Source organism: Synechococcus sp. UW140 (assembly GCF_900474295.1).
Lineage (GTDB): Bacteria > Cyanobacteriota > Cyanobacteriia > PCC-6307 > Cyanobiaceae > Synechococcus_C.
Genome location: NZ_UCOB01000026.1, coordinates 54,691 through 95,511 on the forward strand (window position 1 = coordinate 54,691; position 40,821 = coordinate 95,511).

Sequence of the window (40,821 nt, forward strand, 5' to 3'; positions counted from 1 at the left end):
GCTGATACCTGGTTCCATCGGACGTCTCTATCAGCCAATCGCCATTGCCGTCACCGGGGCGATCCTGTTCTCAACCCTGAACGCTCTGACCTTCACGCCGATGGCCTCGGCAAGGGTGCTCCGTTCTGGACGCGGACGGCTCCCAGGGCCAATCCAAAGCGTGAGCAATCGTCTGCGCACCTGGATGAAGAAGACCGAATTGCAATATTCCAAGAGTCTTCGTCGCGTACTGGCTCGGCCCCAGGTAATGGGGGCTGTGTTGCTCGTTTGCCTAGTGATCACAGCGATCAGCTTGAAAACGATGCCTACTGCATTCATCCCGAATGAAGATCAAGGCCAGATTCGTGGTTATTTCAGCCTGCCTGAAGGAGCAAGTCTGGAACGAAGTATTTCCACAATGAACGAAATTCGAGAAGTGATTAGCAAAGAACCATTGATTCGTTCAGGTAATTTCTATGCCGGAAGTTCCTTTGGCCAAAGCGGTGAAGACAAAGGCTCCTTTTTCCTAAGGCTGCGATCACTCGATCGGAGGAATGGTGAAAGCCAGAGCGATCAGGCCATCAAAAGACGATTGCAATCAGCCCTCAATCAGAGCATCAAAGCGGCGAGGGTGGTGCTGTTCACACCACCAACAGTGGGAGGATTCAGCGGGGATTCAGCACTGACGGTTCAACTGCTGGATCGCAGCGGGGGACAACTGAGCCTTCCCCAATTCGAACAAGTCGCTGATCAGTTCATCCGCATCGCACGAGACAGTGGAAAGTTTGAGCGCGTGGGAACTCGTTTTGATGCGAGCTCCTCGCGCTGGATTCTCGAACTGGATCGGGACCAGATGGCGGCGCTCAATCTTCCTTACAGAGAAACATTGAATGCGATCGGCACTGCCATCGGAGGGCGATATCTCGACGATACGTTCGCCGATGGGGAAATCCGCAGCATTTGGCTGCAACTGGAAGGCCGAGACCGCAGTAATCCGGAAGACATCCGATCCCTAATGCTGCGCACGAATGACGGCAAGCTGGTCAGCGCGTCAAACGTCGCAGCCTTGAGACTGGGCGAAGCGACTGCATCGATCGATCACTTCGCCTTGAATCGGTCCATCTCTGTGAGTGCAGTTCCAGCCAGCGGGATCAGCAGCGGTCAGGCGATCACCCTGCTCGAAGAAGCAGGCGAACAGCTCGGCGGCGGCAACATTGGGCTGGCCTTTACAGGACTGGCAGCAGAGGAGCGGAATGCCGAGGGGATGACATGGGCCTTCTTCGGCCTCAGTGTTGTGGTGGTCTATCTGCTGCTCGCGGGCCTATACGAAAGCTTTCTTGATCCACTGGTGATTTTGCTCACGGTGCCGATCGCATTGATGGGGGCCCTAGCCGGCCTCAGTGTGCGGGGCCTTCCTCTGGATGTATTCGCGCAGATGGGGCTGCTCGTGCTGATTAGCCTTGCAGCCAAAAACGGCATCCTGATTATTGAATTTGCCAATCAGAGGCTGCGCGCGGGACGCCCCCTCCTTGAAGCGATTACTGACGCCGCAGAGGAACGCATGCGTCCGATCCTCCTGACAGCCATCACCTCTCTTGCTGGCTTTGTGCCTCTGCTTCTGGCCAGCGGCAGTGGATCCGCCAGTCGTATCAGTATCGGTACGGTTGTCTTCAGTGGCTTGTTGGTGTCCACGCTGCTATCGCTGTTTGTGGTGCCGTCGATGTATCTGCTCCTGAAGCAACGGGATGGATTGGGCCTTCAGGGCTGGATCAGAGGCACGGGGGAAAGCCCTTGAAGACTGGAACTGCACGCAACCGACCATCCCAGGCTGAAACGACGAGCAGTAAGCAGGATCGGCAGGCATCACCGATCGAGTGAGCCACCAGCGACAGCAGCTTCCCAGGCTGCTGCGAAGTGTTTCGCAGGCAAGGAGACCACATGATGGGAATCTCTTCTGGGAGAGCAGCCCATGTTCCAGCCCATTGAGGCGCTCCGCAGGTGGCATCCACTCATGCCCTCAGCCTGCACAAGCAAGACGACAAACCAGCGAGGCCAGGGGGTCTGAGACAACCCCAAAACCAACTGTGATGGTTTGGGGTTGGAAGGCTCCATCCACACCCAAGCGATCCATCGCCACTCCAATCAACCGGCTGATCAGCAAAAGCAGCTTTCATCAGTCGGACTCGGGCCAAAAAGATTCGACGTATCACGACCAAGCCGAATAGATTCACGGGCCGTGTCCGTAGAGGCACCAGTATTGAGGCGAGAACCGCTTGACGACGACTAGCTCGCAACCTTCGATATCGACAGCTCCAAGGCGGATCGACTTCGATCTCACCCCCTATATGGCGAGCGACGATCGCATTGCTCTCTGGCAAATTTTCAGCACCGTGGCACCAATCATCGCGGTGGCCATGGCAATTGGGTCCGTCACCCAGTCTTTCAACATGCAGGCATTGGTGCTGACACCAGTTCTTGTGATCCTTCTGGTTCTGCTATTGAGCAGAAGCTTTTCGCTCATGCATGACTGCGGCCATCAGAGCTTATTTCGCTCCAAACAAGCCAACCGCATCGCAGCCTTTGGCCTGAGCCTGATCCACGGCATGCCTCAACACCCCTGGTCACGAGGGCACGCATTTCACCACCAACACAATGGCAATTGGGATCGCTACCGCGGCCCATCGGCACTGATCACACGCCAAGAATACGAAGCGAAATCAAACCGAGCCAAATTCATCTACAGAATTCTCCGCCACCCTCTATTACTATTTCCTGGTGGATTTTTCTATCTGATCATCAAACCAAGAATGGCACTTCTGCTCGGCTTTGCCGAGTTTGTGCTGCATGCAATCAAAAGCATTTATACGATGGCCACAAGCGGCAGGTGGGTCTCTCCTGAGAAGATCATCAGAAATCATCAATCAAGCTTTTTCTATACACGTGGGGAGGTGATCGATACGATTGCAAATACATTATGCGTAGCGTTGCTCTGGTGGTGGATCGGCAGCAGCATTGGCCATTGGCACTTCTGGGCCCTCTATGCCCCCGTCATGGCATGCAGTGCAGCACTGATGATTGCGGTATTCTTCATCCAGCATAATTTCCCTGATTCATACACCAGCGGAGAAGAGAACTGGAGCTATTTCAAGGGCGCAATTGAAGGATCTTCCTTCCTCCAACTCCCTGCTGTGTTGAATTGGTTCACCGCTGACATTGCTTACCACCATATTCACCACCTCTCTGAGCGGATACCGAACTATCGCTTAAAGCAGTGCCATCTGGCCAACCTTCATTTATTGGATAGCGTCCGGTACCTGTACCTGGAAGAGATTGGAACGTGTTTTTCATTGATCCTTTGGGATCGCAACCAACTCGAACTCACTTCACCAACACACTGACCAGAGCCATTTGGGTGAGTCCTATCGGCTGAAAGGCAGCGTCAACACGACGAGGCTCGATCATCAGCCATAGGACTGCATGCTGATGACATTCTTGGCATCAGCCATACCAGCGTGACTGAGTGAATGCATCGCAGTTCAGGGCTGAACAACCAACAGAATGAAGTGCTCAAGTCGGATGCAGCCTTATTGAATGCCTTGAACGCGTGGATTCATCCCTGAGCACCCAGGGCCTGAGAGCAGAGCAGCAAGCCTCCCCGAGTTGAACGAGCCGGTCCAAGGCAGGCATTGAACAGTTCAGCACGAGTCGCAGCAAAGAAGAACGATGGCAGCGACAACGAAACGCTGCCCAGACGGACTGCAGGAGCCCAGCCCTCAACTGCCGATGCAGACGCACAAACAGAACTGAGGGTGCGATCGAGGCTGCAGCGGATCGCGCAGGCTTCGCCAGTGCCCGACCTCCTACGCACCAGGCAAGGGGAATCAGATCGCCAAACTTGCGCGCCCTTATCTCATCAACCCTTGCAGGGTGAGTGCCAAGCAATCAGACAAAGAGGTCATAGAGACATCAATGAAAAACCCCGCCCGGAAAACCGGACGGGGCCAAGGAACGACTCTTGAAGAATCGAGCAGGTGGCTAACGAATCAGCCGAACTTGCCAGATGTTGAGGCGATCAGGAATGCGGCGTACGTGAGTACGTAGCCAACAGTGAAGTGGGAGAGTCCCACAACACGGGCCTGAACGATGGACAGAGCGACAGGCTTGTCGCGCCAGCCCATCATGTTGGCGATGGGGCTGCGCTGATGAGCCCAGACGATGGTCTCAATCAGCTCCTGCCAGTAACCACGCCAGGAGATCAGGAACATGAATCCTGTCGCCCACACAAGGTGACCGAACAGGAACATCCAAGACCAAACAGCGAGGTTGTTGCTGCCGAAGGGGTTGTAACCGTTGATCAGCTGTGAGCTGTTCAGCCACAGATAATCGCGGAACCAGCCCATCAGATAAGTGCTGGACTCATTGAACTGAGCAACGTTGCCCTGCCAAATGGCGAGGTGCTTCCAATGCCAGTAGAAGGTGAGCCAACCGGCTGTATTCAAGGCCCAGAAGACGGCCAGGTAGAAGGCGTCCCAGGCAGAGATGTCGCAGGTGCCGCCACGGCCAGGGCCGTCGCAAGGGAAGGAGTAACCGAAGTCCTTCTTATCGGGCATCAGCTTGGAGCCACGGGCATCAAGCGCGCCCTTCACCAGGATGAGGGTGGTGGTGTGCAGACCCAGTGCGATCGCATGATGCACCAGGAAGTCACCAGGACCGATCTGCAGGAACAGATCGTTCGCACCGCCATTGATGGCGTCCATCCAATAGTGCTCTCCAGGGATGTTCTGCGACGCCAGGGTTGCAGAGCTGGAGGCATTGGCGAGGAACACATCAAAGCCATAGATCATCTTGCCGGAAGCGGCTTGGACGAACTGGGCGAAGACGGGCTCAACAAGGATCTGCTTCTCAGGAGTACCGAAGGCAACAACCACGTCGTTATGGACGTAGAGGCCCAGGGTGTGGAAACCGAGGAACAGGGTGACCCAACTCAGATGGCTGATGATCGCTTCCTTGTGCTCGAGCATCCGAGCCAGGACGTTGTCCTTGTTGGCTTCGGGGTCGTAGTCACGGATGAAGAAGATCGCGCCGTGAGCGAAGGCACCGCACATCAGGAAGATGGCGATGTACTGGTGGTGGGTGTACAGCGCTGCCTGGGTTGTGTAGTCCTTCGCGATGAAGGCATACGAGGGCATCGAGTACATGTGCTGCGCCACCAAGCTGGTGACAACGCCAAGGGAGGCCAAGGCGAGGCCAAGCTGGAAGTGCAGGCTGTTGTTCAGGGTGTCGTACAGACCCTTGTGGCCAGCGCCCAGGTCACCAGGGGTTCCCTTGGGTGGGTTGTGCGCTTCGTGGATTTCGCGGATGGAATGACCGATACCAAAATTGGTGCGGTACATGTGACCTGCGATCACGAAAATGCAACCGATGGCCAGATGGTGATGCGCGATGTCTGTGAGCCAGAGGGCTTCCGTCTGGGGGTGGAAACCACCCAGGAAGGTGAGAATCGCAGTTCCAGAACCTTCGGCGGTGCCGAAAATCTGACCTGTGGAGTCAGGGTTCTGGGCATACACACCCCAGTTGCCGGTGAAGAACGGCTGAAGACCTGCCGGGTGAGGCAGAACATTCAGGAAGTTGTCCCAACCAACGTGCTGACCGCGTGACTCAGGGATGGCCACGTGAACCAGGTGACCGGTCCAGGCAATCGAGCTGAAGCCGAAGAGAACGGCGAGGTGATGGTTGAGGCGTGATTCAGCGTTCTTGAACCAAGCCAGGGATGGACGGAACTTGGGCTGCAAATGCAACCAGCCGGCAAAGAGTGCCCATGCCGACAGGATCATCATGAAGATGGATCCCTGATACAACTCGGCATTGGTGGTCATGCCGATTGTGTAGAACCAGTGATACAGGCCTGAGTAGGCAATGTTCACTGGGGAGGAAGCACCCGCCTGAGTGAAGGCGTCAATGGCGCCTTGACCGAAGTGGGGATCCCAAATTGCGTGAGCGATGGGGCGCACGTGCAGCGGGTCGGCGACCCACTGCTCGAAGTTGCCCTGCCAGGCGATATGGAACAGGTTTCCCGAAACCCAGAGGCCAATGATGGCGAGATGCCCGAAATGGGTGGAGAAGAGCTTTTGATAAAGCTTCTCCTCCGTCATTCCGTCATGGCTCTCGAAATCGTGAGCCGTGGCGATCCCGTACCAAATGCGGCGGGTTGTCGGGTCCTGTGCCAGACCCTGGCTAAACGAAGGAAATTTCGTTGCCATTAGAGGGAAAGGTCAGGAGAGGTCAGCCGACCACAAGGATGTGGGCGTGGAAGAAGGCCCACGTGGTCGCGATGCCGCCCAGAAGATAGTGAGCGACACCCACAGCACGGCCCTGGGTGATGGACAGCGCACGGGGCTGGATGGCCGGAGCCACTTTCAGCTTGTTGTGAGCCCAAACAATGGACTCAATAAGCTCTTGCCAGTAGCCGCGGCCGCTGAACAGGAACATCAGGCTGAAGGCCCAGACGAAGTGAGCTCCAAGGAACATCAGGCCATAGGCGCTGGTGTTGGAGCCATAGCTGTTGATCACCTGTGCGGCCTGAGCCCACAGGAAGTCACGCAGCCAGCCATTAATCGTGATGGCGCTGTTGGCAAAATTGCCGTTGGTGATGTGTTGGACAGAGCCATCAGCATTCACCGTGCCCCACACATCGCTTTGCATCTTCCAAGAGAAGTGGAAGATCACGACGGAGAGGGAGTTGTACATCCAGAACAGACCCAGGAACACGTGGTCCCAAGCAGACACCTGACAGGTGCCGCCACGACCAGGACCATCGCAAGGGAAGCGGAAGCCCAGGTTCGCCTTATCGGGAACCAGACGTGAATTACGGGCGTACAGGACACCCTTCAGCAGGATCAGAACCGTCACGTGAATCGTGAAGGCATGGATGTGGTGGACCATGAAGTCAGCGGTGCCCAGAGGAATCGGGGCAGCGGCGACCTTGCCACCAATGGCCACAACGGAACCGTCGAACACTTCACTGACGCCAGCAAGAGCGTTAGGAGCGGTGCTTCCGGCTGCAGCGCCATGAAGGCCCTGGATCCATTGAGCAAAGACAGGCCTCAGCTGGATTGCGGAGTCACTGAACATGTCCTGGGGGCGACCCAGAGCACGCATGGTGTCGTTGTGGACATACAGGCCGAAGCTGTGAGCGCCGAGCCAGATGCACACCCAGTTGAGGTGGCTGATGATGGCATCGCGAGCCTTGAGCACCCGGTCAAGCACGTTGTCCACATGCTGTGCGGGGTCGTAGTCACGAACCATGGCGATTGCAGCGTGAGCTGCACCACCAACGATCAGAAAGCCACCAATCCACATGTGATGGGTGAACAGACCGATCTGAGTCGGGTAATCGATACCGATGTACGGATACGGAGGCATCGCGTACATGTGCTGGGCAACAACGATGCAAACCGAGCCACCCATTGCAAGGTTCACAGCCAGCTGGGCATGCCAGGAGTTCGTCATGAACTCGTAGATACCTTTATGGCCGTTGCTTGCAGGGAAGAGCAGAGGATCTCCCTGATGCGCTTCGTGGATCTCCTTAATGGAGTGCCCGATGCCGTAGTTGTTGCGGTACATGTGACCAGCAACGATGAACATCACGGCAATCGCCAAATGGTGATGCGCGATGTCGGTCATCCACAGGCTTCCAGTCACAGGGTTGAGACCACCCTTGAAGGTGAGGAAGTCGCCGTAGGCAGCCCAGTTACCGCTAAAGAAGGCACCGATGCCGGAGCCGATTCCTGGATAAAGCTGAGCCAGGAGATCCTGGTTGAAAAATTCGTGAGGCAGAGGGATGTCCGCCACAGAGGCGATGGTCTTGCCATTCAGGACCAGCGGTTGGCCGGCATCAATGGCATCCATCAGCTTGGTGGTGGGAGCCGAGACATGGATCAGGTGACCCGCCCATGACAAGGAACCCAGACCGAACAGAACCGCCAGGTGGTGGTTCAGCATGGCCTCGGCATCTTGGAACCACTCCAGCTTTGGAGCTGCCTTGTGGTAGTGGAAGACGCCTGCATTCAGCATGAGGCCAGCCATCACCAGAGCGCCGATTGCCAGGGCCATCAACTGAGTTTCAGTCGTGATGCCCCAGGCACGCCACATCTGGAAGAGGCCTGAGGTGATCTGGATGCCTTGATGCCCGGCACCCATGTCACCGTTGAGAATTTCCTGACCGAACACCGGCCACACCACCTGAGCACTGGGCTTCACGTGAGTGGGGTCGGCAAGCCAGCCGGAATAGTTGGAGAAGCGGGCCCCATGGAAGAAGGCGCCGCTCAGCCAAATGAACACCACGGCCAGATGGCCGAAGTGTGCACTGAAGATTCTGCGAGAAACCTCTTGGAGGTCGCTCGTGTGTGAGTCGAAATCGTGAGCGTTGGCGTGGAGGTTCCAAACCCAGGTGGTGGTTTTGGGACCTTTCGCAAGAGATCTGTCGAAATGTCCGGGCTTACCGAACAGTTCAAAGGTCGCAGGGTTGTCGACCTTGACAAATTTGCTCTTGCGAGTGCTCCCACGCTCTGGTGGGCTTTTGGTCATCGAGTCGTTCCTCGAGGGACGGGATCGAGGTGGTGGGCCACCCCTCCGATAAACCGGAAGGCTCATCGGGGCCCCGGATGTAGCTCGGCAAAGCCTCACAGCATCCGGGCGCCAGTGGTTTTCGGGAGAAAGGCCTCCCGACTCTCACTGGAGCATTGGGCCCCAAAGAGGGGACCGCTGGCGGAAGCATAGAGGCGAATGTCGACCCTCTGGCCAGGGGAGTTACAAAGGTTCAATCCGTCAGCGCCCCAGTGGGGACAGGGGGTCTGCCAGAGAGCGACTAACAGCCCAGTGCAGACATTTTGGAGGAATCAATAACAATTAAGAACTGCTTTTTTGAATCCCATTAACACAAAACTTGAGGCGCGCTGGGTCAGCGGATGGATTGTTCAGAATGCTTCTGAACTGCTGCAGCCTCCATGGGCACGTTGGCACGCCGCCATGCCATCGCAATCCTGCTCACCGCGCTGATCATTTTGATCGGTGTGGCACCTGCATCCGCCCTTGATATTCCAGCCATCGCCTGGGGGGATCGCACCGTCAACAATCGCCCCAGGCGAGTCGTAACACCCGAGGGACCTAAAGGCGGGCTGCAGGAAGTCACAGCACCAGGTGGCGTCCAGCAGCTGCGCAGCCGTCTGGACGGTCATCACCCCAGGCTGACGCTCAAAAACCCGCAGGACGGTGCCGTTCTGAGCAGCAAGGAACTGGAACTGGTTGTGGAGGTCGAGGACTGGCCACTGGTCAGCGATCCTGACCTGGGCCTTGGCCCCCACATCGCTCTCCAGATCGACAACGAGCCCCCGCTTCGTTTCAGCAGTGGCGAAACAAGCTCCGGAGCAGGTCTCACGGTGAAGGCAACCCTGCCGGCTCTTACTCCTGGCAGCCATCGCCTGAGTGCATATGCCGCCTATCCGTGGGGAGAAGCCGTGAAGGAGCCAGGCGCCAGCCTGAACTGGCGCCTGCATCAATTTCAGCCCCTCAAAGGGACCCAGCCAGATCGGAACGCTCCCTGGATGGTGATGGTTAGCCCCGCCGAGCTTGGTAACGGGCAGCCACTGCTCCTGGACTGGCTGATTTGGAATGCACCATTACAGAACCTGCGCGAAGGCGACGGGCGCTGGCGCCTGCGCCTCACCCTGAATGGAGACAGTTTCCTGGTGGACCGCCAGGACGCAATCTGGGTCCGTCAGAACGAAGCCAGCGAGATCGTTCAGATGGAACTGCTGGATGGTCTTGGAGATCCGATTGATCCAACCTTCAACAACCAACTGCGTTTCATTCCACCGCGAACCAGGCAGAAACCGGCTTGGCTCCAGTCAAGACTGAGCGAAAGCGATGTTGCCCGCCTCGTGGGCGACCCAGCTCCTAGCCCTGAGCCGGAGCCTGCAGCAGCGCTGCCGCAGGCCGACTCACCCGAGCCCAAAACGGAGGACACCAACAAAGCGCCATCGGTCGAAGAGTCGGTCGAAGAGACAGACGTTCCCATTCAGGTTGAAGAAGACAACGACAACAACTCCGGCACAAACGACAGCCTGGACGAGCAGTCAACGGCCATGGCAGAGGTCATGACAGAGGCCATGCCCCCAATCAGCGAACGGTCGAATCGCAAGATCTCCGCCAGCGGAATCGTCGATCCAACCAGCCCTCCACCGACAAAATCTGCTGAAAAGGAACAGTCACCCACCATCAGCCTGGGAGGATCAGATCGGGAGCCGTTGAACACTGACGAGCCCCAGCGCTGATTTCCGAGCCTGCTGTCCTGAACGCTGCAACGCCCCCTCTCTCCGAGGTTGACCCTGTCCTGCAACACCAAAGCGGTTTCGCGCTGGGGCTGTCGTGCAGTGCCCTGCCTCTGCTTCAACGACTGCAAAAGACTGGTCATGTGAAGCAGATCGCCCTAACAGTCAAGGCAGCGGAAGCGATCCAGACCCCTCCAGCGGATCTGATCCGCGGTAGCGGAGCTGCATTACTGGAGCAGCATTGGCGGGGCACGGTGGTCGTGATCGGGGCTTTAGGAGCCGTCACCCGTCTGATCGCCCCTCTGATTGCAAGCAAGTCCACAGATCCTGCTGTGCTTGTTTTGGATGCCGAAGCCCGCGTGGTGGTACCGCTACTGGGCGGACATCAGGCCAGAGCGGAAGCCCTCGCCTACGAACTGGCAGCGGCTCTTGGCGCCATCGCCGTCATCACAGGCGACTGCGCCAGCCAGAGACGACTTCCCCTCGATGCCTTTGGTCGCGACTGGGGCTGGCGTCCTGGAGGCGAGATCGGCGCCTGGCGTGCCCTCATGGTCGAGCAGGCCCAGGGGCATCCGATCAGCTTCAGGCAGCAAAGCGGCAGCCAACACTGGCGTCTTTGCAGCGCAGCGGCTGCACTTGTGGAGAACGCGCCTGATGGTGACAGCGAAGAGAGCGCTGAGGCCTTGGCCACAATCCGTTTGCAAATCACAGCAGAGCGGCGCTCCTCCTCCAGCTCAGGCGTCTGCTGTTGGCATCCTCCCGTCCTCTGGATTGGGGTGGGGTGTGAGCGCAACACCAGTTTCAGCCTGGTCGAACGGGCGATTCACAGAGGCTTAGCGGAAGCAGGCCTGGCGCCGGAAGCCGTGGCGGGCCTGAGCACGATCGAGCGTAAGGGTGATGAACCTGCACTGCTGAAGCTCGCTGCAGAGCAGGGCTGGCCCTTGAGACTGAACAGCCCAGAAGCCCTCGCCTCCATTGACGTACCCACACCATCAGCGGTGGTCGCCGCCGAAATGGGAACAGCTTCGGTGGCAGAAGCAGCAGCGTTGCTTGCCGCTGGAGAGAGAGGCCATCTACGGCTCTCGAAACTGATCGAAAAGCCTCAGGACTCCAATGAATGCGGAGCCGCCACCGTGGCCATCGCCGAAGCGATGGAGCCCTTCGCGCCCCAACGCGGCGAACTGCATCTGATTGGCAGCGGCCCCGGCGACCTGACTCTGCTCACTGCCGATGCGAAGCAAGCCCTCAGCCGCTGCGTGTCGTGGGTTGGCTACGGCCTCTACCTCAACCTGCTGGAGCCCCTGCGGCGCAACGATCAAGTGCGTTTGGATGGCCAATTAACCCGCGAACGAGACCGGTGTCTCCAGGCCCTGGAGCTAGCGCGTCAGGGTGCCCGAGTCGCCTTGGTGTCTTCAGGCGACAGCGGCATCTATGGCATGGCAGGCCTGGCTCTAGAACTTTGGCTATCGCTGCCTGAGCAGGAGCGCCCCCGCTTCGAGGTGCATCCGGGGATCTCCGCCCTTCAACTGGCTGCAGCCAGGGTCGGAGCCCCGCTCATGCATGACTTCTGCACCATCAGCCTCAGTGATCGTCTCACTCCATGGGAGGTGATCGAGAAGCGGCTTCAGGCAGCCGCTGACGGAGATTTTGTCGTGGCGCTGTATAACCCCCGTTCCAAAGGACGAGACTGGCAACTGGAACGCGCACGCCAGATCCTGCTCAGCGGCCGGGATCTGACCACCCCCGTTGCTTTGGCCCGTCAACTCGGGCGCAGCGAAGAAAGCGTCGAGCTTCATGCGCTTGGGACACTGCCTGTCGACGCCGTCGACATGCTCACTGTGCTGGTGATCGGCAACAGCACCAGCCGGCAATCAGATGGACGACTGGTCACACCACGTGGTTACCCAGGGGCCGAACTGACTTGAGCAATCCTCATGACAGTGGAGTCGGGATGACAGGATTCGAACCTGCGGCCCCTTCGTCCCGAACGAAGTGCGCTACCAAGCTGCGCTACATCCCGATGACGGGACTTTAGAAGATGACCTCCCTGCAGAAACCAGACTGGTTGCGCGTCAAAGCACCACAACGGGAGCGCATTGGCGCCGTGGCCGACATGCTTGTCGACCTGAACCTGAACACCGTTTGCCAGGAAGCAAGTTGTCCCAATATCGGCGAGTGCTTTGCAGGAGGCACGGCCACCTTTCTGATCATGGGGCCCGGCTGCACCCGGGCCTGCCCGTACTGCGACATCGATTTCGACAAGAGCGTGCGCACGCTCGATCCCACAGAACCAGAACGACTCGGCGAAGCGGTGGCACGCCTTGGCCTCAAGCATGTCGTCATCACTTCGGTGAACCGAGATGACCTCGACGACGGCGGCGCATCCCAATTCGTGGCATGCATCCAGCAGGTGAAGAAGCGCTCACCGCTGACCACGATCGAACTGCTGATCCCTGACTTCTGCGGCAACTGGGAGGCCCTGGCCACTGTGATGAACGCAGCGCCTCACGTGCTGAACCACAACATCGAAACCGTGCCCAGGCTTTACCGCAAAGCCAGACCCCAGGGCCTCTATGAGCGCTCTCTCGAACTCCTGCAGCAGGTGCGAGATAACTGGCCCCGGGCTTACACAAAATCAGGCCTGATGGTGGGCCTTGGCGAAGACGATGCGGAAGTCATCGAGGTGCTGCAAGACCTACGTGCCCACCAAGTGGACATCGTCACTATCGGCCAGTACCTCTCCCCTGGCCCCAAGCACTTGCCGGTGGACCGCTTCGTCACACCCGGGCAGTTCGAGCACTACCGCCAACACGGCGAGAAAGAACTCGGCTTTTTGCAGGTGGTGAGCACACCTCTGACTCGCAGCAGCTACCACGCCGGTGAGGTCCAACGCCTCATGCAAGCCCATCCCCGCTGAGCGGTCTCCGATCTACGCACCCAACCACTCCGAGGGATCGCGAACGTCACGCCTGCAGCTCCCCTGACACCGGGACCCATTCATGCAAGCTCCAGGTCACCAAATCGCGGCAAATCATCGGGTCCTGGCGAATCAGTTCCAGGGCAGAGGCATAGCTGGGGGCTTCAAACAACAACAGACCACCACCACCGGGTTTGTGCTCACCGTCCACCAGGAAACCACTGGCCATACGCACACCAGAGGAGCGCTGGGTCTCGACCCATTGACGATGATCGCTGAGGTGAACGCGTCGCTCCTCAACCGGTAACGCCGTCAGTGCATCGGTGAAAATCTCCTGCTTGATGAACCAGGCCATGGGTCTGCGTGATCAGGCGGCCACTGCAGCCTGATCACGCAGACCCATGGCAGCGCGCTCACTCGGAGGAACCAACAGTTTGAAGCGCTCCTTAGCTGCTGACCAATCGGCCAGCAGAGCCACGGCTTTCTCACTGCCCGTGGCAGCCACATAAGCCTCGAGCAACCCTTTCAGAGTGGCCTCCTGTTCACGCGTCGTTAGAGGGCAAACCTCAACGATCTCGTGGTTCACCCGGTCAGTGAGACCTCCATTGGAATCAAGGATGAAAGCCACACCACCGGTCATCCCAGCACCCACATTGCGGCCCGTGCTGCCCAGCACAACCACCACCCCGCCAGTCATGTATTCACAACAGTGGTCGCCCGTACCCTCAACGACGCACCGAGCACCGCTGTTGCGCACCGCGAAGCGTTCACCGGCTCGCCCATGCACAAACAGTTCCCCTCCGGTGGCGCCATAAAGACACGTGTTGCCGAGAATCACTTGTTCACCAGGGGATGCTGTCCCGGGATTCGGGACGAGAACGATGCGACCACTATTCATTCCCTTGCCGATGTAGTCATTGGCTTCGCCCTGAAGGCGAACATCCATTCCCTGCACCAGAAAGGCTCCAAAGCTCTGACCTGCCGCTCCGTGGAAATGAAGCTGCAACTCTCCCTGAAAACCACGGTTGCCGTGAAGGGCCGCAATTTCGCCGGCCAATCGGGCACCGATGCTGCGATCGGTGTTGACGATCTCGAGGGTGCGAGAAAGAGACCCATGGGTCTGAATCGCCGCCATCACCTCGGCATCAGCGAGCAACTGATCTTCAAGAGTCGGTCCATTGCCATGAGCCGAAGCCGCATGCGTCAGCCAGCTGCGACTGTTGCTACCAACAACTGGCGCCAACAAGGTGGTGAGATCCACTGACTTGGTCTTGGCCAAGCTCACCGCACGAGGCTTCAGCAGATCATTGCGACCGATCAGCTCCTCAAGGCTTGCCACTCCAAGCACGCTCATCAGCTGGCGCACCTCCTCGGCGACATACAAGAAGAAATTCACCACATGCTCGGGGAGTCCTGTGAAGCGCTTGCGCAGAGCTTCTTTCTGGGTCGCAACACCCACTGGACAATTATTGGTGTGACAAACGCGGGCCATGATGCAGCCCTCCGCGATCATCGCCACCGACCCGAAACCGAACTCCTCTGCACCGAGGAGCGCAGCCATCACGACATCCCAGCCGGTCTTGAGGCCACCATCGGCACGCAGCAGGACACGATCACGCAGACCGTTCTCCATCAGGCTGCGATGCACCTCGGTGAGACCAAGTTCCCATGGTCCTCCCGCATGCTTGATGGAACTCAACGGTGAGGCACCAGTACCACCATCGTGACCGGAGATCTGGATCACGTCCGCATTGGCCTTGGCAACGCCTGCGGCGATGGTGCCAATACCGATCTCAGCCACGAGCTTGACCGACACCCTGGCACTGGGGTGCACCTGATGGAGATCGTGAATTAACTGCGCCAGATCCTCAATCGAATAGATGTCGTGATGGGGAGGCGGAGAAATCAGAGCCACACCGGGCTTGCTATTCCGCAGCCAGGCGATGTACTCATCCACCTTCGGTCCAGGCAGCTGGCCGCCCTCACCGGGTTTGGCACCCTGAGCCACCTTGATCTCGAGCTGTCGACCACTGCGCAGATATTCGGCGGTCACACCAAACCGCCCTGAAGCGATCTGCTTGATCGCCGAGCAGGCCGTATCCCCGTTGCTGAGGCCCCGAATGGCAGGCAGGGTCGCTGATCGACCTTCACTGTCCACATCGGCAAGCACCTTGAAACGGGCCGGATCCTCTCCACCCTCGCCACTGTTGCTTTTACCGCCGATGCGATTCATGGCCACGGCTAAGACCTCGTGAGCCTCCCGCGACAGCGCCCCGAGACTCATGCCACCCGTGCAAAACCGTTCGCAGATGCTTTGCACACTCTCCACCTGGTCCAGGGGCAGTGGCGTGGCAGCAGTCCTGAACTCAAGCAGGTCGCGCAGGGCCGTGACCGGACGGTTCTCCAGCAGGGTGCGATAGGTCGAGAAGTGGTCGTAGCCAGGGCCCTCCTTGACAGCTTTATGGAGCGCCTTAGACATCTCCGGGCTGTTGAGGTGGTACTCCCCACCAGTTCGGTACTGCACAAAGCCCATGAACTCGAGCTTGGTGCGGTTGAGCTCTGGGAAGGCCTTCGCATGAAGGAGCAGGGTCTCGCGAGCCAATTCCTGAAGGGAGAGACCCGCGACTCGGCTCGTTGTGCCTGTGAAAGCACGCGCGATCACATCGGCACCAAGACCGATCGCTTCGAAGATCTGAGCCCCGTGATAGCTCGCCAAAAGGGAGATGCCGATCTTGGAGAGAATCTTGCGAAGACCGTTCTCAAGAGCAAGGCGGACATTGGCCTGAGCCTTGGCCGCAGTCAGGGCCTCAAGTTTGCCCTGCTCGATCCGCTTCTGGGTCTTGGGATGAACCAGCCAATGGCGGATGGTCTCCCAGGTGAGCCAAGGGCAGACGGCGCTGGCGCCATAGCCGATCAGGCAAGCCAAATGATGGGTGCTCCAGCACTGCGCTGTGTCAACCACCAAAGAACACTTCAGGCGTTGCCCCGCTCGCAAGAGGTGATGGTGTACGGCACCAACAGCCAGCAGAGGCGGAAGGGCTGCCACTGTTGCCGCCAGGGGAGCGGGCTGACCTTGAGCAGCCACGCGGTCACTCAGCACCAGAATCTGAGCCCCTTGCTCCACAGCACTGCTAGCGGAAGCACAGAGTTGATCCAGAGCAACCTGCAAGGCCTCGGCCGAGAGGGTCGGATCAAACTGAGTCGAGAGATGGCGCGAGGGCAGTCCCTGATTGGCGATAGCGGCCAGTTCGGCTTCGTTCAGGACAGGTGAATCAAGGTGCACCAAGGCAGCGGCCTCAGGCTGCGGACAGAGAGCCGGCCGCCGTTCACCCAGATGCATCTCCAAGCTCATCACTAGCTTTTCGCGCAGAGGGTCGATCGGCGGATTGGTGACCTGAGCGAAGCGCTGCTTGAAGTAGTCGTAGAGAAGATGTGGCTTGTCCGAGAGCACTGCTAGGGGAATGTCGTCGCCCATGCAGTAGGTGGGCTCCTTGGCAGCCGCTGCCATGTCTTCGATCACCAGCTCGAGGTCTTCAGCGGTGAAACCGGTTGCAGTCTGCAAACGCAGCAGGTCGAGATCGGCCAGCTGGCTGTCGTCCGTCCAAGGCTGCGAGTCAAGATTGCGGCGATGCTCTTGTAGCCAGCTGCCATAAGGATGGCGTGCGGCAGCATCTTCCTTCACGGCCCAATTGTCGAGCAGTTCACCCCGCTCAAGGTCCACAGCGAGCATCTGGCCAGGGCCGAGCCGACCACGACTCACCACGGTCTTGTCGCTCAGATCCACCACGCCGGTTTCCGACCCCATGATCACAAAGCCGTCGCTGGTGGTGCACCAACGGGCTGGGCGCAGACCGTTCCTGTCCAAAGTGGCACCCACACGCTTGCCGTCTGCAAACACCAACAAGGCCGGACCGTCCCAGGGCTCCTGGATACCGGCATTGAACTCGTACATCGCCGTCACGTCTGGACGAGATTCGAGATCGGGCTGATTGCGGAAGGCCTCGGGGACCAACGTGATCAGGCTGTCGGTGATCGAACGCCCACTGCGCACCATCAACTCGAGGTTGGCGTCGAGGTTGGCGGAATCACTGAAGGCAGGATTCACCACAGGGTTCAAGTCAGCCGCGGCATCGCCCCACACTTGGCTGAGTTGGGCCTCGGAAGCACGGGCCCAGTTGAGATTGCCCAAAAGGGTATTGATCTCTCCGTTATGGCCAAGCAGTCGCATCGGCTGAGCCAGCGGCCAGCGAGGAAGGGTATTGGTGCTGAAACGGCGGTGATACACCGCAAAGCTCACCGCGAAGCGAGCGTCGCGGAGGTCGGCATAGAAAGCCGCCAGCACCTCAGAGCGCACCATGCCTTTGTAGACAACGGTGCGACTGCTCAGCGAAGCGACATAAAGGTCTCTTGCCCCTTCGGCACCAAAGGCTTTGCGGGCACGATCGCCCAGACGGCGCCGCAGGCGAAACAACAGGGCCTCAAGGGCATCTCCAGCCTGCTCGCCCTCAACAAGCCACTGGTGAATCGAGGGAGCCGTCTCACGCGCGAGAGGACCGAGCACAGCTGAATCAACCGGCACTTCACGCCAGCCCTTGGATTGGAGACCAAGGGCTGCAGCCTCCTCAGCGGCAAACGTCTGAGCCTGCTCACGACGACTGGGATCGGATGGAAGGAACAGCATTCCCAGGCCGCGGCCATCCCCAGAAGCAGCAGCCTCCGGCCAGACAGCCTTGAGATAGTCCCAGGGGATGCCACAGAGCACACCGGCGCCATCACCAGAATCTCCATCCCCGCCACAGCCGCCGCGGTGTTCCATGCAGCCCAGGCCTCGAAGGGCTTGCTGAAGCAGCCAATGGCTGGCCTCTCCCTGCAGCTGGGCCAGAAAACCCACACCGCAGGCATCCTTCTCTCCGGCCACGGCTTCAGGAGCTGGGGTATCGCAATGGGGCCAGGCTGAGTCGGAAAGTTGGGTCATGTCCTTCGGTCGAATCGGACGTCAGCCGCAGACGCAAAGACCCAGCGGCGGCGCTGACGCGATTGATGATCCTAAGGACGCGTGGTGCTGCACAAAAATCCGGCTAGCGTCCGATCCATGGTTTCGCCGCCGCCACCACCCGCCCCGATCCCCGAAGTCCGTGCCGTTAGCCCCGTCCAGGGCTCAAGCTTGCGCCTGGCCGGATCGGAGATCAAAACGCCCTGGCTTTGGATCGGCAGTGATCGTCAAAAGCCCGACCAGATCTGGCTGCCTCTGGATGTCCTCGTCGCCCGTTTCGGTTTCCAGAGAAACAACGCTAGAGATGGTGAGGAGCTCGAATGGTATGGGCACAAGGCCTCGCTTCGGAGCTTGACCCAGCGCTCGATTGATGACGAAGTCGCCATCGAGGTAAGTGGTTGGCTGAGCGCCGTAGGCGTGAAGCTCGAGCGAACCGGCGACACCCTCGCCATCAGACTTCCGGCGCCCAAGGTGATCCGCCTACGCAGAGGCAAAGGCAGCACCGCAAACCGGCTGGTGATGGATCTCAGTGGACCGGCCTTGCTGCAAAGGGAGGGCAACGATCTAGTCCTTGGACTCCGTTCAACCCCAACGCAGGACGGGCAACTGCGGGCGATGGGATTACGTCCGAAGCGAAGTCGTAGCAGCCTGACCCTGAGCGGCCAGGGCACGACACTGTCGACTCTGACCCTGGCCAGCCCATGGCGGATCGTTCTGGACGGTCTAAGCAGCAGGAACCGGGGTGCTGCGATCGGTCGCGACCCACTAGCTGCGCCCTTGCTCAACCCTGCGATTCAGCGCTTCGTGCGGCAAGGGCTGGTTCTGGACAAACGGGTGGTGAAGGTGGGAGTCAAGCCCCTACTCATCTACCGAGTCGGAACCGATCCCAACAGTCAGGGGCTAGAGCTACGCCCACTCGCACCGAGGAGTGGTCAACAGGGGCTCCGCTTCCTCAACCAACTCGCCCAACCTGCAGGCGCCGTGTTCGCGATCAACGGAGGATTTTTCAACCGCATCCGCCAATTACCCCTTGGAGCGGTGAGGATCGACGGCAACTGGCTTTCCGGGCCGATTCTCAACCGCGGAGCGATCGGCTGGAACGGTACAAACCGTCTTTACTTTGGCCGTCTGCGCCTCAATCAAGAACTGATTGTTGAAGGCGGGCAGCGCTGGGGCCTCGGCCATCTGAACAGTGGCTATGTGCAGCGCGGACTGAGCCGCTATGACCACGCCTGGGGCCCTGTTTATCGAGCCTTGAGCGGGAGAGAGCAGGCGATCACCGTCATTGACGGAGACGTTCGTTCTCTGCACAACAACGCCGCACTGACAAGAGGGGTGCCAATCCCTCTCAAAGGAGACTTGGTCGTGGCCCGTGGGGGCGCACCGGTGCCGGCCCGCCCTGGCCAACGGGTCACGATCCGCACCAGCAGCTCAAATCCTGTGGGCGATCAGCCTCAGGTACTCGGAGGAGGCCCCCTCTTGCTGCAAAACGGTCGTGTGGTTCTCAACGGTCGCCAGGAAGGCTTCAGCGCCGGCTTCCTCGCCCTGTCAGCACCGCGGACGGTGGTTGCTCAGGACAAAGAGCGTCTCTGGCTCATGACACTGAAAGGAGCTGGCAGCAGCGATCCAACCCTGCTGGAGAGCAGCCTGGCTCTGCGCCAGCTGGGCATCACCGATGCCCTCAACCTGGATGGCGGCAGCTCCACTTCCCTGTTAGTGGCAAACCGTCTGGTGATGACCGGCCGCGGTATGGCCCCCAGAGTGCAGAACGGCCTTGGGCTGGTGCCAAAATAACGCGGATGTCTGTCTGACCCCAGTCCAATGGGCGCCACTCTGCAGATCACTCCATCCGCAGCAGCAGAGCTCGGCCGCCAGGCTGCTGTTGCTGGCACGGCCGGACAGATGCACCTCGATCTGGTTTCTGGGCACTGCGAACGTCATGTGATCCGACTTCAGCCGGGTTCCCTGGGGGGGGTGCCTGTGGCCCGCGGCGACGGGCTCACCCTGCATGCTCCCGCCGCGCAGGTGAGCGAGCTGGGAGGCCTCTGCCTCGACTACCGCAGCGATCTAAGTGGTGGTGGCTTTCTGATCACAGCCCGCAGCGGAATCCGCAACTGCGCCTGCGGCAGCGCCTTCACCCGCCTGTAAGGAAAGGGGCAGGCGACCCGGTATGGTGGTGGATTGTCGAATCAGGTCGGGACTCCGGCCGCAAACCGACCGTCGATGCCAACCATCCAACAGCTGATCCGTAACGAACGCCAGAGCGTCAAGGCGAAGACCAAATCGCCCGCTCTTCGTTCCTGCCCTGAGCGCCGGGGGGTGTGCACACGTGTGTACACCTCCACTCCGAAGAAACCCAACTCGGCCCTGCGCAAGGTGGCCCGTGTGCGCCTGACCTCAGGCTTTGAAGTCACGGCCTATATCGGCGGCATCGGCCACAACCTCCAGGAGCACTCTGTGGTTCTGATTCGCGGTGGCAGGGTCAAAGACCTTCCCGGTGTTCGGTACCACATCATTCGCGGCACACTCGACACCGCCGGCGTCAAGGACCGACGTCAATCTCGCTCCAAGTACGGCGCCAAGGCGCCCAAGGAATGATGCGTGAGGGCGTGCACCCCAAGCGCTCCCAATCCATCCATTTGCAGTATCCATTTCCCATCCACTGACAGTTCATGTCACGCCGTAACGCCGCCGTCAAGCGCCCGATCCTTCCCGATCCTCAGTTCAATAATCGCCTGGCCACAATGATGGTGGCCCGCCTTATGAAGCACGGGAAGAAGTCCACTGCGCAGCGGATTTTGTCTGATGCCTTTGGCCTGATCACCGAGCGCACCGGCGGAGATCCGGTCGAACTGTTCGAAACCGCAGTCAAGAATGCGACTCCCTTGGTGGAGGTCCGTGCCCGGCGGGTGGGCGGTGCGACCTACCAGGTGCCGATGGAAGTTCGCCAAGAGCGCGGCACGGCCATGGCCCTGCGCTGGCTGGTGAGCTTCTCCCGCTCCCGCAACGGCCGCAGCATGGCTCAGAAGCTGGCCGGCGAACTGATGGATGCCGCCAATGAGGCTGGCAATGCCGTTCGCAAGCGCGAAGAAACCCACAAGATGGCCGAAGCCAACAAGGCCTTCGCCCACTACCGCTACTGATCCCCAGTCGTCCCGGAAGCCACTGAGTTCCGGGACGGACCTGTAGGATCTCCACCGCCTTTTTACGCCCCACCCCGGAGTTTTCTGTGGCTCGCGCCTTTCCCCTGGAACGCGTCAGAAATATTGGTATCGCCGCCCACATTGACGCGGGCAAAACCACCACGACCGAACGGATTCTGTTCTATTCCGGTGTGGTGCACAAGATCGGCGAGGTGCACGACGGTGCAGCTGTCACCGATTGGATGGCCCAAGAGCGTGAGCGGGGCATCACCATCACCGCCGCTGCGATCTCCACCAGCTGGAACGACCATCGGATCAATATCATTGATACCCCTGGCCACGTGGACTTCACCATTGAGGTGGAGCGTTCCATGCGGGTCCTCGACGGTGTGATCGCCGTCTTCTGTGCAGTGGGTGGTGTTCAGCCCCAGTCAGAGACTGTCTGGCGTCAAGCCGACCGTTACTCCGTGCCCCGCATGGTGTTCGTCAACAAGATGGACCGCACCGGCGCCGACTTCCTGAAGGTCCATGGCCAAATCAAGGATCGCCTCAAGGCCAACGCCGTACCGATCCAGCTTCCGATCGGCGCTGAAGGTGAGCTGAGTGGAATCATCGACCTGGTAGCCAACCAGGCGCATATCTACAAGGACGATCTCGGCCAAAACATCGAAGTCACCGATGTGCCTGCCTCCATGAAGGATGAGGTTGATGAGTGGCGCAACGTCTTGATGGAAACAGTTGCCGAAAACGATGAGACTCTGATCGAGAAATTCCTTGAAACTGGAGAGCTCAGTATTGAAGAGCTCAAACGCGGCATCCGCGAAGGCGTCTTGAAGCATGGTTTGGTGCCTGTGCTCTGCGGCTCAGCCTTCAAGAACAAAGGTGTTCAGCTCGTCCTCGACGCCGTTGTTGATTACCTGCCGGCTCCTGTGGACGTTCCACCGATTCAAGGTGTGCTTCCCAACGGCAAAGAAGCCGTTCGTCCTTCCGACGACAAAGCCCCTTTCAGCGCCCTTGCCTTCAAGGTGATGGCCGATCCCTACGGCAAGCTCACCTTTGTGCGGATGTACTCAGGTGTCCTTGAGAAGGGCAGTTACGTCCTGAACTCCACCAAAGACAGTAAAGAGCGCATCTCGCGCTTGGTGGTGCTCAAGGCGGACGACCGCGAAGAGGTTGATGCACTGCGAGCCGGAGATCTTGGTGCTGTGCTCGGCCTGAAGGCCACCACCACCGGCGACACACTCTGTGCTGTTGACGACCCGATCGTTCTCGAGACCCTGTTCGTTCCCGAACCGGTGATCTCCGTTGCGGTTGAACCGAAGACCAAGGGTGACATGGAGAAACTCTCCAAAGCCCTGGTGTCTCTGGCCGAGGAAGATCCAACCTTCCGCGTGCGCACCGACTCGGAAACAGGTCAGACCGTGATCGCTGGCATGGGCGAACTGCACCTGGAAATCCTTGTCGACCGGATGCTCCGTGAATTCAAGGTGGAGGCCAACATCGGCGCTCCTCAGGTGTCCTACCGCGAAACCATCCGTGCCGCGTCACGGGGCGAGGGCAAGTTCTCCCGCCAGACCGGCGGTAAGGGTCAGTACGGCCACGTGGTGATCGAAATGGAGCCCGGCGAGCCCGAATCCGGCTTCGAATTTGTCAACAAGATTGTTGGCGGCGTCGTTCCCAAGGAATTCATCAAGCCCTCCGAAATGGGCATGAAGGAAACATGCGAATCCGGCGTGATTGCAGGTTTCCCGATGATCGACGTGAAAGTCACCATGGTCGATGGTTCATATCACGATGTGGACTCATCGGAAATGGCATTCAAAATCGCCGGTTCGATGGCCTTCAAAGATGCGGTCAAGAAGTGCAATCCTGTGCTGCTTGAACCGATGATGAAGGTCGAGGTTGAGGTCCCCGAGGATTTCCTTGGCTCGGTCATTGGCGACCTCTCCTCCCGTCGAGGCCAGGTCGAAGGTCAGGCGATTGACGATGGCACGTCAAAGGTCTCGGCCAAGGTACCCTTGGCTGAGATGTTCGGCTACGCCACCGAGCTCCGATCCATGACCCAGGGTCGGGGTATTTTCTCGATGGAATTCAGCCACTATGAGGATGTTCCTCGCAATGTGGCAGAGGCCATCATCTCCAAGAATCAGGGCAATTCCTGATCTCTACCCCCCCTTAAATTCACCCCCGATTCTTTAAACAAAATGGCTCGCGAGAAGTTCGAAAGGAACAAGCCCCACGTCAACATTGGCACCATTGGCCACGTTGACCACGGCAAAACCACCCTCACTGCTGCGATCACCAACGTGCTCGCCAAGAAGGGTCAAGCCGAAGTTCAAGACTATGCCGATATCGACGGTGCCCCCGAAGAGCGTGAGCGCGGGATCACCATCAACACCGCCCACGTCGAGTACGAAACCGATACCCGTCACTATGCCCACGTGGACTGCCCTGGCCACGCGGACTACGTCAAGAACATGATCACCGGTGCCGCCCAAATGGACGGCGCCATCCTGGTCTGCGCCGCCACAGACGGCCCAATGGCACAGACCAAGGAGCACATCCTTCTTGCCAAGCAGGTGGGCGTGCCTGCTCTGGTGGTGGCTCTGAACAAGTGCGACATGGTCGATGACGAAGAGATCATCGAACTGGTCGAACTGGAAATCCGTGAGCTGCTCTCCAGCTACGACTTCCCCGGTGACGACATCCCCGTCATCCAGGTCTCTGGCCTGAAGGCGATTGAAGGCGAAGCTGAGTGGGAAGCCAAGATTGAAGAGCTGATGGCTGCGGTGGATGCCAACATCCCCGAGCCTGAGCGCGAGGTCGACAAGCCCTTCCTGATGGCTGTCGAAGACGTGTTCTCCATCACTGGTCGCGGAACAGTCGCAACCGGTCGTATCGAGCGTGGCAAGGTCAAAGTTGGTGAGGAGATCGAAATCGTTGGCATCCGTGAACCTCGCAAAACCACCGTTACCGGTGTTGAGATGTTCAGGAAGCTCCTCGAAGAAGGAATGGCTGGAGACAACTGCGGCCTTCTGCTCCGCGGTATCCAGAAAGAAGATATCGAACGCGGCATGGTGCTGGTGAAGCCCGGTTCGATCACGCCTCACACCAAATTCGAAGGTGAGGTCTACGTTCTGAAGAAGGAAGAAGGTGGCCGCCACACCCCCTTCTTTGCTGGCTACCGGCCGCAGTTCTACATTCGTACCACTGACGTGACCGGTCAGATCACTGCATTCACCGCCGATGACGGCAGTGCTGTTGAGATGGTGATGCCTGGTGATCGCATCAAGATGACCGGTGAGCTGATCTGCCCTGTGGCCATGGAAACCGGCATGCGCTTCGCTATCCGCGAGGGCGGTCGCACCATCGGCGCCGGCGTGGTCTCCAAAATCATCGAGTGATCACGATCGCTTGATTGAGGTGATGGGTGCGTCGTTCGCGACCCACCCATCCCTTACAGTTTTCAGCAACGGTGCTGCCCTCGTTGAAGGCAGCGTCTGAACCTCGACAACTCACTCTCTCCGTTCCCTGCGGGAACCGTCTCTGCGCTTCCTATGTCCACCGCCATTGCTCAGCAGAAGATCCGCATCCGCCTGAAGGCGTTTGACCGCCGCATGCTTGATCTCTCCTGCGACAAAATCATTGAAACCGCCGACAACACGGCTGCAACCGCCATCGGCCCCATCCCCTTGCCGACAAAGCGCAAGATCTACTGCGTCCTGCGTTCTCCCCACGTGGACAAGGATTCTCGCGAGCACTTTGAGACCCGTACCCATCGCAGGATCATCGATATCTACAGCCCTTCGGCCAAAACGATCGACGCCCTGATGAAGTTGGATCTACCCAGTGGCGTTGACATCGAAGTCAAGCTCTGAGCTCTCCACGTCCTTCAGGTCAGCTGCCTAAAATCATCGTTCTCGGAATCCATCTCTAGTGGCTGACCTGTCCGTCAGAGAGTTACCCCTCTTCCCTCTGCCGGATATCGTCCTGTTCCCTAGGGACGTGTTGCCATTGCACATCTTCGAGTCTCGCTATCGAATGATGCTGCAGACCGTTCTGGAGGATGATCGCCGCTTCGGTGTGGTGCGCTGGAACCCGAACACTCAGACCATGGCATCGATTGGATGCTGCGCTGAAATCCTTCAGCATCAGACATCAGAAGATGGAAGAAGCAATATTGTCACCCTCGGCCAGCAGAGGTTCCGCGTGCTTGACGTGGTCCGTGAGGCCCCCTACAGGACGGCAATGGTGAGTTGGATCGAAGACGATCCTGTCGAGGATCGCGACCAGCTCACAGAACTTGCCCAGAACGTCAGCCAAGCCCTCAGAGATGTTGTGGAACTGACTGGCAAACTCACCGACTCGCCAGCAGCACTACCTGAAGACCTACCTGAACTGCCGCGAGAGTTGTCGTTCTGGATTGGGGCCCATCTCGGTGGACCAGTCGCTGAACAACAGCAAGAGCTACTCGAACTCACTGATACCAGCGAGCGCCTGAAGCTGGAATTCGAGATGCTCGATGAGACCCGGCGTCAGCTTGCCGCTCGCACTGTGCTGCGCGACACCCTGGCCAACGTCGACTGATGAATACCTCAGCTGTGCTCGGGTTGGCCGTAGCCCTGTCTGTTGCGATCGTTGCTGGCGTGGTCGTTTGGACCAAGCGCAATCGCGCCTACCACTCGAGCGACAGTGTGGCGGCGGCCTACGACGCCTGGACAAACGACCGCCTGCTGGAATCCCTTTGGGGTGAGCATGTGCACCTCGGTCACTATGGTGACCCGCCACGCCAACGCGATTTCCGAGACGCCAAGGCTGACTTCGTGCATGCCCTGGTGCATTGGAGTGGTCTCGACCAACTTCCCGCAGGCTCCAACGTGCTTGACGTGGGGTGTGGGATCGGCGGCAGTGCACGGATCCTCGCCCGCGATTACGGCTTTAACGTGCTGGGGATCAGCATCAGCCCAGCACAGGTCGCCAGAGCCACAGCGTTGACCCCAGAGGCAAGCACCTGCCGCTTTGCGGTGATGGATGCGCTTGATCTGAAACTGGATGATCAGCAGTTCGATGCCGTCTGGAGCGTTGAAGCAGGGCCTCACATGCCTGACAAGCAGCGCTATGCCGATGAGCTGCTGAGGGTCTTGAAATCTGGCGGGACTCTGGCAGTCGCGGACTGGAACCGGCGAGACCCAAGCGATGGCGAGATGAATTCAATCGAACGCTCGGTGATGCACCATCTCCTCACCCAATGGGCCCATCCCGAGTTCGCCAGCATCAAGGGGTTTCACCACAACCTGGTGGCGAGCATCCACCAACGCGGAGCGATTCAGGTGGATGATTGGACCAAGGCCACCCTCCCCTCCTGGATCGATTCGATCGCCGAAGGGGTCCGCCGCCCTGGAGTGGTGCTGCGGCTGGGTCCATCGGCCTTACTCCAAGGCTTGAGAGAGACCCCAACCTTGCTGCTGATGCATTGGGCCTTCGCGACCGGGCTGATGCAGTTCGGTGTCTTCCGCAGCTCTCGGACCCAAACCTGATTCTCCGCAAAGCTGTGGTTGAACCTGTCGTTCAGAAATCTCTCAGACCAGGGCCCATCTGCGATCCCAGTGATGGGGAACTGCGGGTGAGCTGGGAGCATTACCACCGTCTGATTGAACATCTTGCCCTGCAGCTGCAGCACTCCGGACACAGCTTTGATCAGGTCGTCGCCCTCTCTAGAGGGGGGCTACGGGTGGGAGACGCGCTCTCCCGTCTGTTCAAGCGGCCCCTGGTGATCATGGCCGCCAGCAGCTATGGGGGAGGGGATGGCCGTGCGCAGGAAGAACTCAGGCTTGGGAACCAGCTAGCCCACACCTGCGAGGCCCTCGGCCCGAAGCTGCTGCTGGTGGACGACCTGGTCGACAGTGGTGACACCCTGCATGCATCCCGACACTGGCTTCAGGAGACGCTGCAACCAGAGTTGATCAAGACCGCAGTGCTTTGGCTCAAAACGAGCAGCCGGATGAAGCCCGACTTCTGGGCCATGGAACTGCCCGGCAATCCCTGGGTTGTACAACCGTTCGAACGATGGGAACACTTGCACCCGAGCCAACTGCAACCACTGCCTGAAGGATCGGGCGACGCACCATGAGCGCTCCAGTCAGCTGTCCTCCAATTCGCTACTGGGATAGGCACCGAAGTGGGCCAGATGCTCACAAAGGGGGAGAAGTCTTTGCGTGAGCTGATGCAGCAATGTCCCCCCCCCGTCGGGCAGCTCCACATCCACAAAGAACACGTACTCACCGAGCTCACGCTTTGAGGGCCGCGATTCAATCCGACTCATATTCATGGCCAGGTCTGCCACTGCCGCAAGAGCCTCGAGAAGGGCCCCAGGTGCATTGCGATGTAGGGAGAAGGCCAGGCTGGCAACGTCTCCATGCTCACGTCGCTCCCCTCTCTGCAAGAACAGAAAACGAGTGCAGTTACCGGGTGCATCATTGATCGGAAACGCCAGCTCCGACAGCTCGCCCTGCTGATGGAGCGAATGACTGGCAATCGCGGCGCGGAAGCGACTTCCCTGCACCATCCGGGCCGCCTCAGCCGTGGAGGTGGTCGCTAGCTGCAAGGCATCGGGCAGGTGCTTAGCAAGCCAACCGCTGCACTGAGCGAGGGCCTGGGGATGGGACAACACCTCTGAGATCTCTTCAAGCCGGCCGCTGCTCAGCAACGCATGGCGGATTGGAAGCACCAGGGCACGACGGATGCAGAGATCGGGATTGGACCAGAGCGCATCAAGACTTGCTGTCACACCACCCTCAACGGAGTTCTCAACCGGCACGACAGCCGCATCACAGCGCCCATCCGCCACATGCTCCACAACGGAACGCAAACCAACACAGGGCACAAGCTGGGCATGCTCCACGCCTTCCAGCCTCAACAACGCACGGGCCGCACGCTCTCCGTAGGTGCCCTCGGGGCCAAGGAATGCCACTGAGTTCGGCATCGGTAGGCGCGCAAACACTCGATAGGATCATGCCGCGTCAGCCAACGCCCATGCCTCTGGCCTTCAGCGCCAGCCAGCAGCTTGATCTGCCGGTACAAGCCGAGATTGATCGCCTGCCGGACTATCTGCAGGAAGAGGATCGGGTGGTGAAGGCTCTGCTCGATCCAAGCCAGCTCTCCCTGATCCAACCGGGTCATTACCGCTACACGGTGACGACCATTCAGGTTTTCCAGTTGCAGGTCAAACCTGTGGTGTCCCTGGAAGTGCTCCGAGAGGGACAGACCCTGATCATGCGAGCGGTCGATGCCCAGCTTGAAGGGCTCGGTTTGGTCGACGATTTTCAACTCAGCCTGGAATCTGTGCTGGAAGCCAGCAGCACGGGCCTCAAAGGCGTTGCCACCCTCGGAGTAGCAGTCAGCCAACCACCGTTGCTGCGCCTGATCCCGCGCAAGGTGCTGGAAAGTACTGGGGAATCAATCCTCAATGGAATCCTGCTCACCATCAAAGGAAGGGTTGGTCGCCAGCTTGTCTGTGATTTCAAGCAATGGTGCGCCTCCACCAGCGTCAACTGAACGCGCGGTTCAGGCGAGCGGCGGCAACACCTTCTTCAGAAACGAACGCCGATGCATCGCTGTTGGACCTTGAGAGAGCAGGGCTTGGCGATGAATGGCCGTTCCATATCCGGCATGGCGTTCCAGCCCATACGAGGGAAATCGTTCCGCCAAGCGTCGGATCAGTGCATCCCGGGCCTCCTTCGCCAGCACGCTTGCGGCCGCAATGGCCGCGTTGCTGCTATCACCCCGAACGATCGTCTGCTGCGGATGGGGCCAGAGTCGCAGTGGCAACACACCATCGACCAGCACGAGTGCAGGCTGCAAGGGCAGACGCTGCAGGGCACGCAGCATGGCGAGCTCCGTGGCTGTGCGAATGCCATGGCCATCCACCTCTAGGGCAGAGGCCTGACCAAGCGCCCAGGCAGTCGCAGCACTTTCGATCAAAGGCACGAGCCGCGCCCGCTTTCGTGGAGTGAGCGCTTTGCTATCGGTGAGGCCCAACTGACGCAGTTCGATCGCTGCCTGGGTCGACAACACGACGGCTCCAGCGAAGACGGGGCCGAACCAGCAACCGCGACCCACCTCATCGACTCCTGCCTCCCAGGCCGTCATCAGCGGATCGCCCTTAATCAGCGACAGCCGCCGAGGAGCGACGACGACGACGACGCGGCTCCTGCTCTCCACTATCGGCTTCCGCCGGTTCTGGCTCAGGGGGAGATGCTGCTGCCGATTCAACAGCGGAAGTGGACAGGGTGGATTGAGGAGCAGGGCTCGGATCCACTGCAGGAATTGTCGCTTCTAGAGGTGTGATCTCAACCAGCAATGGGGCGGATGACTCGTCAGGCAGCGAAGCCTTGCCATTCGCATCGGAGGCAGCACTGGAACGGCCATTGCCACGACTCACTCCACGACCACCCCGGCGGCGGCGGCGGCCGGAGCTGGTTGCCAGTTGCTGACGAGCCTGTTCCAGTACCGCTTCCTCGCTATCGCCTGGACGAACCACTCGCACCATCAGGTTGTCGGTTTCCGGCGGATTCTCGAGAAGCAGCGCAGGGCTGAGGCCAAGCCAACCAAACACCTGCTCCTGGTCATCACTCATCGGAACGGCAACCAGTTCAGGTTCCGGGCGACGCGTCGGTGCTTCAACTGCAGGGTTGACAGAGGGAGCAGCCGCCTCCTCGATCGCTGGGTTGGACGGTTCAGCCGTTCCCTCCGACACCGGAGCCACTTGGGGGGCAGAGCGGCCACGGCCACCCCGGCGGCGGCGGCTGCCACCTTCGCCAGAGGGGACCACTTCAGCGCGAGCCGATGCAGCCGAACGCACCATTCCGGAGGCGGTGGCTAAAGGCTGTAGGAGATCTTTGCCTGGCAGAACGGCGACATGGCCGAGTCCTCCGCAGCTGGGACAAGCCCGGCCAAACAGTTCATAGATGTTCTGCCCTTGGCGCTTGCGGGTGAGCTCCACCAGGCCGAGTTCGGAAAGCTGGGCAATCTGAGGGCGTGCAGCATCGTCCCGGATGGCGGCGGTGAAGTGCTCCAGCAACTGCAACTGATCCCGCCGTGAATCCATGTCGATGAAATCGACGATGATCACGCCACCGATGTTGCGCAGTTTGAGCTGACGAGCGATCTCAACAGCCGCCTCACAGTTGGTCCAGAGCACCGTCTCGCGAGCATTGGCGGAACGCGTGAACGAACCGGAGTTGACGTCAATCACCGTGAGCGCCTCCGTGGGCTCGATGATCACGTAGCCACCAGAAGGCAGATCGACACGGGGCTTGAGGGCATCACGGATGGCCGCGTTGACCTTGAAGTGCTCCAGCAGCTCCGACGGTTCGCTGTGGGCTTCCACCAGCACATTGCTGTCGTCCTGTCCGAGGAACTCCTGCACCCGATCAACAGCCGCTGAATCATCGAGCACCACCCGCATCAGCTCAGGGGAGGCATGGTCCCTCAGGATGCGATGAATAAAATCCTCGTCACGATTCAGCAGCACAGGCGGAACGGCCGACTCTGCGGCTTTCTGAATCGCCTCCCACTGGCGAAGAAGAGCCTCAAGGTCATCGATCAGCAGTTCTTCACTGATCCCTTCGGCTTCGGTGCGGATCAGCAAGCCGGCCCCTGGCGGCTTCACCAGCACCCCAAGGGCCCGCAAACGGTTGCGTTCCCCTTCAGCGGCAATGCGGCGGGAGATATTCACCCCCTGGCCACTCGGCTGCAAAACGAGATAACGGCCTGGCAAAGCAAGGTTGCCCGTCAACCGCGGCCCTTTGGTACCGGTGGGTTCCTTCATCACCTGCACCAGTACCTTCTGGCGTGGCTCAAGCAACTCGGTGATTCCTGCGGCGCCTTTTTTCAGGCGCAGGGGGCCGAGATCGGTGACATGAATGAAACCATTTTTCTCACTCTCACCAATGTTGACGAAAGCTGCATCAATTCCCGGCAGCACGTTCTCAACAGTGCCGAGATAAACGTCGCCGATCTGATAGCGACCTTGGGCAACAATGAGTTCATCAACCCGTTCATCAGAGAGCACCGCTGCGATGCGCAGCTGCTCGGCGATGACAATCTGCTGAGGCATGGAAACGTTCAGGGATCGCCCACAAGGGCGTAAGTCCAGCCCATAACCAATTGGTCCAAGGGTTGGGTGAAAAGAAAGATTTGGGCCGAAGCCATGGAATGAAGCGGAGCTAAAACTCCTCTGATTGGCACTCGGCTTCGACGCTGACGGGTCGAAGTACCGGAGGCGATGGGCCTCTCGTTCCTCAGGATCTGGGAAGTGAAAGGTCGGGACGCGGCAATGGCGATAACGCCCAAAGCCTTTCGTCTTGAAGTCAACTTAGCACCGGGCCCTTCCTGTTACTGCAGCAGCAGAGCGCTTCGTTGCACCTGCTCCAGTTGCAGCTCCATCCCCAGCTCCTCACTCAGCCAAGACTGAATCTGCAGCGGCTTGAGGCTGCGTCCCATTGCATCAATTGCGGCATGCAACTGCAACTCGACAGCATCAACGCCAGTGGGAGCAGGTTGCTCAGGCTGATCGGGATGGATCTGAAGATTGAGCAGAAATGGTCGGCAGTCCCGTTCACGCGGCCTCCCCTTCTTGTCGGTGTCCTTCCAGATCAGCTGTTGCCCAGCCATTAAGGCCGTACACCCCTTCTGAACCGCCGCCGCGAATCGAACCTGCGAAGCAGAAGCCGAGCCACTGAGCCGAGACAGCCTGAAGCCCCAAACAGCAGACTCAAGGCGCTGGGACAGGCTTGGTTCCGACACCGGAACCACTTGGGCCGACAGCAATCGGAACGCGTTGGGCAGAGCCCTTTGCCAGAGCGTCAGCACCTGCTCGGGATCCACCACGTCGAGAAACTCCAGATCCATCCATTCCCCCTGTGCTTCCACACCAAGGGGGAGGGCCAGGGCCAGCTGCAGGCGGGGCAGCGGATGGAAGCCTCCGGTAAAACTCACCGGCAAGCCTGTTCGACGCAGGGACCGCTCAAGCATGCGCACCACATCGAGATGACTGAGGAGAGCCATGGAGCCTGTCTTGCTGAACTGAAAACGGATCCGGCAGACCCTTGCACTGCCTGGTGCCTGACTGGGCCGCTGGACTGGAATACTCGGAGGGGGCACAACCACGTTGTGACCCAAGTCAGGCCCGCAGACTCCACAGCTGCTACAGCCATCAAAAGAACAGTCCGGCACCACTGCAGCTGCCAGTGCGCGCTGCAGGTCCTCCGCTAGCCAGGTCTTGTCAATGCCTGAATCGATGTGATCCCAGGGCAGTGGCTGGGCGCAAAAGCTCTCGAGATCGGCGGCACTCAAGGCATTGGCAGCTCCCCACCCTCCAAGTTCCAGATCGCGATATCGCCCTTCCAGACCTGCAGCAGCAATGGCCTCAGTCCAAGCGGTGTAGGTGCGATCAAGCGCCTCAAACCAGGCATCCATGCCGGCTCCCGCCCGCCAGGCGGATTCGATCACTGCTGCGAGACGTCGATCACCCCGACCGACGAAGTCTTCCATCGCCGACAAGCGCACATCAGTGAAATTGAAGCGCACGCCACGGAGGCGTCGCGCCGCATCCCGCAACAGCCTCTGACGGCGTTCAAACTCCGCCGTCGAAACGCTGTGCCACTGAAAGGGGGTGTGTGGCTTAGGGGTGAAATTACTGATGGTGATATTGAGGGAGAGGCGACCCAAATCACCACAGCTCTGTTGAAGCATCACGCAGGTGTCGACGATGCCGAGCACATCGTCATCCGTCTCGCCTGGTAAGCCGATCATGAAGTAGAGCTTCACCTTGCGATAGCCGTTCTGCATCGCTGTGCGGATGCCGTTGCGCAAGTCATCGTCTGTCAGTCCCTTGTTGACGATGTCGCGCAGACGTTGCGTGCCCGCCTCGGGCGCGAAGGTCAGGCCAGCCTGACGCCCTCCTCCAAGGATGTGGGCAATGTCATCGTCGAAACGATCGACCCGCTGACTGGGCAATTGAAGAGTGACGTTCTGATCCGCTAAGCGGTTGCGCAGCTCCACACCAACGGCTGGGAGAGCCAGATAATCGCTGCAGCTGAGCGAAAGCAGGGAGAAATCGCTGTATCCGGTGCGCTTCATACCGGTCTCCACTGCTTCGATCACGGCCTCCGGCTCCACATCCCGGGCTGGCCGGGTCAACATGCCGGGCTGACAAAAGCGGCAGCCCCGGGTGCAACCGCGCCTGATCTCAACGGTGAGCCGGTCATGCACCGTCTCCACATGGGGCACAAGACCCATGGCGTAATGGGGCATCGGCGTGGCCACCCGCCGCAACGGACGACGAGGGAGATCCGGATGCAATGGCTCGACCGTCACCCCATCCTTTCCTGGGGCATACAGAGACGGCACATAGACACCAGGAACCTGGGCCAAGTCATGGAGCAGGCGTGAGCGCTTCCAATTTTCAGCCTTGGCCTCGGCCACCACGAGACCGATCTCAGGCAGAAGCTCTTCACCATCTCCCAGGGCAAAGAAATCGAAAAAGGCCGCATAGGGCTCAGGGTTGCTGGTCGCAGTGGGACCACCCGCAAAGATCAAAGGAGGCGCCTGAGGATCACCAAGAGGCAGATCTCCACGATCACAGGCCCGCTGCGGAACCCTCGCCAGATCAAGCATCTCCAGGATGTTGGTGGCGCCGAGTTCGTAGCTGAGACTGAAACCAAGAATGTCAAAGGCCGGCAGCGGCCGACGGCTCTCGACGGCGAACAACGCCTGCTGCCGCTCCCGCAGACGTGCCGCCAGGTCAGCTGCCGGCAAATAAGCGCGATCACAAAGCTGCCCCGGCACAGCATTGAGGATCGAATAAAGGATGATGTGACCCAGATTGCTAGAGCCCACCTCATAGATCTCTGGATAGGTGAGAGCCCAGCGAACTCTTGCCGCATGCCAATCGCGGGGCTCCACTCCGAGTTCATGCCCCACATAGCGGGCAGGACGATTAATGCCTGAATCAACCAGACTGCTGAAATCGACTGGCTCCAGGCTCGGGGACGCGACGGTCATGGCCAGCGGGGCATTGACTCCATCGTAAGAAGCCAAGGGAAGCCGACGTCAAGCCACGTCGCATAGCAGGATGCCCGGCAAGACACCAAGTGATTCCGTGGTTCAGGTCAACAGCAACTACCTCAAACTCAAGGCTGGTTATCTCTTCCCAGAGATCGCCCGTCGCGTCAAAAGCTTCAGCGAGGCCAATCCCAATTCGGCCCTCATTCGCCTGGGCATCGGCGATGTAACCGAACCCCTACCGCTCGCCTGCCGCGAAGCGATGAAGGCCGCCATCGATGAGATGGGCACCAATGCAGGCTTCCACGGTTACGGCCCCGAACAGGGGTACGGCTGGCTGCGTGAAGCAATCGCCAAACACGATTTTCAGGCTCGCGGTTGCCAGATCAGCCCTGAGGAAATCTTTGTCTCTGACGGTTCGAAGTGTGACAGCAGCAACATCCTCGACATCCTTGGCAGTGGTAACCGCATCGCCGTCACCGATCCGGTGTACCCCGTCTATGTCGACAGCAATGTGATGGCCGGCCGCACTGGTGAAGCAGGTGACAACGGGCGTTACGGAGGCCTGAGCTATCTACCCATCAGCGCCGACAACGGCTTCGCAGCCCAGATCCCGAACGAACCGGTTGACCTGATCTATCTCTGCTTTCCAAACAACCCCACCGGTGCCGTCGCCACCAAGGAGCAGCTCAAAGCTTGGGTGGACTTCGCCCGCTCCAACGGCTCCCTGATCCTGTTTGATGCGGCCTACGAGGCCTTCATCCAGGACCCTGGTCTGCCGCATTCGATTTATGAGATCGAAGGAGCACGGGACTGTGCAATCGAATTCCGTTCGTTCTCCAAGAATGCAGGCTTCACAGGAACGCGCTGCGCCTTCACCGTGGTTCCCAAGGGGCTGAAGGGCAAAGCAGACGATGGCTCGGAGGTTGAACTCTGGGGACTGTGGAACCGACGCCAGAGCACCAAATTCAATGGTGTCAGCTACATCATCCAGCGCGGTGCCGAAGCTGTGTACTCCGACCAGGGACAGCAGGAGATCAAGGCCCTGGTGAATTTCTACATGGAGAATGCGGCGATCATCCGCCGTGAACTCAGCGCAGCAGGCATCGAGGTTCACGGTGGTGAACATGCTCCTTACGTGTGGCTGAAGACTCCCTCAGGAATCGATTCCTGGGGTTTCTTCGATCATTTGCTTCAAAAGGCCAACGTGGTGGGAACCCCCGGCAGTGGCTTTGGTGCAGCCGGCGAAGGCTATTTCCGCCTCTCGGCCTTCAACAGCCGCGCCAATGTGGATGAGGCCATGCGCCGGATCCGTGCCCTTTGATCCCGTCTAAGGCGAAGAAGAGCAAGATCAGCACAAACCACACACCGCCTGCCTTATCGAGGTGGGCGGTGATCCACTGCAGACCAAGGACACCTGCAGACCAAGGACCAGTCCACGTCAGTGATCGGCCATGACGGCCGACAGAAGGATGTTTTTCAAAGCGATCCCGAGACCCCCCATTTACATTGGGTCCTGTCCAAGCATCGTGGCCATGGCGGTGAATAGCACAAGCCCAGGCCCCGGCGGAGCTGCCGTTCTCGATAAGCAGACCGAGCGGGTGCGCAAGCGATCACCCCTCTACAAGGTGCTGCTGCATAACGATCCGCTCAACACCATGGAATATGTGGTCACCACCCTGCAGCAGGTGGTGCCTCAACTCAGCGAGCAAGATGCCATGGCCGTCATGCTCGAAGCCCACAACAGCGGAGTTGGCTTGGTGATCGTGTGTGACCTCGAACCCGCAGAGTTCTATTGCGAAACCCTTAAAGCCAAAGGTCTCACCAGCACCCTGGAGCCGGAAAGCTGAGTGGGAAGACGCCCAGGGATGCCTGAACAGCCAGCCAACAACGCTGAGAACAACGAGCTGAGCCAGCTCAGAGCTGAGAGCGAGGCTGGCCTCGAGAGCAGCGAAGCTCCCAGCGGGGACGTCACACGCAACGCCAGAACGCAACGAGCCAAACAACGGTTTCATCCAGGTTGGACGGCATGGCTGAAGCAACCCTGGAGCTGGATCCCCACCGTCACCCTGATCCCAATTCTCTATGGGCTTGGCTGGCTGGTGATGCAACCGGTCGCCCAACTGCTTCCGGCGCTGCCAACAGCGACCAGGGACCTGATGGGCACAGGGGTCAGCTTCGCGCTCTTGCTACTGGTGCTGCCGAGCTGGGTGCGCATCCGCTGGGGCACGCGCCACCCCTGGCGAGAGCTGGGTTTGAGCAGCAGCAGAAAAGGTCCGCAGCGGAGTCGAGCACTGCTCTATGGCCTGGGCTTGGCTGCGGCCCTGCTGCTTCTGATCAGCCTGATCAGCCTCGGAGGTCACTGGGGCTACTGGCTTGGCGATCTCACCCTGCCTGAACTGATCAACGCCGTATTGCTCGGTTTCGGGGTGGGATTCGTGGAAGAACTGCTATTCCGCGGTTGGCTTTGGGGAGAGCTGACGCTGCTGATCGGCCCTAGACGAGCGATGCCGATCCAAGCCCTTATTTTCAGCCTGGCGCACACCCGCTTCAACCTCGGGCTCTGGCCCATGCTGGGGCTCCTGCTGGGATTATTTCTGCTGGGCATGGCCCTGGCGATGAGCCGCCGATTGAATCAGGAATCCCTGTGGGGATGCATCGGCTTACATGGCGGCCTGGTTGGAGGCTGGTTCGCCCTTCAGGCGGGCCTGATCCAATGGTCGCCTCAATCACCGCTTTGGCTCACCGGCCCCGAGGCCAATCCCCTGGGAGGTCTGGTCGGCATTCTGGCCATGATGGTGGTGCTGGCCTTTCAGCTCACAGCATTGGCCAAAGCAGCACGCCCCTGAACAGGAGCTCGCAGGGCTTGCTCCAAAGGAGCCTGACCGTAATCACGCTCCAACAGATCCATCACAGTGCGGCCAAAGTTGCTGGGATCGCGATCAAAGGCCTCGAGACAGACCCGTCCGAAAACACTGCCCATTGGCTCGGGATTCCAGAGCAGCTTGCGAGCCGTCCAGGGCATCATGCTCATCGGGTTGTAACCAGGCTTGATCAGTCCCTGATCGAAGCCGTACTGCTCGAGATGGGTGTGAGGCTGAAGCCCGATGAAAAAGATTGCAGGCTCGACACGCTCTGCCCCAAAGATGCTCTCCATCGCCCGGTGGTAGGCGATCGTCTGACGGATCGTTTCCGGACGTTCATCAATCACATTGAAGGAGTAATTCACCGAAACGTGATCTCGAAACCCTGCATCAGCGAGCATCTGGCAGCTTTCCAGCACGGTGCGCAGGTTGTACCCCATGCGCATCTTGCGCACGAGCTCCTGAGAACCAGAGGTGATGCCGATCTCGAAATAACTCATGCCGGTCTCCACCATCAGCTGGGCGAGCTCCGGATCAAGATTGTCGGCACGGATGTAGGCCGCCCAGCGAATGCCGGTCAATCCCTCCGCCTTGATCGCGCGTAGCAACTGCTTGGCATCCTCGATATAGCGCCGAGCTGGAATAAATTGAGCATCGGTAAACCAAAACCCGCGCACGCCTCGGTCGTAGAGCTGACGCATCTCTTTCACGACTTCTTGCACCGGATTGAGGCGCACCTGCTTGCCCTCCACCACGGTGTAAACGCAGTAACAGCAATTGTGCGGACAACCACGCTTGGTTTGCACGCCAACGTAGAAGTCACCCCCCTCCAGATACCAGTCAAGCTGGGGCCAAATCGAAGCGATGTAGTCGTAATCGCAGGCGGTTTTCGGACGACTTTCGGGCTGTTCGTGAATCAAGCCAGGCCGTGGTCGGTCGCCAACCACGAAGCAACGCTCGTGGTCCAGAGCGCCACCCGCAAGAAGCTTCTCGAGCAGGGGCTCACCTTCCCCCAGTGACACGATCGTGCCCTTGGGCAACGAACGTCCCAACTGCTCATAAAACACGCTGACTGCACCACCCCCGAGCACGGCCCGGGCGGCGGGGTGATGACGGCGGGCCCTGTCCAAACCCAACCGCACCAAGCGCTGGTTTCGCCACAGCTCACCGTAATGGCTAGTCATCAAGCGAAGTCCGCCCAAAGCCCCCCGCACACGCTTGAAGGGATTGCGGGCGTAAAACACCTCAAAGGAGTTCTGCAATGGATTGCCTCCGCGGCCATCCACGGGTGCATAAATCTGTATATCGCGCCAAGAGAAAACCAGAAGAGTGGGACGGAACTGGTCCACAACCGTTGCCAACACTCGTGCCACATCGAGTACTGGTAGGGCCGCCAGATCGAGGATGCGCTGCGGAAGCCCCGGGAAACACTTATGCAAATGATCGGCCAAATAGATCGGACCGATCGGAAAAATTGGATTGCAGGGCAGACGCACGAGGAGGACCCGCGCAGCGGCAGCCGCTCCGGATGATTCAGCTGAAGACGACGGTTCGAAAGCCATGCAGAGGGTCGCGGCGTCTCAGCAGCGGCTCAAACATGAATTGACGCTAACAATCGTTCGACCAAATCAGCGTGCCGACTCGACCCAGTGCCCTTGGCCAGCTGCCAGAGCATTCAGCAACGCCTCGACGGACCTCTGTTTCTGCTGCCGACACTGCAATTGATTCATTTGTTGGATGGAACGAGACGCAGAAGGGACCAACAGCCCAATCTGGTTTCAACCGCCGCTGAGCGCCATGGGATTCTTCACGGCACTCACCGAGGCGATCACCAGTAGGCAGTCCCTACTAATCACCGGACTGGATCCCAACCCGGAGATGCTGCGCAACTGGGCAACCCCCCGAGGCCTGGGCGGGAGCTCACTACTCAGTCAAGCGCGGGCATGGTGCAAATTCGTGATTGAGGCCACCTCAGATCACGTTTGCGCCTACAAACCCAGCCTTGGCTTCTACCAAGCGATGGGATCAGCCGGCGTTGACCTGCTGATGGAGGTGCGCGAACTGTTACCTCCTGATCTGCCCCTGATCATCGACATCAAACACGGCGATCTCAACAGCTCAAGCGCCATCGCCGCCTATTTATTCCAAACCCTGCAGGCTGACGCAGTCACCCTCAATCCCTTTGCAGGACAAGACATTGCCGCTCCGTTCTTGCTCTATCCAGGCAAGGCTGTGGTGATCAATTGCCACAGTTCCAATCCGGCGGCCAGAAGCCTGCAGCACTACCCCGATGAGGAGCAGCCTCTGTATCTGATGGTGGTAGGCGAAAGTCAGCGATGGGGGACACCGGATCAACTTCTTCTCGAAGTCGGCACGAGCGATCCGACCATCCTCGGACGTGTTCGCAAGGCCGCCCCAGAGCGATTCGTGATGCTGCGATCTCTCTGGGGAGAAGAAGGCAATCTGGAGCGACTACTGGCCAGTGGGCTCAATGAGGCCGGGGATGGTCTCCTGCTGCCTCTGCCTCAGAGTCTTCTGAACGACAGCAACATCAGCGACCAGACAACCGCCCTGAAGCAACGGATCAATCGCATCCGCTCCGAGCATCTCGAAGCTCGAGTGCAACAGAGCCAGCTGCAATCTGTGCAATGCAGGATCTGGCCCCACGCCGATCAACCTTCAGCGCAGAGCGACACAGCAAACGCTGAACGGGCAGCTCAGACAGGGACCGATCCAGAACTAAGGGATCTGATCGTCGACCTGTTTGATATTCGCTGCCTGTTGTTTGGTGAATTCAAACAAGCCAGTGGCGCAATCTTCAATTACTACGTGGATCTGCGTCAGATCATCTCGGACCCAGCCCTCTTTCATCGCGTACTCGACTGCTATTCCCGGGTACTGCGAACCCTCAACTTCGACCGAATCGCAGGCATTCCCTACGGCTCCCTACCCACCGCCACCGGCCTTTCTCTCCAACTGCACAAGCCCCTGATCTATCCGCGCAAGGAGGTGAAAGCCCATGGCACCAGACGGCTCGTGGAAGGGGAATTCAACGCAGGGGAGACAGTCGTGGTGGTCGACGACATCCTGATCTCAGGAGGCAGCGTGCTGGAGGGCATTGCCAAGCTCACGTCCTCCGAGCTGAAGGTGAGCGATGTGGTCGTTTTCCTCGACCATGGTGGCCGGCATGCCCCCCGCGCCAAGCAAAGACTTCAGTCCGAAGGACTGCGGCTGCACGCGGTGCTCACGCTTGAAACGATCAGCACAGTGCTGGTCGAGACAGGACGCATCAGCACGTCCCAAGCGCAAGAGCTCAACGCCTGCAACGACTGATCAGTCCAGCTAATCAAAGCCATCAGAGCCGCTGAGGCTGAGCACGCCATCAACCAAGTTCACATTGCGCAAAAGTCCTTTACATTGACCAGGTCGGGAAACCGACTTTCTTTACAAGCCATTGGGCCCTGGTCCACCGGCGTTTTTCCGTTCTCATGACCACCACCATCCAACAGCGCTCCGGCGCGACCGGCTGGCA

30 protein-coding genes and 1 tRNA gene (1 of these 31 only partly in view) are annotated in these 40,821 nt (G+C 59.3%); 20 read left to right on the forward strand and 11 right to left on the reverse strand.

Features of this window, described 5'->3' with window-relative positions; translation table 11 throughout:
- Both DXY10_RS11030 and DXY10_RS11035 read left to right on the forward strand, forming a co-directional pair.
- A protein-coding gene (locus DXY10_RS11030) for an efflux RND transporter permease subunit (protein ID WP_115019372.1) crosses the window boundary here: on the forward strand, window positions 1–1,774 show its 3' portion. 1,376 nt of this gene lie to the left of the window's left edge; 1,774 of the gene's 3,150 nt are visible here — the last part of the coding sequence; the start codon falls outside the window, past its left edge; its stop codon occupies window positions 1,772–1,774.
- Between the two features lie 550 nt (window positions 1,775–2,324).
- Window positions 2,325–3,377 (forward strand): fatty acid desaturase, encoded by a 1,053-nt coding sequence (locus DXY10_RS11035; RefSeq protein ID WP_115019317.1) that lies wholly within the window; start codon window positions 2,325–2,327, stop codon window positions 3,375–3,377.
- A 212-nt stretch (window positions 3,378–3,589) separates the two neighbouring features.
- Here the strand turns inward: DXY10_RS11035 and DXY10_RS11040 are convergent, their stop codons facing one another.
- The 3 genes from DXY10_RS11040 to psaA all read right to left on the reverse strand — a co-directional run bounded on the left by DXY10_RS11040 (window position 3,590) and on the right by psaA (window position 8,565).
- On the reverse strand, window positions 3,590–3,847 hold the full coding sequence (locus DXY10_RS11040; RefSeq protein WP_115019319.1) for a hypothetical protein: 258 nt from the start codon (window positions 3,845–3,847) through the stop codon (window positions 3,590–3,592).
- Between the two features lie 175 nt (window positions 3,848–4,022).
- Window positions 4,023–6,239 carry a photosystem I core protein PsaB gene (gene psaB, locus DXY10_RS11045; protein WP_115019321.1) on the reverse strand — a complete coding sequence of 739 codons (2,217 nt, stop codon included), beginning with the start codon at window positions 6,237–6,239 and terminating at the stop codon, window positions 4,023–4,025.
- A 22-nt stretch (window positions 6,240–6,261) separates the two neighbouring features.
- The gene (psaA, locus tag DXY10_RS11050; protein WP_115019323.1) at window positions 6,262–8,565 is read right to left on the reverse strand and encodes a photosystem I core protein PsaA; all 2,304 of its coding nucleotides are present in this window, start codon (window positions 8,563–8,565) and stop codon (window positions 6,262–6,264) included.
- A 419-nt stretch (window positions 8,566–8,984) separates the two neighbouring features.
- Here psaA and DXY10_RS11055 point away from each other — a divergent pair, with 419 nt between their 5' ends.
- Window positions 8,985–10,310, forward strand: a complete 1,326-nt coding sequence (locus DXY10_RS11055) for a hypothetical protein (RefSeq protein ID WP_115019325.1) — start codon at window positions 8,985–8,987, stop codon at window positions 10,308–10,310.
- A gap of 140 nt (window positions 10,311–10,450) precedes the next feature.
- On the forward strand, window positions 10,451–12,232 hold the full coding sequence (gene cobJ / locus DXY10_RS11060; RefSeq protein ID WP_244282277.1) for a precorrin-3B C(17)-methyltransferase: 1,782 nt from the start codon (window positions 10,451–10,453) through the stop codon (window positions 12,230–12,232).
- Window positions 12,233–12,253: 21 nt separating this feature from the next.
- Here the strand turns inward: cobJ and DXY10_RS11065 are convergent.
- Window positions 12,254–12,327: transfer RNA gene (locus tag DXY10_RS11065), tRNA-Pro, on the reverse strand.
- Between the two features lie 27 nt (window positions 12,328–12,354).
- On the opposite strand from DXY10_RS11065, the gene lipA reads away from it, so the two are divergent.
- Complete coding sequence (lipA, locus tag DXY10_RS11070) at window positions 12,355–13,224, forward strand: lipoyl synthase (protein WP_115019374.1); 870 nt, start codon at window positions 12,355–12,357, stop codon at window positions 13,222–13,224.
- A gap of 46 nt (window positions 13,225–13,270) precedes the next feature.
- On the opposite strand, the gene DXY10_RS11075 is transcribed toward lipA, so the two are convergent.
- Window positions 13,271–13,579: a YciI family protein gene (locus DXY10_RS11075; protein WP_115019329.1), complete on the reverse strand. Its 309-nt coding sequence runs from the start codon at window positions 13,577–13,579 to the stop codon at window positions 13,271–13,273.
- Window positions 13,580–13,591: 12 nt separating this feature from the next.
- On the reverse strand, window positions 13,592–18,199 hold the full coding sequence (gene gltB / locus DXY10_RS11080) for a glutamate synthase large subunit (protein WP_115019331.1): 4,608 nt from the start codon (window positions 18,197–18,199) through the stop codon (window positions 13,592–13,594).
- Between the two features lie 117 nt (window positions 18,200–18,316).
- On the opposite strand from gltB, the gene DXY10_RS11085 reads away from it, so the two are divergent.
- From DXY10_RS11085 to DXY10_RS11130, 10 genes are all read left to right on the forward strand, one after another.
- Window positions 18,317–20,011, forward strand: coding sequence for a phosphodiester glycosidase family protein (locus tag DXY10_RS11085; protein ID WP_115019376.1), 1,695 nt, complete (start codon window positions 18,317–18,319; stop codon window positions 20,009–20,011).
- A 27-nt stretch (window positions 20,012–20,038) separates the two neighbouring features.
- Window positions 20,039–20,365: an AIR synthase gene (locus DXY10_RS11090; RefSeq protein ID WP_115019332.1), complete on the forward strand. Its 327-nt coding sequence runs from the start codon at window positions 20,039–20,041 to the stop codon at window positions 20,363–20,365.
- Between the two features lie 75 nt (window positions 20,366–20,440).
- Window positions 20,441–20,815, forward strand: coding sequence for a 30S ribosomal protein S12 (rpsL, locus tag DXY10_RS11095; protein WP_115019334.1), 375 nt, complete (start codon window positions 20,441–20,443; stop codon window positions 20,813–20,815).
- A gap of 74 nt (window positions 20,816–20,889) precedes the next feature.
- On the forward strand, window positions 20,890–21,360 hold the full coding sequence (rpsG, locus tag DXY10_RS11100) for a 30S ribosomal protein S7 (protein WP_115019335.1): 471 nt from the start codon (window positions 20,890–20,892) through the stop codon (window positions 21,358–21,360).
- 86 nt (window positions 21,361–21,446) lie between these two features.
- The gene (fusA, locus tag DXY10_RS11105) at window positions 21,447–23,522 is read left to right on the forward strand and encodes an elongation factor G (RefSeq protein ID WP_115019337.1); all 2,076 of its coding nucleotides are present in this window, start codon (window positions 21,447–21,449) and stop codon (window positions 23,520–23,522) included.
- A 42-nt stretch (window positions 23,523–23,564) separates the two neighbouring features.
- Complete coding sequence (gene tuf, locus DXY10_RS11110) at window positions 23,565–24,764, forward strand: elongation factor Tu (protein ID WP_115019339.1); 1,200 nt, start codon at window positions 23,565–23,567, stop codon at window positions 24,762–24,764.
- A gap of 153 nt (window positions 24,765–24,917) precedes the next feature.
- Entirely contained in the window at window positions 24,918–25,238 is a 321-nt protein-coding gene (rpsJ, locus tag DXY10_RS11115) for a 30S ribosomal protein S10 (protein ID WP_006042265.1), read from the forward strand.
- Between the two features lie 58 nt (window positions 25,239–25,296).
- Complete coding sequence (locus DXY10_RS11120; protein ID WP_115019341.1) at window positions 25,297–25,947, forward strand: LON peptidase substrate-binding domain-containing protein; 651 nt, start codon at window positions 25,297–25,299, stop codon at window positions 25,945–25,947.
- On the forward strand, window positions 25,947–26,897 hold the full coding sequence (locus DXY10_RS11125; protein ID WP_115019342.1) for a methyltransferase domain-containing protein: 951 nt from the start codon (window positions 25,947–25,949) through the stop codon (window positions 26,895–26,897). Before DXY10_RS11120 ends, DXY10_RS11125 begins: the two co-directional genes overlap by 1 nt.
- 14 nt (window positions 26,898–26,911) lie before the next feature.
- On the forward strand, window positions 26,912–27,490 hold the full coding sequence (locus tag DXY10_RS11130) for a phosphoribosyltransferase (protein WP_198412989.1): 579 nt from the start codon (window positions 26,912–26,914) through the stop codon (window positions 27,488–27,490).
- A gap of 9 nt (window positions 27,491–27,499) precedes the next feature.
- Here DXY10_RS11130 and pheA read toward each other — a convergent pair whose 3' ends face one another.
- Window positions 27,500–28,342 (reverse strand): prephenate dehydratase, encoded by an 843-nt coding sequence (gene pheA, locus DXY10_RS11135; protein ID WP_115019344.1) that lies wholly within the window; start codon window positions 28,340–28,342, stop codon window positions 27,500–27,502.
- A 50-nt stretch (window positions 28,343–28,392) separates the two neighbouring features.
- Between pheA and DXY10_RS11140 the strand changes: the two genes are divergently transcribed.
- Window positions 28,393–28,914, forward strand: a complete 522-nt coding sequence (locus DXY10_RS11140; RefSeq protein WP_244282278.1) for a DUF1997 domain-containing protein — start codon at window positions 28,393–28,395, stop codon at window positions 28,912–28,914.
- A gap of 9 nt (window positions 28,915–28,923) precedes the next feature.
- Here the strand turns inward: DXY10_RS11140 and DXY10_RS11145 are convergent, their stop codons facing one another.
- The 3 genes from DXY10_RS11145 to DXY10_RS11155 form a co-directional block, all read right to left on the reverse strand.
- Window positions 28,924–29,508: a ribonuclease HII gene (locus DXY10_RS11145; protein WP_115019347.1), complete on the reverse strand. Its 585-nt coding sequence runs from the start codon at window positions 29,506–29,508 to the stop codon at window positions 28,924–28,926.
- 13 nt (window positions 29,509–29,521) lie between these two features.
- Entirely contained in the window at window positions 29,522–31,477 is a 1,956-nt protein-coding gene (locus DXY10_RS11150) for an Rne/Rng family ribonuclease (RefSeq protein ID WP_115019349.1), read from the reverse strand.
- Window positions 31,478–31,755: 278 nt separating this feature from the next.
- Complete coding sequence (locus tag DXY10_RS11155; protein ID WP_115019351.1) at window positions 31,756–34,425, reverse strand: TIGR03960 family B12-binding radical SAM protein; 2,670 nt, start codon at window positions 34,423–34,425, stop codon at window positions 31,756–31,758.
- Between the two features lie 97 nt (window positions 34,426–34,522).
- Between DXY10_RS11155 and DXY10_RS11160 the strand changes: the two genes are divergently transcribed.
- The 3 genes from DXY10_RS11160 to DXY10_RS11170 all read left to right on the forward strand — a co-directional run bounded on the left by DXY10_RS11160 (window position 34,523) and on the right by DXY10_RS11170 (window position 37,274).
- Window positions 34,523–35,749 carry an LL-diaminopimelate aminotransferase gene (locus tag DXY10_RS11160; protein ID WP_115019379.1) on the forward strand — a complete coding sequence of 409 codons (1,227 nt, stop codon included), beginning with the start codon at window positions 34,523–34,525 and terminating at the stop codon, window positions 35,747–35,749.
- Window positions 35,750–35,960: 211 nt separating this feature from the next.
- Window positions 35,961–36,275 (forward strand): ATP-dependent Clp protease adapter ClpS, encoded by a 315-nt coding sequence (gene clpS / locus DXY10_RS11165; RefSeq protein ID WP_115019381.1) that lies wholly within the window; start codon window positions 35,961–35,963, stop codon window positions 36,273–36,275.
- Between the two features lie 18 nt (window positions 36,276–36,293).
- Window positions 36,294–37,274, forward strand: coding sequence for a CPBP family intramembrane glutamic endopeptidase (locus DXY10_RS11170; protein WP_371411149.1), 981 nt, complete (start codon window positions 36,294–36,296; stop codon window positions 37,272–37,274).
- Here the strand turns inward: DXY10_RS11170 and DXY10_RS11175 are convergent.
- Complete coding sequence (locus DXY10_RS11175) at window positions 37,238–38,851, reverse strand: photosystem II high light acclimation radical SAM protein (protein ID WP_115019352.1); 1,614 nt, start codon at window positions 38,849–38,851, stop codon at window positions 37,238–37,240. The genes DXY10_RS11170 and DXY10_RS11175 overlap by 37 nt on opposite strands.
- A gap of 235 nt (window positions 38,852–39,086) precedes the next feature.
- Between DXY10_RS11175 and DXY10_RS11180 the strand changes: the two genes are divergently transcribed.
- Window positions 39,087–40,622: a bifunctional orotidine-5'-phosphate decarboxylase/orotate phosphoribosyltransferase gene (locus tag DXY10_RS11180; protein ID WP_115019384.1), complete on the forward strand. Its 1,536-nt coding sequence runs from the start codon at window positions 39,087–39,089 to the stop codon at window positions 40,620–40,622.
- Window positions 40,623–40,821 lie beyond the last annotated feature (199 nt).

Excerpts from the sequence above, each read along its gene's own strand:
- DXY10_RS11035 (WP_115019317.1), top strand. The coding sequence starts at position 2,325 with ATGGCGAGCGACGATCGCATTGCTCTCTGGCAAATTTTCAGCACCGTG.
- psaB (WP_115019321.1), bottom strand. The coding sequence starts at position 6,239 with ATGGCAACGAAATTTCCTTCGTTTAGCCAGGGTCTGGCACAGGACCCG.
- psaA (WP_115019323.1), bottom strand. The coding sequence starts at position 8,565 with ATGACCAAAAGCCCACCAGAGCGTGGGAGCACTCGCAAGAGCAAATTT.
- DXY10_RS11055 (WP_115019325.1), top strand. The coding sequence starts at position 8,985 with ATGGGCACGTTGGCACGCCGCCATGCCATCGCAATCCTGCTCACCGCG.
- DXY10_RS11075 (WP_115019329.1), bottom strand. The coding sequence starts at position 13,579 with ATGGCCTGGTTCATCAAGCAGGAGATTTTCACCGATGCACTGACGGCG.
- gltB (WP_115019331.1), bottom strand. The coding sequence starts at position 18,199 with ATGACCCAACTTTCCGACTCAGCCTGGCCCCATTGCGATACCCCAGCT.
- DXY10_RS11085 (WP_115019376.1), top strand. The coding sequence starts at position 18,317 with ATGGTTTCGCCGCCGCCACCACCCGCCCCGATCCCCGAAGTCCGTGCC.
- DXY10_RS11090 (WP_115019332.1), top strand. The coding sequence starts at position 20,039 with ATGGGCGCCACTCTGCAGATCACTCCATCCGCAGCAGCAGAGCTCGGC.
- rpsL (WP_115019334.1), top strand. The coding sequence starts at position 20,441 with ATGCCAACCATCCAACAGCTGATCCGTAACGAACGCCAGAGCGTCAAG.
- rpsG (WP_115019335.1), top strand. The coding sequence starts at position 20,890 with ATGTCACGCCGTAACGCCGCCGTCAAGCGCCCGATCCTTCCCGATCCT.
- tuf (WP_115019339.1), top strand. The coding sequence starts at position 23,565 with ATGGCTCGCGAGAAGTTCGAAAGGAACAAGCCCCACGTCAACATTGGC.
- rpsJ (WP_006042265.1), top strand. The coding sequence starts at position 24,918 with ATGTCCACCGCCATTGCTCAGCAGAAGATCCGCATCCGCCTGAAGGCG.
- DXY10_RS11125 (WP_115019342.1), top strand. The coding sequence starts at position 25,947 with ATGAATACCTCAGCTGTGCTCGGGTTGGCCGTAGCCCTGTCTGTTGCG.
- pheA (WP_115019344.1), bottom strand. The coding sequence starts at position 28,342 with ATGCCGAACTCAGTGGCATTCCTTGGCCCCGAGGGCACCTACGGAGAG.
- DXY10_RS11140 (WP_244282278.1), top strand. The coding sequence starts at position 28,393 with ATGCCTCTGGCCTTCAGCGCCAGCCAGCAGCTTGATCTGCCGGTACAA.
- DXY10_RS11145 (WP_115019347.1), bottom strand. The coding sequence starts at position 29,508 with ATGACGGCCTGGGAGGCAGGAGTCGATGAGGTGGGTCGCGGTTGCTGG.
- DXY10_RS11150 (WP_115019349.1), bottom strand. The coding sequence starts at position 31,477 with ATGCCTCAGCAGATTGTCATCGCCGAGCAGCTGCGCATCGCAGCGGTG.
- DXY10_RS11155 (WP_115019351.1), bottom strand. The coding sequence starts at position 34,425 with ATGACCGTCGCGTCCCCGAGCCTGGAGCCAGTCGATTTCAGCAGTCTG.
- clpS (WP_115019381.1), top strand. The coding sequence starts at position 35,961 with ATGGCGGTGAATAGCACAAGCCCAGGCCCCGGCGGAGCTGCCGTTCTC.
- DXY10_RS11170 (WP_371411149.1), top strand. The coding sequence starts at position 36,294 with ATGCCTGAACAGCCAGCCAACAACGCTGAGAACAACGAGCTGAGCCAG.
- DXY10_RS11175 (WP_115019352.1), bottom strand. The coding sequence starts at position 38,851 with ATGGCTTTCGAACCGTCGTCTTCAGCTGAATCATCCGGAGCGGCTGCC.
- DXY10_RS11180 (WP_115019384.1), top strand. The coding sequence starts at position 39,087 with ATGGGATTCTTCACGGCACTCACCGAGGCGATCACCAGTAGGCAGTCC.